The organism is Bradyrhizobium sp. 25ACV (genome assembly GCF_054863005.1).
The window spans coordinates 114,970-169,965 of sequence record NZ_JAVAYO010000006.1; the positions used below are offsets into that span (position 1 = coordinate 114,970).

Genomic DNA, 54,996 nt, shown 5'->3' on the forward strand with positions numbered 1-54,996 from the left:
TGCCCGCGATATCGGCGGACACGCTGACCAGTCTGTCGGCGGCCGTGCCCTTGTTCTCGATGGTCAGATAGCCGCCGGCGACCTTGGCGCCGCCCGGCGTCGCCCGGCTCCAGGCCTGCGAGACGACGAGATCGCCGGCCTTGACGTCGTCGGCGAGCGCCGGTGCTGCGGAGATCGCGAGAGCGAACGCAGCGAGCAGCACGTTTTTCGAGATTGTCTTCATGTCGGTATTCCCTTTGCAGACTGAACTTCAGTGTTTGGGGCGTTGTTGCGCCGACCATTTTTCGAGATCGGCAATTTCAGCCGAGCCTTCGATCGTCGTGATGGTTCCTTCCCGGGAGATCAGCATTGTCCTGGGGATGTCGCCCTGCCAGGCCGGATCGATCTCGAACCGCAAGCGCTCGACAAAGCCGTCGTTGAAGATGAAATTTTCGGTCGACGCCAGACCCGCCTTGTCGAGCATTGATTGCGTGGCGGCCGGCAGGTTCGGCACGAGATCGGCGCTGACCGTAACGACGTCGACGTCAGGATGATCCTTGGCAAACTGCCCGAGCAGCGGCAGCTCGACCTTGCAGGGACCACAGGTCACACCCCAGAAATGCACGAGTACCGGACGGCCGGCGTGCCCCCTAAGAACGCTTTGCCAGGTGCCGCGTTCGAATGGCTTCAGATCTGGAGATGCGCCGAGCGCAGCCACTGAAGCGATCAGAACGACAAGGCTGGCAATGCCTGCAAATCGAAATCTCATGGTTGGTCCTCGATAGCCGTGAGCCGATAGCCATCCGCCTTCGTCATCCACGACAGGTAGGTCTGCTTGCCGTTGGAGACCAGCAAAGGGTGATCGGACGTGTCGGTCGTGCTCGATATCACCTTCGGCGCCGACCACGTCTCGCCATCGTCGCGGGAGATCGTCATCTGGACCGAGGTCTTTTCGCCATCGAACTCCTTCCAGACCATTACCGTCCCCGCCGCGCCCGCGAGCACGAAGGGGCGCGTCGGATTGCGATCCGGCCGCCCCAACGCCATCGGCGAAGAGAACGTGCGGCCTTCGTCGCGCGAGTGGGCGTAGAACAATCCCTTCCGCGCCTTCCCGTTGGTGTACCAGGCGACGTGATAGGTTCCGTTCGGGGCAACGGTGAGGCTCGGCCCATGATGCGGGCAGGCATTGATCTGCCAATCGTCATTGCTGACCCGGCGGACTTCACCCGGCGTCGCGACGTCCGTGAAGGTCATCACCGCGTGGTCGCGCACGCCGCCCTCAAAAATGTTCCTGAAGATCACGACCGGCCGCCCGGACGCAGCGAATGCCAGCCCCAACCGGCAGCATTCGCAGGTGCCCTCACGCGCCAGCTTCGCTTCTGCGTAGGTGGTGCCGCCGTCGCTGGACGAAGTGAAGAACAGCCCGGCTCCCTCGTACTTCTGTCCCGCTTCCTTCGCAAAAATGCGATTGCGCTTGTCCAGCCACGCCGCAAATACTGTTCCATCCTGATCGAGCGCCAGCGCCTCGAAACGTTGGCTCTCGTTGCTGGCGGTGATCGGCTTCAGCTCCGCGAAGCTTTTCCCGCCGTCGGCCGAGCGCGTGGTGAGCACCTGACCGTTGAAGGCCTCGTCCCTGAAGGTCGAGAACGCGAGCGCGATGCCCCCCTTGTGGTCGACCACGATCTTCGGCCGCGCATCCGGCCCCCAATCGAGGTTCAGCCGCGTCGTCGTGACCTGCGTGGGCGTCGAGAAACTTCGTCCTGCATCCTGCGAACTTGCGACCGAGACCTGCCCTCCCGCCATCCAGACCAGCCACAGCGTGCCGTCAGGACCGAAGGCAGGCGTCGCCTTGGTCGCACAGCGCAGCGTCGGCTCCTCGCACGCGGCTTCGGACGCGTGCTTGCCGTGCATCTGCCCCAGCGCCGCACCTTGCAGGCATGCGAGAGCGGCTATCGCGAGCAAGCCAGTTCGGATCATGGCCCTATTCCCTTCGAGAGCCCGGATCATTTGAAGGCCACCTTCATACCTGCAACGAACGTGCGCGGCGAGCCCGCATAGATCGACCCCGTCGTGTTTGCCAGCACGCTCGCAGAATTTTGAAGGCCGGCCCCCGTAACCGTATTGGAGATGTTGTTTGCCGAAGCGACGTAGGTACGGTCGAACACATTCCTGACTTCGAGAAACAAGTTCAGGGATCTGAAGGTGTCGGACACCAGGTCGGTCTTGTAGTGGACGTTCACATTGACCAGCTCGTAGCCCGGCGCTTTCAGCAGATTCGCGTTGTCCATGTAGAAAGAGTCCTTCCACTGGACCTCGACGAAGCCCCCGAGGCCTGCCAGCGGCCCGGCGAACTCGTCATAGCCAATTCGAGCCGTCAGCTCGTTGGGCGAGATACCGGGAATTTTGTTGCCGGCACGGTTGAAGCTGAACACGGCGCCATTGGTGATGTTCTCGACATACTCGGTGTAGACCTCGTCGAGATAGGTGTAGGCGACCATGAACCGCCAGCCCGGATAGAACTTCCAGTCGGCGGCAAGCTCGATGCCGCGGTGCTCCGATCGCGGCGCGTTGAACATATAGGTCGCGTTGCTCGCGCTCGGATTGCTGGCGGCCTGACTGACCAGCTCATTCCGGAAGAACTCGTAGAATGCCGTTGCGCTCAGCTTGACCGCATTGCTTGGCGTCCAATCGAAGCCGAGATCATATCCGACGTTGGTTTGCGTCTGGAGCTGAGTGTTGTTGCCGAAATCACCGTTCGGTAGAACAAACAGATTCGACACCTGCGGCGTTCCATATCCGGCCGCTACCCGTCCGCGAAACTGCCATTCTTGATTGAGCCTGTAGAGCAGCGCCAATTCGGGAGCCGTATTCTCGATCCTGCGATCGACGGTGGTGGGCGTCGGTATCGTCGCGACCGGAACGTTGAACGTGTTGTATTTGTAGAGGGTATTGACGCCCTTCAGAACGGTGGTTTCCCATCCAATTCCGGCTATCGCGGTCAAGTCAGGAGTGAGCTTCAGCTCCTCCCTCGCCCGTATCCCGTAATTGGATGTATCGCTGAAGGTGTTGGCCGAGATCAGTCCCAACGTGGCGTTTCCGCCCGGCATGACGTTGCGCGTATCGCTCGACGCCACGAGTGTATTGTACCAGGCGCCGACCAAGGTGGTGGATTCCATGCCGAAGATTTCACCGCGCTTCGTGATGTCGCTCATATAGTTGTACGAAGGGAAATCGCCGATAGAGCTGGCCGCGCCGGTCGGCTGGCTGATGTTCCTGTCGTCGAAGACGAACTGATTCCGCCAAGTCATCGTGTTGTCGAAGTCGTGCTCCCATCGTGCTCCGACAATTGTTCGTCGATCGGTGCGCCCGAGACCTGCTTGCGTCGCCGTCTCGGTGTCTCTGTCGGCGGCGACGCCTGTTCTTGCGTTGAAGCCGTTGTTGAAAAGAGACACGGTGGGACATCCGGCCGCCGCCGTCGTACCGGTCGTACACCCCTGCTGGAAGGGATTGGTGTAGAACTGGTTCAGCGACTGCCGAAGCGGCAGCCGCGCGCTAAGATCGTTGTTGATGATCTTGACCGTGAAGCGGTCGTCCGGCGTCGCCTTGAGCGTGCCGAGGAAGTTGACGGTCTGCGTATTGAACCAGCTATTGCCGATATAGCCGTCGCCTCTTGTGTCGCTCACGAACAGCGAGCCCTCGAAATTCCCGACCTTCTTGCCGGCCGCCAGGTAATTGTTGAGGTAGCCGTAGCTGCCGCCGTCGACGCCGTATTCGACGCCGTCGATCGTGCCGCCGGGCCGTGTGCGAAAATTGAGCGCGCCGCCGGTCGCGTAATTGCCATAGAGCGCCGACGAGGGGCCGCGGATCACGTCGATCGCACCGTAGGCGTGGGGGTCGATCAGGTCGCTGCGTGACAGGCCGTCCGGCTGCGTCACCGGGAAGCCGTCCTCGAAGATCACGAGATTGCGGATAGCGAAACCGTTCCGCGCGTTGGATCCGCGAATCGAGATGCCGAAATCGCGCGGGCCATTACTCTGTTTGATCGAAATGCCCGGGCTGTCCCGCAAGACGTCGGCGACCGAAAACGACGGGCGATTGTCGAACTGGCTACGATCGATGGTCGTCGCGGTCTGGCCGGCCGGCGCCTGATTGAAACCGGCCCGCACTGCGCCGGCGGACATCGTGTTGTTCTGCCCCTGGGCGCCGTCGGTCGCGATCGGCGCGACCGGCCTCGTTGCGCGCGCCGCCGAAGCGGAACGCAGCCGCGCTGGCCGGGTGATTGGCTTGGGACGGGCCGTCTTGGGCGCCTCGACCGTCACTGCGGGAATCGCTTCCGGGGCAGCCTGGGCAAGCGCGTCTGAACCGATCGGGGTCACCAGCCCGAAAAGCACGGGCAAGCCCGCACGCCCGATCGCACGAATGCGTAACATCTCTTGAATTCCTGACATCCGGCACCTCGGCCGGTCCATTGAGCACGCCATCGGCACGGCAACGGCGCGCCAACGGTACGGTTTGCCGAGACGTCAGGAAAATTGAGGTGGGGCGCGGGCCTGAGCGCTCGAACCCCTGGGAGCGGCGATGGCGGACGCATCCGCCGGCTGCCACACCACGCGCGCGGCATGGCGGAAGGGAATCGAGAGTGCCGCGTGCGTCGGCGAATCGAGCGACGCGCCCGCTTGGGCCAGGCAACACAGGGCGCACGCACCCGCATGCGCGGTCGGGGTGCCCGTCCGATCGTCGAGGCCACCCTGATCGCTCGCACTGTGGCAGATGACGGCGGCAGACAGCGGATCGGCGATGGCTTGGCCCGTCGCCCAACAGGCGGCGATCGGCGCCAGCACCTGCATCACCAAGGCGAGCAGGACCAAGGGTAGGAATTTCTGTAACCGCGCGCGCATCCGCCGAACCATTCGTTCGTCTGCTAACTAAACACCGCACCGGGCCCAAGTCGAGATCAGTTCCGCCGCCTTCTTGGCCCAGCGCAAATTTGTCGGAAAAGCGTGGTCGGACGACCCCACCATGGGCTCGGGGTCCAGCATTTGAGCCAAATCAAACGGCCCGACATCCACAGATTTCTTATATTTGTCATATACTTGCGGGGCAAAAAGCCCGATCATTTCGTCTATTGCTCGAATTTTGAACATTCGTTGCCGAAAATGATGACAAGTGAGAAAAGTTGATCTAGCATCCCTCTTGCTCAGGCTGGCCGTGAGGTCGAAGTCTGGTGGTCCAAGTCTCGGGAGGAGCCCCTGGCGCGCAAAACGCAGCGTCGCCCCGTCAATCAAGAGCAAATCTTAGAATCGGGGATAATAGGGTCGACACAATTTTTGAGCGGGGCCAGGGCCCCGCTCTTTTTTTGTCCGCATGGCACTTTCGCCGATGAATATGCCCTCCAATCCAGTCGAACTCAGCTTTGAACTCGCGGCCTCGCGCTGCGCGGATCTCACGCCCCTCGTCTACCAGCGCCTGTTCGACGAGCATCCCGAAACGCAGGCGATGTTCCGCTCGGAGGGCGGCGACCTCGTGAAGGGATCGATGCTCGCGCTGACGATCGAGGCGATTCTCGATTTCGCTGGTGACCGCCGCGGGCATTTCCGGCTGATTGCCTGCGAAGTCGCCTCGCACGACGCCTATGGGACGTCGCGCCAGCTGTTCACCGCCTTCTTCACCATCATCAGGGATACGCTGCGCGATCTGCTCGGCGATGAATGGTCGATCGAGATCGCGCAAGCCTGGGACACATTGCTCGTCGACATCGACGCACTCGCCTGCACGACCGCCTGACGCTTTGCGCTGCACCACGCGGCGTACTGCGATGGCGCGTGTGATTGCAGATTGAGTGGCATCAACTCTTGTGAGACACTTTCGACATCGGTTGCGCAATCAATGACGCGCCGACGATAAAATTTATGGGAGCGAGCGATGTCCGGGACGAAAGATTTCTCGAAGACGAGGCGCGATCTTCTTCAGGCGGCTGCGACCGCCGGCGCCGGAGCTGCCCTCCTCGGCAGCATGGGCATAACCCCCGCATTGGCCGCCGAGGTCGGGCGAAGCGAGAAGCCGCTGAAGGCGGCGTTTTCCAATGCGGGCCTGCAGGCCACATGGTGCGCGCAAGGAAAGCAAGCCGCCGAATTCTGGGGCAAGCTGTTCAACGTCGAGGTCACCTGGTTCGACGGCCAGCTCGACGCCGTGAAGCAGCGCGCGGCGATCGACAACATGGCCTCGCAGAAATGGGACTTCGTCGCGATCCAGGCCTTCGGCATCGGCACCCTCACCCAGCCTGTGCAGAAGATGATCGACGCCGGCACGCCCGTGATCGACATGGACACGCTGATCGCGCCGCTCGACCAGATCAACGTCCACTCCTTCCTCGCCCCCGACAACGAGTTCATGGGCGCCTCGGTGACCCAGGCGCTGTGCAACGCGATGGGCGGCAAGGGCAAGATCATCATGACGCAGGGCGCGCTCGGCCACACCGGCGCGCAAGGGCGCGCAAAGGGCTTCACCAACACGGTGAAGCAATTCCCCGGGATCGAGGTGCTCGACACCCAGCCGGCCGACTGGGACGTCTCCAAGACCGCGCGCCTCTGGGAAACATATCTGACCAAGTATCCGCAGATCGACGCGGCGTTCTTCCACAATGACGACATGGCGCTCGCCGCGGCCAACATCATGAAGGCGCGCGGCCGCACCAACATCCTGATCGGCGGCGTCGATGCCATGCCGCCGGCGATCCAGGCGGTGAGCGAAGGACGCATGTTCGCGACCGTCCGCAATCCGTCCTGCCGCATCCATGGCGGCGCGATCATCGCGGGCGTCTCCGCCGTGGTCGGCGGCGAGAAGAGCGGCCAGGGCATTCCCAAGAACGTCGTCACCGACGGCCCGGTCGTGACCAAAGCCAACGCCGCCGGGATGCAGTGGATGCAGGATCACTTCCTGATCTGAGCTTCCATGCCCGAGGTGCGTTCGCCCATCCTTGAACTGCAGGGCATCACGAAGAGCTTCGGCGGCGTCGAAGCGCTTCGTGGTGTCGACTTCGCGCTCCATCCCGGCGAGATCCACGGTCTCGTCGGCGAGAACGGGGCTGGAAAAAGCACGCTGATGAAGATCATCGCCGGCGTGCACACCGAGTTCTCCGGACGCTTCCTGATCGACGGGAAGGAGACGCATTTCCGCTCGGCGCGCGATGCGCATGCGGCCGGCATCGCCATGGTGCATCAGGAGCTCTCTGTCGCGCCTGATCTCACGGTCGCCGAGAACGTCTTCCTGGGCAACCAGCCGACCAACGCCCTTGGCCTCGTGCAATGGCGGCGCATGGCGCGCGAGGCCGGCGAGCAGCTCGCCCGCTTCGGCATCGACGTCGATCCGATGAGCCGGCTGGGTGATTTGCCGATCGGGCTGCAGCAGCTGATCGAAATCGCGCGCGTGCTGTTCTCCGGCGCCCGCATGGTCATCCTGGACGAGCCGACCTCCGCCCTCTCCCCGCCCGAGGTCGAGCGGCTGTTCGCAACGCTGCGGCGGCTGCGTGAAGAAGGCACCAGCATCGTCTTCATCTCGCATTTCATCGAGGACATCCTGCGCGTGTCCGACACGGTGACCGTGTTCCGCAACGGGCGGAAGGTCGCCGAGACGGCCAGCGCCGCCACCAGCAAGGGCGCGCTAATCGAGGCCATGATCGGCCGCGGTGGCGAAGCGCTCGAGCACAGCTACACCGACGACCTGCTGCTGCCGCAGCCGAGCGACAGCTCGGTGGTCCTGAAGGTCGACCAGCTGTCGCTCGCCCGCAGCCTGAAGGACATTTCCTTCGAGGCCCGCGCTGGCGAAGTGCTCGGCATCTACGGCTTCATGGGCTGCGGCCAGCAGGAGCTCTCGCGAATCCTGTTCGGCAAGCTGAAGCCTGATAGCGGCGCGCTTCTCGTCGAGGGTAAGCCGAAAACCTTTGCCAGCACGGCGGCGGCGCGACGCGCCGGCGTGGCGCTGGTGCCGGAGAGCCGGCGTGACATGCTGTTTCACCAGGAGCCGGTCTACAAGAACATCTCGATCAGCATTCTCGACCGCATCTCGTCCCTGCTGCTCAAGCCGGCGCAGGAGCGCGATATCGCGAAGCGTCAGGTCGAGCAATTGCAGATCCGGCCGCCGGTAGTCGGCCTCGATCTCGGCATGCTCTCCGGCGGCAACCAGCAGAAGGTGGCGCTGGCAAAATGGCTGACCTATCCGCCGAAGCTCCTGGTGCTGTGCGAGCCGACCCGCGGCATGGATGTCGGCGCCAAGAACGACGTCATCAACATCGTCCGCGACCTCCGCGCCAAGGGGCTTGCGATCATCGTGCTGTCGACCGAGCCGGAAACGGTGCTGTCGCTGGCCGACCGCATCCTCGTGCTCAAGCGCGGTGCACTGGTGCGGGAATTCAAAAACGAGCCGGTCAGCAAGGACCGCCTGCTGGAAGCGGCGTGACGGAGAAGCACAATGGCGAGCAGTGAGACGGCTTTGGCGGCGGGGCAACGGGCGCGCGGGCTGGCGCCCTTCCTGCGCTCGCAGATGCGCAACATCGCCCCGTTCCTCACCCTGATCTTCCTGTCCGGCTTCTTCGCCTTTGCCAGCCCCTCCTTCGCGACGCTCGACAATCTCGGCAACATCCTCACGCAAGTGTCGGTCACGGGCATCATCGCGGTCGGCCTCACCTTCGTGATCCTCTGCGCCGAGATCGACTTGTCGATCGCCAGCATCGCCAATGTCACCGGCATCGCGGTCGCCTATTTCACGCTGCAGGAATCCTACGTCAACATCGCCAACATCCCGCTGCCCGGCGCCATCGCGATCATCCTGTCGATCCTGCTCTGCGCCCTGCTCGGCCTCGTCAACGCGCTGGGGCTGACCGTGATCGGCATCCCCTCCTTCATCATGACGCTGGCGATGATGCAGATCGCCGCCGGCATCTCGGCGCTGCTGGTGCGCGGCCAGATCGCCTACAAGGTGCCTGCTATGATCACCACGCTCGGCTCGGGCTCGATCGGCGGCATCCCCTGGCTCGTCATCATCGCCGCGCTGATGCTGCTCGGCGGGCATCTGGTGCTGACCTACACGCGCTTCGGCCGCTACGTCTACATGGTCGGCGGTAACCGCGAGGCGGCCGAATATTCCGGCCTCAACGTCAAGCTGATCCTCGGCGCCGTCATGGTGATCTCGGCGGTGTGCTCGGGCATCGGCGGCATGCTCGGCGTCGCCCATTTCGGCAGCGCGCAGCAGAACGAGTTCGACACCTATCTGCTCGACTCCATCGCCGCCGTCGTGGTCGGCGGCACCAGCCTGTTCGGCGGCCGCGGCGGCATCGGCAACACCATCGTCGGGCTGTTCGTTCTCGGTGTTCTCAATAACGGCCTCGACCACGTCAACATCGACAGCTTCCTGAAGATCCTGATCCGCGGCCTGATCCTGCTGGCAGCGCTGGTGATCAACGTCTACGCGCAGCGGCTGAGGGAAAAGGCGGCGGACTAGACAGCCCTCAAAACAAAAACTGCGAAAACAACCCCATGCACAGTAGAAACTGTGAGGAAGTTCAGCTGCTTATCGAAGCCGCAAGTGCGTGACCGCACCGGGATTTGACCCGTTGGGCAAAACAGAAGCAGAAGCAACAATGACCCCGTCATCCCTAAGGTGCGCAGCAGGCGATGCGACAGCATCGCATGCGAAGCCTCGAAGGATGAACGGCCGAGGTGGGCAGCCGGGCCGTCGCCCTTCGAGGGCCGCTGAAGAAGCGGCCACCTCAGGGTGACGGTGATGGAGCGAGGCTCGCTGCGCCGATCTCATCGGCCCGCCAACACCTCACCGCATGTCCGTCAGCCCGCGTCTCCAGCGTCGGCCCGGGCTCGCTCCGGCACACAGCCTCGGCATAACGGCATCTTGGGCTGAAGGCGCAGCCGTTCGGGGGATTGAGCGGGTTGGGAAGGTCACCGCCTGTGGTCGCCAGCGGGGCGTGGTGCAAGGGATCCGGGATGGCGGCGATCAGGGCTTGCGTATAGGGATGCGCCGGGCGTTCGAAGATCTCGCGCCAGTGGCCGTTCTCGACGATACGGCCGAGATACATCACGGCGACGCGGTCGCTCATGTGCTCGACGACGCCGAGATCGTGGCTGATCATGATGTAGGACAGACCGAGCGTGTCCTTCAATTCCAGCAGCAGGTTGATGATCTGGGCGCGGATCGAGACGTCGAGCGCCGAGACGGGCTCGTCGCAGATGACGATTTTGGGGTTGAGGATCAGCGCGCGGGCAATGCCGATGCGCTGGCGCTGACCGCCCGAGAATTCATGCGGGTAGCGGCCCGACTGCTCGGGCCGCAAGCCGACATGCCGCAGCATGGTCGCGACTCGATCCTCGATCTCGCTTTTCGCGGTGACGCCGTGCACACGCAGGGGATCTTCCAGCGTGCGACGAACGGTCTGGCGCGGATTGAGCGAGGCGTAGGGATCCTGAAACACCATCTGCACGGTGCGCGCCAACGCCTTCCGATCGCCGGATTGCCTGCTCCTCACGACCTGCCCGTCCAGCACGATGCGACCGCGCGTCGGCGTCAGCAGGCCCAGGATCGACAATGCGACCGTCGACTTGCCGGAGCCGGACTCGCCGACGAGGCCGAGGCATTCGCCGCGCTTCAGCTTGAGATCGACGCCATCGACGGCCCGGAGCAGCTTGCCGCGGCCCAGCAGGCCGCCGCCGAGCGGAAAGTGAACCGCAAGATCCTCGACGTTGAGGATGAGGTCATCGTCCGGCCTTCGCTCACCCAGCATGTTTTGCGGCTCATGCATGGTGATGACACCTGACCAGACCGCCCGCCGCCAGCAGATCCGTCTCCGGCGCGACTCTTCGGCAGACATCGGTCGCCTGCGCGCAGCGCGGATTGAACCGGCAGCCATCAGGGAAATTCGTGATCGCCGGGACGACGCCCGCGATCTCCTTGAGCCTGGTGCGGCCGAGCGCAGCGCGGCTGCCGAGCCTTGGCAGCGAGGCGACCAGGCCTTGCGTATAGGGGTGCGAGGGCGAGCGGAAGATATCGGCCGAACCGCGCTCCTCGACGATGCGGCCGGCATACATCACGGCGACGCGGCGGCAGACGTTCGCGACCAGGCCGAGATCATGGCTGATCATCAGGATCGCCGTTCCCCGCTCGGCGCACAAATTCCGCATCAGCTCGATGATCTCGGCCTGCACGGTCACGTCGAGCGCCGTGGTCGGCTCGTCGGCGATCAGGAGATCCGGACCGCAGGCGAGCGCAATCGCGATCATCACGCGCTGGCGCATGCCGCCGGAGAGCTGGTGCGGGTAATCGTTGACGCGGCGCTCAGGCGCGGGGACGCGGACGCTCGCCAGCGCCTCGACCGCCAGCCGGCTCGCTTCCCGCCAGCTCTTGCCCTTGTGCAGCACGAACATCTCGGCGATCTGCCGGCCCACGGGCGAGACCGGGTTCAGCGCCGTCATCGGCTCCTGGAAGATCATGGCAATGCGGTTGCCGCGCAGCTCCCGCTGCCTGGCGGCGGACAGGTGCTGGATCTCCTGTCCTTCGAACCGGATGACGCCGCCGCCGATCGAGAGCGGCGGCCGCAACAGCCCGATCAAGGCCAGCGCCGTGATGCTCTTGCCGCAACCGGATTCGCCGACGAGGCCGAACGTCTCGCCGCGTGAGATGCGGAACGAAACGCCCTCGGCCGCCGCGACGCGCCTCGATCCGTCGTCGAGATCGATGCGCAGGTCCTCGACTTCGATCAGCGGCGCTCCGGTCATGTCCGCCGGCTCCGCGATTGGGGATCGAGAACGTCGCGCAGGCCATCGCCGAGCAGGTTGAGGCCAAGCACGGTCAGGAAGATGGCGAGGCCCGGAAACACCGAGAGCCACGGCGCCGTCGTAATCTGCTCACGGGCTTCCGACAGCATGCTGCCCCAGCTGGGAAACGGCGGTCGGACGCCGAGGCCGAGGAACGACAATGCGGCTTCGGACAACACCGCGCTGCCCATGCCCAGCGTGCCGATGACGATGATGGGGCCCAGCATGTTCGGCAGCAGCTGCGTGATCATGATGCGCAGATCGCCGTAGCCCAGCACGGTCGCAGCCTGCACATAGCCCTGGCTCCTCAGCGACAGCGCCGAGGCCCGCGCGATCCGGCACGTGAAGGACCAGTTGGTCAGCCCGAGTGCGATCAGCAGGCTGGTCAGGCCAGGTCCAAGCACCGCCATGATCGCCAGCGCGAAGATCAGCGAGGGGATCGCGAGCATGAGGTTGGTCAGCGCGTTGACGATATCGTCCCACCAGCCGCCAAAATAGCCGGCGCTCAGCCCCAAGGCCACGCCGATGACGCTGTTGATGAGCTGCGAGATGATACCGACCGTCAGCGAGACCCGCGCGCCATACACGACGCGGGAATAGATGTCGCGGCCCTGGTCGTCGGTCCCGAACCACCAGGTCCAGCTCGGGGGCTCCTCCGCGTTCATCAAATTGGCGTCCATGACGGGATCGGTGTGCGCCAGCCAGGGCGCGAGCAAACCGACCAGGATCGCCAGCGCGAACAACACCCCACCGATGACGAGATTGGCGCGGAGCTTCATGCGTATCTGATCCTGGGATCGATCACGCCGTAGAGCACGTCGATCAGCAGATTGATCGCGAGAAAGGCCAGCACCACCACGAGAATGGAGCCCTGGACCGCCGGAATGTCGCGCTGCAGGACGCTGTCGACCAGCAGCGAACCGATGCCCGGCCACGAGAACAGTTTCTCGACCACGACCGCCTGCCCCATCAGCGCGCCGAATTGCAGGCCGACGGTGGTGAGAATGATGACGAGCGCGTTGCGCATCACGTGCCACTTCACCACCCGCGTCTCGCTCATGCCCTTGGAGCGCGCGGTGCGGACGAAATCGGCAGTCATGATCTCGAGGACGGCGGCGCGCGTCGTCCGGGCAAACAGCGCCATCGGCGAGACGCCGAGGGTCACGGCCGGCAGCAGCAGATATTTCAGTCCGCCGTCGCCATAGCCGAAACTCGGCAGCCAGCCGAGCTTCAACGCGAACAGGTACATCAGAACCAGTCCGAGCCAGAATTTGGCGATGGAAAGGCCCGACACCGCGACGACCATGGCAAGCGTATCGACGATGCCGCCCGGTCGCAGTGCCGCGATGAAGCCAAGCGGCACACCGATCACGACCGAGAATGCCATGGCTGCGAAGATCAGTTGCAGGGTCGGCCAAGCCCGCTTGGCGATCATGGTCGTGACAGGCTCGCGGGTCCGGAACGAGGTGCCGAAATCACCGGTCGCGAGCTTGGCAATGTAGACGCCGAAACGCACGTAAACGGGATCGTCGAGGCCGAGCTGCTTCTTCATGCGCAGCTCGACCTGCGGATCGCTGTCGTCACTCATGGAGGAGACGATGCTGCCGGGAACCACGCTGAACAACACGAAGACCAGCAGCACGACGGCAAGCACGGTCGGAACGGTTTGCAGCAGGCGACGGAACAGAAAGGAGAGCATCGGCACTTTTCCTCTCTCCCTCCATCGTCTGTGGCGACGGAGGGAGCGCGAGAGCGCATGTCACTTCGCGGGCGAGGTCTCGTCGACCCAGAGGTCTTCGACGTTCTGATGGGTCAGCTCCGTCGCGTTGAGCTGAATCCCCTTGAGCCACGGCTGCACGGCCATGACCGCCTTGTTGTAGTTGAAGAACCAGACCGGTGCCTCCTCATAGAGCAGCGCATTGGCCTTTTGCAGCAGCTGGGCGCGCTTTGCTGGGTCGTCGGCCTGCCCGGCCTCGTCGACGATCTTGTCGAAATCGGCGTTCTTGAAGATCATGTAGTTGCAGGCTGGCTGCGGCGTCGACGAGTGGAAGCATTTGAGGGCCGCCTGCGGATCGGGGCCGCTCGCCTGGGAATAGATGAAGGCCTGGTAGTCGCCGGTGCGAACCACCTCCGCCAGCACCGCGGTCTCGACCTGCTTGACCTTCGCCTTGATGCCGACCTTGTCCAGCATCGGAATCACGGCCGAGACGATCGGCAAGCCCCAGCTCTCGTTCTGGCTGGTGGTCCATTCAAACTCGAAGCCGTTGGGATAGCCGGCCTCGTTAAGCAGCTGCTTGGCCTTGGCGGGATCGTAAGCGTACGGCTTCATCGCCTTGTCGTAGGCGGGCGAGGTCAGCGGCAGCCAGCTGGTGGCGCGATAGGCCTTGCCCTTGACCAGCTTGTTGATGATCAGGTCGGTGTCGATCGCGTAGTTGATCGCCTGTCTCACGCGCTTGTCGGCGAACGGCTTGAATGACGGATTCATCCCCATGTAGCGGGTGAAGACCTCGGCGACCTCGACGATGGTGCCCTTGAGGTTGGCGTCGGACTGGTAGGCCACATATTGCGCGGGTCCGAGCACCGAGGTGTCGACCTCCTTGTTGCGGAAAGCGACATCGCGCGTCGCGGCCTCGCCCATGATCGACACGACGATCTTGTCGGCGTAGGGCTTGCCGGGCTTGTAGAACCGGTCCCACCGCTCCAGAACGATGCGCGATCCCGGTACGTGCTCGACGAATTTGAAGGGCCCGAGACCGATCGGCTTCTGAATAAAACTCTCCTTGGCACCCTCGTCGGCGGGATAGATCGAGGTCAGCGCGGTGAAGAAGTAGAAGCCGGGATCGACCTTCTCGGTCAGCTTCATCTCGACGGTGAAGTCGTCGATCTTCTTCAGCCCGGAGATCTCCTTGGCCTGTCCCTTCTCGACCGCAGCCGCGCCCTCGATCACGCGGACATACCGGGCGCCGGGATAGGCCTTGCTACCGTCCATGATGCGGGTATAGGACCAGATGACATCGTCGGCCGTCATCTTGCGGCCATTGTGGAAATAGGCGTCGTCGCGCAGCTTGAAGGTGTGAACGAGGCCGCCGCCAGATACGACGTCCTCCTTGGCAAGCTCCAGGACCGGCTTTCCTTCCGCGGAATTCCAGATGTAGAGCGAGCGGTGCAGGGCCTTGGCGTAAATCTCGTCCTGGGCGCGCTGCGTGGTGTGAATGTCGAGGCTCGTGAAACTCGAGCCATAGGGCGCCGTCATGCGGATGGTTCCGCCCTTGCGCGGCGTCTGGGCCTCCGCAGATCCGGCGAGCGCCAGTCCCAAGCCCGCGACGATCGCCATCATCCTGAACATCATGTGTCCCCCACCAACGCAGGTATTCCGATCAGGGATTTGATCATTCGCAGCCCGTCGAATGCAAGCTTCGTTTTTGATGGAGACCAATGTCAGTTCCGGACGGCGGCTCTTCGATGGAGGACCTGGAAATAAGGTTGCATCCGCCCGGCAATGCAAGCCGTCGATTGACGCGGTGCGTCATCGGGCGACCAGGGATAGTGAACATTTTTCGTGATCGACGCGACCAAGCTCAGGATCGTTATCCGAGCCCCAGGGATCTTGGAAAACAAGGATCGCGCAAAAAATGCCCCGCCGAACGCTAGGTATCCTGCTCGCCGGCAGTCTGGTCGCCGCGACAGCGGCGATGGCGATCCCCGTCACGCCGGACCCTGCCCGCGACGGCCCGACGAAAAACATTCGAATCAATTGGTCCCACACCAAGCGGTCAAACGGATTTGTCGACGATACATGGTGGGCGACCAGGGACCGTTGCGCCCCGGACTATCTTGGCGAGCGCCTGCTCTGCGACACTGTCGGGCTACTGACACAAGCCACGAGCCGCACATTCGAGGCCAAAATGTCCGACGACATGGGCCTGCCGCTGGTCGACCGTTGGACCCTGATGACCGCGAAGAATTCGCCCTTCATGAGGTCGGCTCACGTCGAGACGCCGCTCGGTCTCGAGGCCGTGCTCGGCTTCTATCGCGCTGCACTCGAAAAGCGCGGCTGGACCGAGAACGACGGTGCGGTCGTCGAGCCAGACAGGGCCGTCGTCGCCTTCACGACGTCCGATGGGCCGGCGCTGCTCCGGCTTGTCCGTCAGGACAACACAACGATCGCCGACCTTGCGCGGCGCAAGCCGTTGGCCGCCACGGCCAAAATCCGGCCGGCGCCGGGACAAGTGATGTTGTTGCTCGGCAACAAGACGGATAAAGCGGCCGACATCACCGTCAACGAGCGAACCATCAGACTGGCGGCTCACGCCGGAGAGGAACTGATCGATTTTGACGCCGCCGCGGATGAGTTGCCTGATAGCCAGAAGATCGATCTGCCGCCGGGCCAGTACAAGGTCACCCTGAAGCTCAAGGGCAGCGCGGCCCAGACGCGTGAGTTCGAAGTCGCGGCCAACGAGACCTGGGGTCTGCTGGTCGGCCCCGAAGGCGCGCCGCTACCGATGCGGATGTATTGAGGGCGCGCTAGCGTCTCGGACCGTCATCCCGAGGTGCGAAGCATGCGATGCGAACGCAGCGCTTGCTGAGCCTCGAAGGATGAACGGCCGCGATGCAGCCGGGCTGTCGCCCTTCGAGGCCTTCGCTACGCTCCGGCACCTCAGGGTGACGATGAAACAATTGCGCCTGTTGCTCGGCTTTGTCATTGCGAGCGCGAAGGCGCGCTCCTCGCCATGAACTCTCTCAACCCGTTAGCTCCGGCACCCAGTCCCGCAGTTTTCGCGCAGCACCCGTAACGTCGGAGATCGTCCGAAACGTCCCCGTCTCCACCATCATCGCCCGTGCGAGCCGCGCCGCGCGGGCTTCGCTGACGGCGCGCTTCCTCGGGTCCTCGATCAGCTCGAAATCGATGTTGTGGGCAAGGCCGAAGATGCGGCGGATGGTCTTTGCGGCCGCGAAGCCGACCGTGTCGGCGAACAGGCGCTGCATGTAGACCTGCCGCTCGGCCTCCAGGCGCGCGGCGCCCTGCGCGCCGGCAAAGAGTGAGACCGGATAGGCATCGCCAGTGCCTTCCGCCCGCCAGAGGTCGAGGAATTTGCGGGCGAACTCGTTCCAGACCTGCTCGATCGTCTCCAGCACCCAGGCCTCGAACGCAGCCCGCCCGCCCGGCGCGCGCTCGTGGCCGGCGGAGGCAAAATAGGCCATCAAGAGGTTGGCGAGCACGGCGCCGACGTCGAACCCCATCGGACCATAGAACGCAAATTCCGGATCGATCACCCGCGTCTGGTTGTCCGTCACCATGATCGAGCCGGTGTGGAGGTCGCCGTGGAGCAGCGCCTCGGGGCTTGCCATGAACTTCAGCTTCAGCCGGGAGATCGCGACATGCAGCTTCATGTCATCACGCAGGCTGGCCGCGAGCGCATCGAGATACGGCGCAGTCCAGCGATTTTGTTCGGCGATGCGGTAGGGATCGGTGAAGATCAGATCCTCGGTGATCTTGCAGAGCGCATGATTGCCGGCGAACGCGGCGATGCCCTCCTTCTTCTCGGCCGCGGACAGCGCGAGGTCGGAGGTGAAGAACAGCGTTCGCGCCATGAAGGTGGTGATGTCACCGACGAAGCCTGGATATTGCGTTCCCGCAACCAGCCCCTTGCGCATGATGATGTGGGGTTCGAGCAGCTCCATCACCGTCAGCGCCAGCGCCTCGTTGTGATGCAGCAAAGCCGGCACGAGGCCGGGCGCGAGCTGGGCCTGCCGGGACAGAGCCAGATACTCGTAATGGGCCCGCGACAGCGGCAGCGGCCAGCTTTCGCCGACGAGGCGGACATAAGGCAGCGCCTGTTTGACGGCGACGCCGCCGCTTGCGCCCTTGATGATGAAGACGAGATTGAGATTGCCGTCGCCGACCTCGGTGATCTCCCAGGAGGCCGGCTCGCGGCCCAGGAGTGCGGCGATATCGGGAAGCCCTGCGAGATAATCCCGCAGCGCAGCTTCATGCAGAATTCGATAGTCCCCCGCCCGGTCCCCGGTCATGACGATCCCACCCATGCTTGGCACGGCCTGGTCGCAACTCCCGCTTCTGGGAAGCTTGGGCGATCCCGGCCATTCTTTTGGCCGGATCGTAAACGCAATCAAGGCGGTCCGCCACCTGTGTCGCTGGCGCACGCCGGGACCAGTTGCATGCAAAGTCCTTAGTGTCGGGCGACCAGGCCGGGCCGCGGTCGCGCGGCCCGCGATTTGCCGATTTTTGGAACACAAGCGGGCTGAGACAGTTTTGCGTTTCTGAGATTTTAGAGGAGTTGCCAATGAGCCGCGGGATGCCCTCCATGACTGCCCTTCTAGCGATGCTGGCCATGGCCGGCTATCAGAACCGCGACAAGCTGGCTGAGCTGCTGAAAGGTGCGACCGGCGGCTCATCCGCGGGCGGTCAGCAGCCGCCCGGGGGAGCGCTCGGCAATCTGGGCGGCATGCTTGGCTCAGGCGGGATCGGGGGTCTGCTCAATGGCGGCCTTAGCGAGCTCCTGGAGCGGTTCAACCAGAACGGCCAGGGTGAAGTCGCCGATTCATGGGTCAAGCCCGGGCCCAACAAGGAGATTTCGTCGCCTGAGCTGAGGAATGCGATCGGCTCCGACGTGCTGGAGAAGCTCGAACAGCAGACGGGACTCTCGCAAGACGAGATCCTCACGAGGCTATCCCGGGAATTGCCCTCGGCGGTCGACAAGTACACGCCGGATGGACGTCTGCCTGAGGCATAGCTGTTGCCGCTTAACCTGGAAGAGGTGTGGAAATGGGTCTTCTCTGGACAATCATCATCGGCTTCGTCGCCGGCGTGATCGCCAAGTTCATCATGCCTGGCGACAACGAGCCGTCCGGCTTCATCCTGACGACCATCCTCGGGATCGTCGGCGCCTTCGTTGCGACTTACCTCGGGCAGGCGCTCGGATGGTATCGTGCCGAAGAAGGTGCGGGACTGATCGGCGCGGTCGTCGGCGCGATCATCGTGCTGTTCGTCTACGGGCTCTTCGCAGGCCGACAACGCCGAGCGATCTAGAGTTCGTCCGTGAGCGGCTGATCGGGCGTGCGCGAACTCGCGATCGCGGCGCGCTCATGCCTGCCAGCGCCGGATCGTTACTCCCGCTCCAAAAAGCTGGAGCCGATCTCGGCCTTTCTTTTGATCGGATCGTAGTCACAATAGACGCTGTCCGCCACCAGCGTGTAGCTGGCGCTGACCGTGTATTTGTCCAGCTTGGCGGAGTTCAGGCCGATCACCGAGGTGCTCTTGCCCCCGTTCCATTTGAACGGCGTCGAGCTCTTGGCCTGCTCGCAGGCCATCACGGCCTCGTTGAAGACGTAGCCCTCGACGAACGCCTTCAGGGTGCGCACCTGCGCGGCCATCCGCCATTCGAAATAGCCGATGGCACCGATGCCGGCGACGATCAGCACCAGAAGTGCAATGACGATCCTCTGAAAAGCCATTCGCTCCCCCCAAACAATGTCGTCAGCAAAAAACGTCTAGCAAGAACGTCTAGAAAGGCATTCCCATCAATTTCGACAGGCGCTCGATCGAGAGATAGCCGGCGTGATAGGCGACCATGCCGAGGCCGTAGATGATCGCCGAGATGATGGTGGTCCAGATCAGCTTGCGGCCCATCCGCGTCAGGATCGGCGCGCCGGGGTCGGTGCCGGGCGCACCGACGCCATCCTCGTGCTGGCTGCGCACGCCGAACGGCAGCGTCAGGAACAGCGCGACCCACCAGATGACGAAGTAGATTGCGATCGCGGTTGAGATCTGGATGGCCATGGTTCGGCCCTATGCCTGCTCGATCTCGACCAGCGCGCCGGAAAAATCCTTCGGGTGCAGGAACAGCACCGGCTTGCCATGGGCGCCGATCTTCGGCACGCCGTCGCCGAGCACCCGCGCGCCCTCCTTCACCAGCGTGTCGCGCGAGGCGATGATGTCGACGACCTCGTAGCAGACGTGGTGGATGCCGCCGTCGGCATTGCGCTCCAGGAATTTTGCGATCGGCGAGGTCTCGCCGAGCGGCTCGATGAATTCGATCTTGGTGTTGGGCAGCGTCGCGAACACGGTGGTCACGCCATGCTCGGGCAGCGCGACGGCCTCCGAGATCTCGGCGCCGAACGCGGCGCCATAGATCCTGGCAGCCTTAACGGCGTCCTTGGTCGCGATCGCGACATGGTTGAGCCGGCCCAGCATGTGTCTTCTCCCTTACACTGTCAGTACGTGTACCAGACAGGGGGGCTTTTTGCCCCAATGTTCGTTGATCACGGCCCGGACAGCACGTCGCACCGACTCGCCCAATGCGTCGGCGTCGCGGCGGCGCGCCTTCGGCAGGCCCTCGACGGTGGAGACCACGGCATCGAAGACGAGGTCGTCGAAAGGCTCGCCTGCCCTGTTCTTCTCGGGGATGCCGACGAGATCGACCTCGGGATCGTCGGCCAGCTCCCCCTGCTCGGTCATGGCGATGGCGACGAAGGCGCAGCCGGAGAACGCCATGCGCCGCCGCTCGACCACGGCGCGGGACTTGGAGTCCTCCAGGATCGTGCCGTCCTTGTAGAGGCGGCCCGAAGGCACTTCGCCAATGATGCCGGGATCGCCCGGGCCGAGCTTGATCAGGTCGCCATTGCGGACCACCAGCACGCGCGGCACGCCGGCGGCGCGCGCCAGCTTGGCGTGCTCGTTCAGGTGCAGCGCCTCGCCGTGGACAGGGATCAGGAGCTGCGGCTTCACCCAGCCAATCATGTCGCGCAATTCGTCGCGGCGGGGATGGCCGGAGACGTGGACCAGATGATCGCGATCGGTGATGATCTCGACGCCCTGCAGCACGAGATTGTTGATGATCGAGCCGACCGCCTTCTCGTTGCCCGGGATGGTGCGCGAGGAGAAGATGACGCTATCGCCGCGGTTCAGGGTGATCTCGGGATGGTCGTCATTGGCGATGCGGGCCAGCGCTGCGCGCGGCTCGCCCTGGCTGCCGGTGCAGAGCGCCAGCACCTTGTCCTGCGGCAGATGGCCGTAGACCTCGGGCGAGCGGAAATTCTGCACGCCGTCGAGATAACCGCATTCGCGCGCCACCTGCACCACGCGCTCCATGGCGCGGCCGACCACGACGACCTCGCGGTCGGCGGCCTTGGCTGCGGCGGCCACAGCCTTGATGCGCGCGACGTTGGAGGCGAAGGTCGTGACCGCGACGCGGCCCTTTGCGGCCTTCACCAAATCGATGATGGTCCGGGCGACCTCGGCCTCGGACGGCGAGCGGCCATCGCGCACCGCGTTGGTGGAATCGCCGATCAGAGCGAGTACGCCTTCCTCGCCGAGCTCGCGCAGCCGCTTCTCGTCGGTCGGCGCTCCAAGCGTCGGGGTCGGATCAATCTTCCAGTCGCCGGTGTGCAGCACTGTGCCGGCTTCGGTGTGGATCGCCAGCGCATGCGCCTCCGGAATCGAATGCGCGACGGGAATGAACTCGACGTTGAACGGGCCGACATCGACGCGGCCGCCGGACGGCACCACCGTCACCGGGATCTTCGGCGCGTTGCGCTCGGCGGCGCATTTGGCTTCGAACAGGGCAGCACTGAACTGCGTCGCGTAGATCGGGCATTTCAGCTTCGGCCAGAGATCGATGATGGCGCCGAAATGGTCCTCATGGGCGTGGGTCAGCACCAGGCCCATCAGGTTCTTGCGTTCCTTCTCCAGGAAGCTGATGTCGGGCATGATCAGGTCGATGCCCGGCAGGTGCTCTTCGTCGCCGAAGGAGACGCCGAGGTCGACCGCCATCCACGCGCGCTGCTGGCGGTTGCCGAGGCCATAGATCGACAAGTTCATGCCGATCTCGCCTACGCCGCCGAGCGGCGCAAACACCAGTTCGTCGGGCTTGGCCATCACGCAGCTCCTACGGACGCGGCCGAACCGAAGAACACCTCGCCCGCGGCCACCGGCACACGGCGGCCCTCCGCAGTGCCGACGATCAGGCAGCCGGTGTCGTCGATCGTGTCAAAAATGCCTTCCAGCGTCATCGCTCCCGTGTGGATTGCGACCGGCTCGCCGAGCCCGGCGGCGCGCTCCAGCCACAGCTTGCGGATCTCGGCAAAGCCGCGTCCATTGTCCCAGATGCCGCGGAACTCGACCCAGGCGTCCGAGAGCGCCGAGAACAGCTCCTCCGCACTGATCTGCACCCCGAGCGCGGCCAGCGACACCGCAGGCGTCGGCGTGCCCTCGGGCGCTGCGACGACATTGGTGCCGATGCCGACGACGACGGCCAGGCGGTCGCCGATGGCTTCGGCTTCGAGGCCAATGCCGACGAGCTTCTTGCCACCGGCCAAAACGTCGTTCGGCCATTTCAGGGCGTAGCGCGGACGATCAGGTCCGAGGCGGAGCGCGGCTTCGAGGCTGACCTTCTCCAGCGCGGCCTCCTCGGCGAGGCCCGCGGCAAAGCCGAGCGTGGCGGCGACGGCGGGAGCGACGTCCATGACTTCGAGGATGCTGGCGGCGAGATTGCCGCGCGGTGCGATCCAGGCGCGCTGACGGCGGCCGCGGCCGGCGGTCTGCTCCGACGTGACGAACCACATCGGGCCGCGCTCGCCGCGCCTGGCTTGCGCGATCGCCTCGGTATTGGTCGAGCCGGTCTGTTCGAACGCCGCGAGCCTGTAGCCCGCGGATGCTGCGCGAGGACCGAGCGCGAAACCCATCCTAGAACAGCGACTTTGCCGCGGCGGAGGCGACGCTCACCACGGGACCTGCGAACAGCGCGAACAGGATGTTGAACAGGCCAAAGACTGCCAGCACCGTCTTCACCTCGACGCGCACCGGATCGATCTGGCCGGCCGGCTCGTCGAAATACATCGTCTTGACGATGGCGAGATAGTAGTAGGCGCCGACCACGCTGGTCAGCACGCCGACGACGGCGAGCGTGAACAGGTTCGCCTTGATGGCGGCAACGAAGACGTACCATTTGGCGAAGAAGCCCGCGAGCGGCGGAATGCCCGCGAGCGAGAACAGCAGCATCGCGAACATGAAGGCGAGCAGCGGATTGGTCCGCGACAGGCCGGCGAAATCGCTGATCTGCTCGACCGCCTGGCCGTTGCGGCGCATGGCGAGGATGATCGAGAACGAGCCCAGCGTCATCGCGACATAGATCACGATGTACATCAAGACGCCCTGCGCGCCCTCGACGGTGCCGGAGGCAAGGCCGACCAGCGCGAAACCCATGTGGCCGATCGAGGAATAGGCCATCAGGCGCTTGATGTTGCTCTGGCCGATCGCGGCGAAGGAGCCGAGCGCCATCGAGGCGATCGCCACGAACACCAGGATCTGCTGCCACTGCGAGACGATGCCCGGGAAAGCGGTGAGCGTGACGCGGGTGAACACGGCGAGCGCGGCGACCTTCGGCGCCGACGCGAAGAAGGCGGTGACCGGGGTCGGCGCGCCCTCGTACACATCGGGCGTCCACATGTGGAACGGCACGGCCGAAACCTTGAAGCAGAGGCCGACGAGCAGGAAGACCAGACCGAACACGAGGCCGACATTCGAGACCGTCGCGGCCGCCGCGATACCGGTGAAGCTGACCGTGCCGGTGAAGCCGTAGATCAGCGAGGCGCCGTAGAGCAGCATGCCCGAGGACAGTGCGCCGAGCACGAAATACTTCAGGCCGGCTTCGGTCGACTTGGCGTTGTCGCGGTTGGAGGCCGCCACGACATAGAGCGCCAGCGACATCAATTCGAGGCCGAGATAGAGCGAGATCAGGTCACCGGCCGAGATCAGCACCATCATGCCGAGCGTCGAGAGCAGCACCAGGATGGCGTATTCGAAGATGCGGCGCGAGGGGTCGGACAGGAACTCGGTCGACAACACCAGCGTCACCGCCGAGCCGATCAGGGCCAGAATCTTCATGAAGCGGGCGAAGTCGTCGACGATGAAGCTGCCGCCGAAGGTCACCTGCTTGCCCGCGGGCAGCATGTATTCGAGCACGCCGACCACGACCAGGAGCACGACCGCCAGCGAGGTGACGGCACCGGTCGTCCCCTGCCCGCGATAGGCGCCCAGCATCAGCAGAGCCATGGCGCCGATCGCGAGCACGATCTCGGGCAGCACCGGCGCCAGTTGATAACCTGCAGTCTCAAAGCTCATGGCGATATCCTGACCTGCCCGATCACTGGAGCAGTGCGGCGGCCTTCACGGCCGTCACAGCGGTGTTGTAGTTGTTGACGAGTTGCTGGACCGAAGCGGCCGACATGTCGAGCACCGGCTTCGGATAGACGCCGAACAGGATCGTCAGCGCGATCATCGGGAACAGCGTCAGGCACTCCCGGAAGGTGAGATCCTTCATGCTCGCCAGCGATGGCTTGACCAGCGCCCCGAACACGACCTTGCGGTAGAGCCACAGCGCGTAGCCGGCCGAGAGGATCACGCCGAAGGTGGCGAAGAATGCGGTCGGGATCGAGACCTTGAAGGTGCCGAGCAGCGTCATGAACTCGCCGACGAAGCCGCTGGTGCCGGGCAGACCGACATTGGCCATGGTGAAGATCATGAAGGTCAGCGCGTAGAGCGGCATCCGGTTGACGAGGCCGCCATAAGCCGCGATCTCGCGGGTGTGCAGGCGGTCGTAGACGACGCCGACGCAGAGGAACAGCGCGCCGGAGACGATGCCGTGCGAGATCATCTGGAACACGCCGCCGGCGACGCCCTGCATGGTGCCGGCGAAGATGCCCATGGTGACGAAGCCCATGTGAGCGACCGAGGAGTACGCGATCAGCTTCTTCATGTCCTCCTGCATCAGGGCCACCAGCGAGGTGTAGATGATGGCGATGGCCGAGAGCGTGAAGATCAGCGGCGCGAAGTCGTGCGAGGCCAGCGGGAACATCGGCAGCGAGAAGCGCAGGAAGCCGTAGCCGCCCATCTTCAGCAGGATCGCGGCGAGGACCACGGAGCCGGCCGTCGGCGCCTCGACGTGCGCGTCGGGGAGCCAGGTGTGCACCGGCCACATCGGCATCTTCACCGCGAAGGAAGCGAAGAAGGCCAGCCAGGCCCAAGTCTGCAGCGACCGCGGCACGGCGGTGTGCATCAGCGTCGGAATGTCGGTGGTGCCGCCATTCCAGTACAGCGCCATGATGGCGAGCAGCATCAGGACCGAGCCGAGCAGCGTGTAGAGGAAGAACTTGAACGACGCGTAGACCCGGCGCGGACCGCCCCAGACGCCGATGATCAGGAACATCGGGATCAGGCCGCCTTCGAAGAACAGGTAGAACAGCACGAGATCGAGCGCCGAGAAGGTGCCGATCATCAGCGTTTCCAGGATCAGGAACGCCATCATGTATTCGCGGACGCGGTTGGTGATCGCCTTCCAGCTCGCGATGATGCAGAACGGCATCACGGCGGTGGTGAGGATCACCAGCGGCAGCGAGATGCCGTCGACGCCCATGTGGTAGGTGATGCCGGTGGCGAGCCAGTTCGCCTTCTCGACGAACTGGAAGTCGGGATTGCTGGGGTCGAACCGCATGACCAGGATCACCGACACCGCGAAGGTGATCAGCGTGGTCCAGAGCGCGATCCAGCGCGAGTTGCGCTTGGCCGCCTCGTCATCGCCGCGGCTGAGATAGACGATCAGCGCGCCGACCAGCGGCAGGAACGTCGTGACCGATAGGATGGGCCAGGTTGTCATTTACTGGCCTCCAAAGCCGAACATGAACCAGGTGATCAGGCCGGCGGCGCCGATCAGCATGGCGAATGCGTAGTGATAGAGATAGCCGGTCTGGATCTTCACGACGTTGCGGGTGACGTCCAGGACGCGGGCCGAGACGCCGTCGGGACCGAGGCCGTCGATGATGAAGCCATCACCCTTCTTCCAGAGCTGATAGCCGATCCACTTCGCCGGACGGACGAAGATGATGTCGTAGAGCTCGTCGAAGTACCATTTGTTGAGCAGGAACTGGTACAGCATCGGCTGCTCTTTAGCGAGCTGCACTGGGATGTACGGCCGGCGGATGTAGAACAGGTACGAGACGAGGAAGCCCAGCACCATCATCACCGTCGGCAGGAAGGCGATGTGCTCGGGGATGTGGTGCATCTCCTCGATGATGTGCGGGTTCATCTTCACGGATTCGCGGAAGAACTCCTCGATGCCGTGACCGGCGAACAGCTCCTTGAACGGGAAACCGGCGACGATGGAGCCGACTGCGAGCACGCCGATCGGGATCAGCATCCAGATCGGAGCCTCATGCGCGGCCTCGTAGTGATGCTCGTCATGCGGCTCGCCGTGGAAGGTCTTGAAGATCAGGCGCCAGGAGTAGAATGAGGTCAGGCCGGCGGCGACGACCGTCATCAGGAAGCCGTACATCGCAAACGGAATGTGCGAGGCGTAGGCGGACTCGATGATCGCGTCCTTGGAGAAGTAGCCGGCGGTGAGCGGGAATCCGGTGAGCGCCAGCGTGCCGACCACCATCACCGCATAGGTGTAGGGAATCTTCTTCCAGAGCCCGCCCATGTTGCGGATGTCCTGCTCGTGGTGCATCGCGTAGATCACCGAGCCGGAGCCCAAGAACAGCAGCGCCTTAAAGAAGGCATGCGTGAACAGATGGAACATGCCGACCGAATAGGCCCCTGCTCCCATCGCCACGAACATGTAGCCGAGCTGCGAACAGGTCGAATAGGCGACGATGCGCTTGATGTCGTTCTGGACGAGGCCGATGGTCGCGGCGAAGAACGCGGTGGTTGCGCCGAAGAACATCACGACGGCCTGCGCATTCGGGGCGAGCTCGAACAGCGGCGACAGGCGCGCCACCATGAAGACGCCCGCGGTGACCATGGTCGCGGCGTGGATCAGCGCCGACACAGGCGTCGGGCCTTCCATCGCGTCAGGCAACCAGGTGTGCAGCAGGAACTGCGCCGACTTGCCCATCGCGCCCATGAACAGCAACAGGCAGGTCAGGGTCAGCGCATCGGCATGCCAGCCGAGGAAGTTGATGGTCTTGCCGGTGAGGCCGGGCGCGGCATGGAAGATCGTCTCGAAATCGGTCGAGCTGGTCAGCATGAAGATCGCGAAGATGCCGAGCGCGAAACCAAAGTCGCCGACGCGGTTGACCACGAAGGCCTTGATCGCCGCCGCATTCGCCGAGGGCTTCTGGTACCAGAAGCCGATCAGCAGATAGCTGGCCAGACCCACGCCTTCCCAGCCGAAGAACAGCTGCACCAAATTGTCCGCCGTCACCAGCATCAGCATGGCGAAGGTGAACAGGCTGAGATAGCCGAAGAAGCGCGGCCGGTTCGGGTCCTCGTCCATATAGCCGATGGAATAGAGGTGCACGAGCGAGGACACGGTCGTCACCACCACCAGCATCACGGCGGTGAGCGTGTCGACGCGCAAGGTCCACCAGACCTGAAGATCGCCGGAGAAGATCCAGGGCAGCAGCTGGACCCTGACGTCGTGGTGCATGAAGCCGACATCGACCAGCGTCATCCAGGACAGCGCGGCCGAGACGAACAGCAACGCGGTGGTGATCAGCTCGGCGCCGCGCGAGCCTGCCGCCGGCGGCTCGACCGGACCTTGGCCGTGATCATCGTGGGCGTCGTCGTGATGGCTCTCGTGGATGACGGACGCATCCTCGTTGATCGTATCGGACGCATGGGCGTGCGCACCGTGACCGTGGTCGCCGTGATGCTCGACCTCGTCGCCCGAGGGGTTGCGCGCATGCGCGCCGAACAGCGCGATCAGCCCGGCCAGAATGGCGCCCAGCAGAGGCAGAAAGACAATTGCCTGAACCATGACTGAGCTCAGCCCTTCATCAGATTGACGTCCTCAACCGCGATCGAGCCGCGGTTGCGGAAATAGACCACCAGGATGGCGAGACCGATCGCGGCTTCAGCGGCAGCGACGGTCAGCACCAGAAGCGCGAAGACCTGGCCGACGATGTCGCCGAGGAAGGTCGAGAACGCGACGAGGTTGATGTTGACCGAGAGCAGGATCAGCTCGATCGACATCAGGATGACGATGATGTTCTTGCGGTTCAGGAAGATGCCGAGGATGCCGAGCGTGAACAGGATCGCGCCGACCGCCAGATAGTGTCCGAGCCCGATCGTCATTTCACCCACTCCGCCGCGTCAGAGTCCTGGAGCCCCTGCCCCGGCGCCACCTTGCGCATCGCCATCGCCATGTCGGGCGTGCGCGCGTTCTGAACGTTGATGTCCTGCCGCTTCACGCTCGCCTTGTGCCGCAGCGTCAGCACGATGGCGCCGATCATGGCGACCAGCAGCACCATGCCCGAGAGCTGGAAGTAGTGGATGTACTTCGTATAGAGGACGAGCCCGAGCGCCTCGGTATTGGAGACGTTTGCCGGGATCGCCGCCGTGATCGTCTTGGCGACGCCGGGGTTGATGACCCAGAAGCCGACGGTGAGCAGCAGCTCGAACAGGAAGATGCCGCCGATCACGAGGCCGACCGGCAGGTACTCGATGAAGCCCTCGCGCAGCTCGGTGAAGTCCACGTCGAGCATCATGATCACGAACAGGAACAGCACCGCGACCGCGCCGACATAGACGACGATCAGGATCATCGCCAGGAACTCGGCGCCCATCAGCACGAACAGGCCGGAGGCGTTGACGAAGGCCAGGATCAGGTACAGCACGGAGTGCACGGGATTGCGCGAGACAATCACCATCACGGCCGAGGCGACACAGACGCCGGCGAAGAGATAGAAGAACAGCGCGGGAAGGATCATGCCCTCACCTCACCGGTACGGCGCGTCGAGCTCGATCGCTTTCGCGATCTCGCGTTCCCAGCGGTCGCCGTTGGCGAGCAGCTTGGCCTTGTCATAGAACAGTTCCTCGCGGGTCTCGGTCGCGAACTCGAAGTTCGGACCTTCGACGATGGCGTCGACCGGACAGGCCTCCTGGCAGAGGCCGCAATAGATGCACTTCACCATGTCGATGTCATAGCGCACGGTGCGGCGGGTGCCGTCGTTGCGGCGCGGGCCGGCCTCGATGGTGATGGCCTGCGCCGGGCAGACCGCCTCGCAGAGCTTGCAGGCGATGCAGCGCTCTTCGCCGTTGGGATAGCGGCGCAGCGCATGCTCGCCGCGGAAGCGCGGCGAGATCGGGCCCTTCTCGAACGGATAGTTCAGGGTCGGCTTCGGCTGGAAGAAATAGCGCATGGCGAGGAAGAACGCCGAGACGAATTCTGACAGCAGAAGCGAGCGTGCAGTGGCGTTGATGTTGATACCCATGACGGCCCTCACTTCGGCGCGATGCCGGCGAAGTGCAGCACGCCAGCCACCACGACCACCATCGCCAGCGACAGCGGCAGGAACACCTTCCAGCCGAGCCGCATCAGTTGGTCGTAGCGGTAGCGCGGCACGATCGCCTTTGCCATCGCGAACAGGAAGAACATGAAGAAGACTTTGAGCGAGAACCAGATGATCCCCGGCACCCAGTTGAAGGGTGGCAGATCGACCGGCGGCAGCCAGCCTCCGAGGAACAGGATCGTTGCCATCGCGCACATCGTGACGATCGCGACGTACTCGCCGAGCATGAACAGCAGATACGGGGTCGAGCCGTATTCGACCATGAAGCCGGCGACGAGCTCGGATTCGGCTTCCACGAGGTCGAAGGGCGGACGGTTGGTTTCCGCCAGCGCCGAGACGTAGAAGATCACGAACATCGGGAACAGCGGCCAGACGTACCAGTTCAGGATCGTCAGCTGCGGCAAGCCAATCAGGCTGGCGAGCCCGCGGACATGCTGGGCCTCGACAACGGCCGACAGGTTCAGCGTGCCGGCGCAGAGCAGCACCGTGATGATGACGAAGCCGATCGAGACTTCATACGACACCATCTGCGCCGCCGAGCGCAGCGCGGCCAGGAACGGGTACTTCGAGTTCGACGACCAGCCGGCCATGATGATGCCGTAGATCGACAGCGACGAGATCGCGAAGATGAAGAGGATGCCGACATTGATGTCGGAGATCACCCAGCCGAGATTGGTCGGGATCACCGCCCAGGCCGCGAGCGCGAGCACGCACGAGACCAGCGGCGCCAGCAGGAACACGCCCTTGTTGGCGCCGGCCGGAATGATCGGCTCCTTCAGCACGAACTTCAGAAGGTCCGCGAAGGATTGCAGCAGGCCCCAGGGCCCGACCACGTTCGGGCCGCGCCGGATCTGCACCGCCGCCCAGATCTTGCGATCAGCGAGCAGGATGTAGGCGATCGCCACGAGCAGGACGACGAGCACCAAGACGCTCTCCGCGACCATGATGATCAGCGGCCAGAGGAACCCGGTCCAGAATGCGCTTTCGAAGAATTCCATCAGATCACGCTCACTCCGCTGCGGTCAGCATGTGCCCGGAGGCGAGGCGCGAGCATTCCGCCATCACGGCGGACGCACGCGCGATTGGGTTGGTCAAATAGAAGTCCTCGACCAGCGGCTTGAACGGCGCCTTCTCGGGCGAACCGCCCTTCCCCGCCAGCTTCTTGATCTGGTCGGCCGAGCCGGCCTCGATCTGGTCGAGGCGGATCAGGTGCGGCACGGCCTTGAAGATCGCCTGGCGCAGGGCGGCAAGCGAGTCATAGCCGAGCTTCTTGCCGAGTGCCTCCGACAGCGCGCGGACGATCGCCCAGTCCTCGCGGGCTTCGCCCGGCGGGAACGCGGCGCGGCCCGTCATCTGCACGCGGCCTTCGGTGTTGACGTAGATCGCGGACTTCTCGGTATAGGCGGCCGCCGGCAGGATCACGTCGGCGCGATGCGCGCCGCGGTCGCCATGGGTGCCGATATAGACGACGAAGGTACCATCCGGCGCGTTGATCTCGTCGGCCCCTAACAGGAACAGCAAGTCCAGAGTGCCGAACGTCGTCATCTGCGCGGCGTTCAGGCCTCCGCCGGTGGCGGAGAAGCCGATATCGAGCGCGCCGACACGCGAAGCGCTCTCGTGCAGCACGCCAAAGCCGTTCCAGCCATCCTTGACCGCACCGACATCGAGCGCGAGCTTGGCGGCGCTCGCGAGAATGGCGGCGCCGTCGTGACGCGAGGCCGCGCCCGCGCCGACCAGGATGATCGGATTCTTGGCGCTCTTCAGCACGTCCATGAAGGAGTGCTTGCCGGCCGCGAGCTCACCGAGCGTCTCGGTGCCCGCGCCGAGGTGATCGTAGTCGTAGGTCAGATCGACCTTGGCACCGATCACGCCGACCTTGAAGCCGCCGGCACGCCAGCACTTGCGGATGCGGGCGTTGAACACGGCCGCCTCTTTCCGCGGATTGGCGCCGATGATGAGCAGCGCATCCGCCTGCTCCATACCCACCAGCGTCGGGTTGAAGATGTAGGAGCCGCGGCCGAGCGCGGGGTCGAAGGCGTCGCCGCCCTGCACCGCCAGATTGGTCGAGCCGAACTTGGCGAGCAGATCCTTCAGCGCGAACATCTCCTCGACACCGGCGAGATCGCCGGCGATCGCGCCGATGCGCTTGCCGTCGGTGCGCGCCGCCTTTGCGGCGATCGCAGCAAAGGCTTCGGTCCAGCTCGCCGCGCGCAGCTTGCCGGCTTCGCGGATGTAGGGCCGGTCCAGGCGCTGGGTGCGCAGGCCGTCGACGACGTGGCGGGTCTTGTCGGAGATCCACTCCTCGTTCACGGCCTCGTTGATGCGTGGCAGCACGCGCATAACCTCGCGGCCGCGGGTGTCGACGCGGATCGCAGATCCGACGCCGTCCATCACGTCGATCGACTGGGTCTTGCCGAGCTCCCACGGGCGCGCGGCGAAGGCATAAGGCTTCGAGGTCAGCGCGCCGACCGGGCAGATGTCGACGAGATTGCCTTGAAGCTCCGAGGTCAGCGCGTGCTGGAGATAGGTCGTGATCTCCATGTCCTCGCCACGGCCGGTGGCGCCCATCTCGGGCGCGCCGGCGACTTCCGCCGAGAAGCGGACGCAGCGCGTGCACTGGATGCAGCGGTTCATCGAGGTCTTGACCAGCGCGCCGAGATATTTGTCCTCGACCGCGCGCTTGTTCTCGGCGAAGCGGCTGGTGTCGACACCATAGCCCATCGCCTGGTCCTGCAGATCGCACTCGCCGCCCTGGTCGCAGATCGGGCAGTCCAGCGGGTGGTTGATCAGAAGGAACTCCATCACGCCTTCGCGTGCCTTCTTCACCATCGGCGAACGGGTGGAGATCTCCGGCGGCTCGCCCTTGGGGCCCGGACGGCAGTCGCGCACGCCCCAGGCGCAGCTCGCGACCGGCTTCGGGCCGCCCTTCACCTCGACGAGGCACATCCGGCAATTGCCGGCGATCGACAGCCGCTCGTGATAGCAGAAGCGCGGAATTTCAGCGCCCGCGGCCTCGCACGCCTGCAGCAGCGTGTATTCCGCGGGTACATCGATCTCTTTGCCGTCGATGATGAGTTTGGTCATTGCGGTCTCAGGTCTTTCCCAGCTTGCAGTCTGGCGGTGTAACGCTGGCGGTCTTCAGTGACGCCTTGATCCATTGCTGAGTCTCGGCGCCGTAGGTGGCGAGATAGGCCGGCTGCGCCGCGTTCTTCTCGCACAGGAACGGCAGATGCGGCTTCAGCTCGTAATCGCAGGAGGCCTGCCATTCCCGCTTGTCGGCAAAAGCAGAGATCGCCTCCTCGCAGGCATAGAGAAAATACGACACGAAGCTTTCGTACTGGATCCGCTCCTCGCGGTTGCCGGCCTTGATCGCTTCGTAGTCGGCTTGCGAGAATTTCGGATTCTGGAACGCCAGGTCCGTATAGCCGAGGTACGCCTGGCGCGCGCTCGCGGCACGGTTGTTGGCGCGGATCTCGTTGATCTGGATCAGGATCGCAACAAAGCCGAGCAGCGCCACGGCCGCCTGCGCCATCTGCGCCAGCGTGCCGAATTTCTGCCACCAGAAAACGCTCGGTTGCGACATCGCGATCACTCCGCCGCGACCATGTTCACGGGATCGCGGACGCCGGCATCGTCGATGTCGGCCTTGTGCGAATACTGGTCGATGCGCGCTTCGATCTCGTGACGGAAATGCGCGATCAGGCCCTGGATCGGCCATGCCGCAGCATCGCCGAGCGCGCAGATGGTGTGGCCTTCGACCTGCTTCGTCACCTCGAGCAGCATGTCGATCTCGCGCTTGTGGGCGCGGCCTTCGGCCATGCGGGTGAGCACGCGCCACATCCAGCCTGTGCCCTCGCGGCACGGCGTGCACTGGCCGCAGCTCTCATGCTTGTAGAAATAGGAGATGCGGGCGATGGCGCGGATCAGATCGGTGGACTTGTCCATCACGATCACGGCCGCGGTGCCGAGGCCCGAGCGCAGCTTGCTCAGACTGTCGAAATCCATCGGCGTGTCGATGATCTGCTCGGCCGGCACCATGCGCACCGACGAGCCGCCGGGGATCACGGCCTTGAGGTTGTCCCAGCCGCCGCGGATGCCGCCGCAATGCTTGTCGATCAGCTCACGGAACGGAATGCCCATGGCCTCTTCGACGTTGCAGGGCCGCTCGACATGGCCGGAGATGCAGAACAGTTTCGTGCCGACATTGTTCGGACGGCCGATGCCGGCGAACCAGGCCGCGCCGCGGCGCAGGATGTCGGGCGCGACCGCGATGGATTCGACGTTGTTGACGGTGGTCGGGCAGCCGAACAGGCCGACATTGGCCGGGAACGGCGGCTTCAGCCGCGGCTGGCCCTTCTTGCCTTCGAGGCTTTCGAGCAGCGCGGTTTCCTCGCCGCAGATGTAAGCGCCGGCGCCGTGGGCGACGTAGATGTCGAACGGCCAGCCGTTGACGTTGTCCTTGCCGACCAGCTTGGCCTCATAGGCCTGGTCAATCGCGGCCTGAAGATGCTCGCGCTCGCGGATGAACTCGCCGCGGACATAGATGTAGCAGGCATGCGCGTTCATCGCGCAGCTCGCGATCAGGCAGCCCTCGATCAGGAGATGCGGATCGTGCCGCATGATCTCGCGATCCTTGCAGGTGCCGGGCTCGGATTCGTCGGCGTTGACGACGAGATAGCTCGGCCGGCCGTCGGTCGATTCCTTCGGCATGAACGACCATTTCAGACCGGTCGGGAAGCCGGCGCCGCCGCGGCCGCGCAGGCCCGACGCCTTCATCTCGTTGATGATCCAGTCGCGGCCCTTGTCGATGATGTTCTTGGTGCCATCCCAGGCGCCGCGGCGCCGCGCACCCTCGAGCCCCCAATCGTGGAGGCCGTAGAGGTTCTTGAAGATGCGGTCCTTGTCCTCGAGCATATCAGTGCTTTCCGATCAACGAATGGTCTGCTTGTAGGCAAGTCCGGCGGCGCAGACGGCAAAGGTCAGCGCCCAGAGCAGACTGGATTCCAGCGACGCGTTCAGGCTGAAACGCTGCAGCAGGAAAATGAAAGCGGCCGCCACGGCGGCGTGCAACGCGATGAAGCCCCACTTTTTCATGGCACCGCTCCCCTGCACGGAAGGCTGCGAGAGATCACCCATCAGGTGCTCTCCTTCAGCGTGGTCGGCCCGGTGATCGGCGCCGAGAACTGGCGGCCGTTCTGCGGACCGGGTTTGGGCGGATTGCCCGAAGCGAAACCGTCGAGCACCTTGCCGAAGCTTTCCTTGGTCAGGTCCTCATAGGTGTCCTTGCCGATCAGCACCATCGGCGCGTTCACGCAGGCGCCGAGGCACTCGACCTCCTCCCAGCTGAAATTGCCGTCCTTGGAGAGATGGAAGGGCTCGTGATGGATGCGGTGCTCGCAGACGTGGATCAGATCCTCGGCGCCGCGCAGGCGGCACGGCGTGGTGCCGCAGACCTGGACGTGGGCCTTCTTGCCGACGGGGGCGAGCTGGAACATCGTGTAGAAGGTCGCGACCTCAAGCACGCGGATATAGGGCATGTCGAGCATATCGGCGATGACGCGGATCGCGGCTTCCGAGACCCAGCCGTCGTGCTGCTCCTGGGCACGCCAGAGGATGGCGATGACGGCGGAGGCCTGACGTCCCGCCGGATATTTCGCGATCTGCTGCTTGGCGAATGCGAGGTTCTCCTCCGTGAACGCAAAGCTCGCGGGCTGGACTTCCTTCGGTGCTAATCGGCGAACGGACATCTCTTCAATCTCTCACTGCATGCGGCGCGCTGACTTGGCGTTCAAGATCTTGGCATTCAGGGCATCGATCCTGTCCTGCCAGAACGCGCTTGCGGTGCCGAAAACGTTGTAGCCGACGTGGGTCGAGACCTTGATGCGGTCGAGGATCGACAGCTCGGTCACGGTCTCCATCCGGTTGCTGCGCGGATCGAACACGATCAGCTTCAGCGGGGTCTGCTCGAGGATGAAGCGCGACACCGCATGAGAGCGGTCGCTGCCGTGCTCCTCGCACATGATGACGCTGTCGGCCTGGAGCAGACGCGCGCCGCCCTTGATCGCCTCGATCTCAACGCCCTCGACGTCGAGCTTGATCAGGTATTTGCCGGCGCTTGCCACCTTGCCGTCCTCGATCAGATTGTCGAGAGCGATGACCGGCACGTCCTCACCGCCCGCGGAGGGATCGCCGGCGATGCTGAAGGCTTCGTGCTTGGTACCTGAGAGGCGCGCGGTGCCGCGGGTGGCGCCGATCGCGCATTTCATGGTCTCGAAGCGATTGCCGTTGACGCGGGCGTTGTTGGCGAGCTTCGGGTAGTTCTGCCCCGACGGCTCGATCGCGATCGCCTTGTGCGAGCCGAACGGCTTGCTCGACACCAGCACCGACCAATAGCCGTAATTGGCACCGCAATCGAGCAGCGTGTAGTCGACATCGACGGAATCGGCGAACAGCAGCTCGAGCTCGTCTTCGTAATTGTAGGAGCGGTTGAGCAGCTTGCTCCAATAGCCGTCGCCGTAAGGGAATTCGAACACGGCGTCCGGGTTGAGCCTGATCGCGATGTTGCGCTCGGGCAGCGTCTTCCGCAGCAAATTCGCGCAGGCGATGTAGCCCATATGCGAGAAGTGCGACGAGATCTTCGATCCCGTCACCAGCGCCAAGGCAGCCGTCCGCTCCCACAGGTTGGCCCCTTCAAGGGCCCCCGAGGCGCGGTCAAACTGAATTGGCGCCTGCTGGCCCATCACCGATCGACCTCTCCGAACACGATGTCGAGCGAGCCGAGAATGGCCGAGACGTCGGCGAGCAGATGGCCGCGGCAGATGTGGTCCATCGCCTGCAGATGCGCAAAGCCCGGCGCGCGGATCTTGCACTTGTAGGGCTTGTTGGTGCCGTCGGAGATCAGATAGACGCCAAACTCGCCCTTGGGCGCCTCGACCGCGGCATAGACTTCACCGGCCGGCACGTGGACGCCCTCGGTGTAGAGCTTGAAGTGGTGGATCAAGGCTTCCATCGAGCGCTTCATCTCGCCACGGCGCGGCGGCGCGACCTTGTTGTCGGCGACGACGACGGGGCCCTTCCCGTCGGGCGCGTTCAGCTTCTGGATGCACTGCTTCATGATGCGGATGGACTGCCGCATCTCTTCCATGCGGATCAGGTAGCGGTCGTAGCAGTCGCCGTTCTTGCCGATCGGAATGTCGAAATCCATCTCGGCATAGCATTCATAGGGCTGCGACTTGCGCAGGTCCCAGGCCGCGCCCGAGCCGCGCACCATCACGCCCGAGAAGCCCCACTCCCAGGCTTCCTTCAGGGGCACCACACCGATATCGACGTTGCGCTGCTTGAAGATGCGGTTGGCGGTCAGCAGGCGGTCGAGGTCGTCCACGACCTTCAGGAACGGATCGCACCAGGCCTCGATGTCGTCGACCAGCTTCTGTGGCAGGTCCTGATGCACGCCGCCGACGCGGAAGTAAGCCGCATGCATACGGCTGCCCGAGGCGCGCTCGTAGAACACCATCAGCTTCTCGCGCTCTTCGAAGCCCCACAGCGGCGGGGTCAGCGCGCCGACGTCCATCGCCTGTGTGGTGACGTTGAGCAGATGCGACAGGATGCGGCCGATCTCGCAATAGAGCACGCGAATGAGCTGGCCGCGGCGCGGCACCTCGATGCCGAGCAGCTTTTCAGCCGCCATGCAGAAGGCGTGCTCCTGGTTCATCGGCGCGACGTAGTCGAGGCGGTCGAAATAAGGGATCGCCTGGAGATAGGTCTTCTGCTCGATCAGCTTCTCGGTGCCGCGATGAAGCAGGCCGATATGCGGATCGACGCGGGCGACGACTTCGCCGTCCAGCTCCAGCACCAGACGCAGCACGCCGTGCGCCGCCGGATGCTGCGGGCCAAAATTGATGGTGAAGTTGCGGAGATTTTCAGGTTGCTCGTTCATGATCAGACCTTCGGTCCCGCTTTCTCATCTCCCGGAAGGACCGGATAGTCCGCCCCTTCCCACGGAGACAAAAAGTCGAACTTGCGGAATTCCTGGTTGAGCCGGACGGGCTCGTACACCACCCGCTTCTCCTGGTCGTCGTAGCGGACCTCGACGAAACCCGTGGTCGGGAAGTCCTTGCGCAGCGGATGGCCCTCGAACCCGTAATCGGTGAGGATGCGGCGCATGTCGGGATGGCCGACGAAGAACACGCCGTAGAGGTCGTAGGCCTCGCGCTCGAACCAGTCGGCGCCGGGGAACAATTCGATCAGCGACGGCACCTGGGTGGTCTCGTCGGCCTGCGCCTTGAGCCGGATCCGCGCGTTCAGGGTCGGTGACAGGAAGTGATAGATCACGTCGAAGCGCTTCTCGCGCGAGGGATAGTCCGCGGCCGTGATATCGGTGAAGTTGATGAAGCGGCAGTTCGGATCGTCGCGGAGGTACTTGACCACCTCGACGATCTTGCTGGCCTCGACATCAACCGTGAGCTGGTTGAAGGCCACCGAATGACCGATGGCGGCGCCCGGAAGCGCGCTAACGATCGTCTGCCCCAGTGCGTCGAGCTTGGCGTCGTCCATGACGTAAAACCTTAGCGTTCGATGGTGCCGGTGCGCCGGATCTTCTTCTGCAGCAGCAGCACGCCGTAAAGCAGCGCTTCCGCCGTGGGCGGGCAGCCCGGCACGTAGATGTCGATCGGCACGATGCGGTCGCAGCCGCGCACGACCGAGTAGGAATAGTGATAATAGCCGCCGCCGTTGGCGCAGGAGCCCATCGAGATGACGTAGCGCGGCTCGGGCATCTGGTCGTAGACCTTGCGCAAAGCCGGGGCCATCTTGTTGGTCAGGGTGCCTGCGACGATCATCACGTCGGACTGGCGCGGCGAGGCACGCGGCGCGAAGCCGAAGCGCTCGACGTCGTAGCGCGGCATCGACACCTGCATCATCTCGACCGCGCAGCAGGCGAGACCGAAGGTCATCCACATCAAGGAGCCGGTACGGGCCCAGGTGATGAGGTCGTCGGTCGCGGCCACGAAGAAGCCCTTGTCGGACAGCTCGGAATTGACCTCGAGGAAGAACGGATCATTGGCCCCGACCGGCCGGCCGGTCGATGGATCCAGGATGCCCTTGGGGGCCGGCGCGATAGCCGGACCTGTGGACGACACGGGGTTCAATCCCATTCGAGTGCTCCCTTCTTCCATTCATAGGCGAACCCGACCGTCAGCACGGCGAGGAACACCACCATGGACCAGAAGCCGGTCGCGCCAAGCTTGCCGAACGCCACCGCCCAGGGAAACAGGAACGCCACCTCGAGATCGAAGATGATGAAGAGAATGGCGACCAGATAGAAGCGGACGTCGAACTTCATGCGCGCGTCGTCGAAGGCGTTGAAACCGCACTCATACGCCGACAGCTTTTCCGGGTCCGGCTGCTGGAACGCCACGACGAAGGGCGCGATCAGCAGCACAAGGCCAATGAGGCCCGCTACCCCTATAAAGACGACGAGTGGAAGATAGTTCTGCAGAATGCCGCTCATGGCGAGCCCTTTTTCCCGCAGCCTCGGGACAGCCACGGATTCGTCCGATTTGGAATTATTCTGAGCCTTAGCGCAGTGCACCAATGGGCGCAAGACACGCTCTTTTTAGGCCCTTTGCCGCCCCCAGAACGGTGAAAATCCCGGAATCACCCCGCGCTGGTATGGAGCAGATCGCCAAGGCCAGCAAGGGCAGTTTGGGCCCGCGGCCGTGGCGTCTGCTGTTTGGGAGGGCCCACTTTATGTAGGCCGCGGCGCGGCAAAATCCACATTAAAACGACGATTGCCGCTGGTCGGCCGCATCCCCACCCATCAAGCCCGCAGCCGCTCCGAGCAGCCTATCCACAGGCAAGGCAGGCACGAGCCATGCATCGCGCGGGGGGTCGAGCCCCGCCTCAGGCGTTATATTGCAGCCCGACCGGTCGCGAGCGCGGCGGCGGCGACGTGCAGGGCCGTCGCGCGCGCCGCGCCCGGATGAGCTTCGGGCTGGGGGGCATAGCCCGGGTGCTCATCTATCTCACGTTGGAGGATCGGCGGCACCAGATGTCGCCGCCCTCACCCGTCCTCACCATTTGTAGGCGAGGCTCGCGGTGATGCGGCGACGGTCGCCGTAGTAGCATGAGGTAACGACCGCGCAGCTCGCGACATAGATCTTGTCCGTCACATTCGCGACGTTGAGCGCCGCGCGCCAGTGCTTGTCCCATTCGTAGTGCAAGGCGAGATCGCCCAGCACGAAGGACGGAACGAGCGCGGTGTTCGCGGTGTCGGCAAAGGACGAGCCGACATAGCGCACGCCGCCGCCAAGCCCGAAGCCCCGCAGCGGGCCGTCGCTGAATGTGTAGTCGGTCCAGACCGAGGCGAACTCCCGGGGCGTATTGGTGGTGACTTTGCCGATCAGCGCGGAATTGAGGTCCCGGCTCACGAACAGATCGTAATTGGTGTAGCTCGCCACCAGCTTGAAGTCCGGCGTGATGTTCGCCACCGCCTCGAGCTCGACGCCACGCGAGGTGACCTCGCCGTTCTGGGTCTGGAACAGCGGATTGTTGGGATCGGTGGTCAGCGCATTGGTGCGCTTCAGATCGAACCAGGCGACGCTGAACCGGGCGTTGAGCCCGACCGGCTCGTACTTCACGCCGACCTCGGTCTGCTCCGAGGTCTCCGGCAATTGCAGCCGTCCGGCCGCATTGACCCCGATGATAGGATTGTAGCCCGTCATGTAGGAGACGTAGGGCGCGACGCCGAACTCGAGATTGTAGATCGCGCCGACGCGGCCGGAGAACTTGCTGTCCTTGCGGCCTTGATCGGGGCCGATCCGGTTGTCGTTGGCGAGGTCAATCCAGTCCTGACGGCCGGACAGCACCACCGTTAGCCGATCGAGCTTGACCTGATCCTGGAGATAAACCGCGGCCATGCCCTGGGTGAGATAGGCGTCCTGATACAGCGCAGCGTTGAACGGCGCGTTGACGCCGTAGACCGGATTGAGCACGTTGAGATTGGTCCCCGCACCAAAGCCCTGCCGGTCGTCGAGGGCGTAATGCTTGAGGTCGACACCGAACAGTGTGGTGTGCTGCAGCGCGCCGGTGGCGAAGCGGTACTCGAGCTGGTTGTCGAGGTTCAACTGGTTGGCGACGCCGCGGGCGTAGAAATTGCCGCGCATGATGTCGGCGGCCGCCGGCGTCGTCGCGTAGCCCAGCCCGTAGAGACCGGTGTAGAACACGTCGACATGCGCGAAGCGCGCGTTCTGGCGGAAGTCGAGGCTGTCCGTGATGTTCTTCTCGAACTGGTAGCCGAGCGTCTCCTGCTCGCGGCGGAACTGGTCGGCGCGGGGATCGCCAGCGAACAGGCTGGTGGGAATGCGGCCGAACGGCGCGTTGGTAACGGTGCCGACATAGGGCAGGAAGTTCTCCGCCCTGGTGTTGTTGTGCGCAGCCGTGGCGTAGACGGTGAGCTTGGTGTCGCCGTCCGGCCGCCAGGTCACCGACGGCGCGAAGAAGAAGTTGTTGTCGTAGGTATAGTCGGTCTGAGTTCCGCCGCCCTGCACCTGGCCGACAAACCGGTACAAGACTTGCCCATTGCCGGACTGCGGGACCACGCCGCCGATGTCGAACGCCGTGTAGGCGTTGCCGTGGTTGTTGACGCCGACCTCGAGATAGCGCACCGGCTCGGCGCGCGGCAGCTTGCTGACCGCGTTGACGAGACCGCCCGGCGCCGAGCCGCCGTACAGGATCCCGGACGGCCCGCGCAGCACCTCGACACGCTCAAGGTTGAATGGTTGCAGCTTCCAGCTCGCATAGGAGGTGTAGAAGAGCTGCAAGCCATCGAGGAACAGTGACTCGTTCTGCGCGGGGAAGCCGCGGATCAGGAACCAGTCGTTGCGGAAATCGGCGCCATAGGTGCCCGCGATCACACCAGGCGTGTAACGCAACACCTCGTCGAACTTGCTGACGATCTTCTGGTCGCGGATCTGCTCGGCGCCGATGACGGACACCGATTGCGGCGTCTCGATGATCGGCGTGTTGGTCTTGGTGCCGGACGAGCTGCGGCCGGCGACGTAGCCGTTCACTGGGCCGCGCGGCGTCTCGACGAAGCCGACGTTGCGCTGCAGCTGCGGCCTGTTCCTGTTGGCGGTCTGCTCCGACGACCGCGGCGCACGGCGCTGAGGGGTCGTGGCCGCGCGGCGGCGCACTTCGGGCGCGGTGACGGTCACCGGCGGCAGGCTCGCTGCGCCACCCTGCGCGGACGATTGTGCGAGCGATGCCTGCGGCATCAAGACCCAAGCGGACGCGGTCGCCAGCACGGCCGACCGCAGCATTCCCAGACTGTTCAACGCGCCACCCCAAAGCTGCATGTTCGATGCGTCATGCCGCCTGTCCCCGGACGGCATGCGCTTGGAGGCGACGCTTATGGGAGCGCGCGAGAATTCCCTAATTGAAAGCTTCTTAGAAAGGCTCTTAGAAGCGATCCAACATGTCCAGAGATTGCTGGAAGATCAGCGCGCGTTCTTCTCGCTCTCGAGCATCTCGGCGGCAATCGCCGTGAGCTGGTCGACCTGCCCCAGCAGCGTGTGGAACTCGGCTTCGCTCAGCTGTTCCAGCAGGCGCCGATTGCGCTCCTGCGCGCCTTCGACGATCGCATCATGCGCGGCAAGACCCGCCGGGGTCAGCGAGATCAGCACTTCGCGGCTATCTTTCGGATTAGCCGATTTCACGATCAGCTTGCGCGAGAGCAGATTGGCCAGCGCGCGGCTGATCTGTCCCTTGTCCTGGCCGACGGCTTCGGCAAGCCGCGCCACGCTCATCGGCGGCCGGCGGCCCAGCGAGGCGACGAGACCGAACTCGACCGAGGACAATCCGGTGAGGCGCTTGTAGCGCAGGATCGCGCCACGCTTGAGCAGATTGGCAAGCACCATCAGTCGCGACGACAACATCACGGTGATCGGGGCTGACGGGTCGTTCTCGTCTGCGGGCGACGTCGCCCCGCCCCTGCTCTCGATCTGGCTCATGATCCACCTCTGCCAAGAAAGCCCGAGCCTGCCAAGTCCGAGCCTGCAAGTCCGAGCCCGCCAAGCCCGGCCGGCCGCCTCATTAAATGCGACTAAGAGGCATTTTGGAAGATCGTTGACATTGTCATCGAATTATCTTTCACTGGATCCAAGGTGCCGAAAAGGCCCGGCCAACACGGCCAAAGCGGGAGGACCAGCATGACCATCACCCAGCGGGATCGTGACCTCGGCACGGCCTATGCGATGAAGCCGGCGCACACCCGCACCGAGCTGACCTCGGTCGTGCGCGGCACGCCGATGGGCGAGCTGCTGCGCCGCTACTGGCACCCGGTCGGGCTCGTCGGTGACGCCACCGACACACCGAAGAAGGTGCGCGCGCTGGGCGAGGATCTCGTGCTGTTCCGCGACAAGCATGGCCGTGCCGGCCTCTTGCACGCCCGCTGCTGCCACCGCGGCACGACGCTGTACTATGGCAAGGTCGAGGAGGACGGCATCCGCTGCTGCTATCACGGCTGGAAGTTCGACACCGAGGGCCATTGCCTGGAGCAGCCCTGCGAGCCCGATGGCGGCCAGTTCAAGGACAAGGTGCGTCAGCCCTGGTATCCGGTCGAGGAACGCTACGGCCTGATCTTCGCCTATATGGGCCCGGCCGAGAAGCGCCCGGTGCTTCCGGCTTACGAGTGCCTGGAAACAATGGACGACGGCGAGATGGTCGAAGCCGATGATTCCTCGATCGGCGGCGGCGGTCCCGCCATCATCCCCTGCAACTGGCTGCAGCATTTCGAGAACGTGGTCGATCCCTATCACGTGCCGGTGCTGCACGGCTCGTTCTCGGGGCCGCAGTTCACCAACATGATGGCCTCGATCCCGGAGGTGAAGTTCGAGAAATCGCCGCGCGGCGTCCTCGTGCGCTCCGAGCGCAAGCAGGACGACGGCAAGGTGTTCTATCGCGTCAGCGAGGCCGCGCTGCCGACATTACGCGTCGTGCCGAACCCGCGCGTCGCGCAGTTCGCGCGCGTCGAGTCGATCGGCTGGGTTCTTCCGATCGACGATGGCTCGTTCCGGATCTATGTCGCCGGCCGAGTCAAGAACTCCGGCGACATCAGCCGCATGCGCTCGAAGTTCAACGGCAAGTTCTGGTGGGACATGACCGAGCAAGAGCACCAGCAATTCCCGGGCGACTATGAGGCCCAGGTCGGCCAGGGAGAGGTGACGGTCCATTCCGAGGAGCATTTCGGCCAGAGCGACCGCGGCATCCTCATGATCCGGCGCATGCTGAGCGACCAGCTCGATGCGCTCGCCGCAGGCCGCGATCCGATTGGGGTCTCGTTCGATGCAAGCGCGCCGCCGGTCGAATTCGAAGCGGGGAATTACATCCGCGAAGGCTGACCTTCCAGCCCCTACTTCAGGGCTGGACCATTAACGACAATAAACACAAATTGGGGGAAGCGATGGTCGATGTGACGTCACAGATGTCGGTGCAAACGGCTGCCGCGGCAAAGCCCCCGGCGCGGCGCTATTACGTGCTGGGGCTGCTCACGATCATCTACGCGCTGAACTTCCTCGACCGCACGATCTTCAACGTGCTGATCGAGCCGATCAAGAAGGAGTTTGCCCTCAGCGACACCATGATGGGCCTGCTCGCGGGCTTCGGCTTTGCGCTATTCTATTCCCTGCTCGGCATTCCCATCGCGCGCGTTGCCGACCGGCTCAACCGCCGCAACATCGTGGCATTGGCCTTTGCGTTCTGGAGCGCGATGACCGCGCTGTGCGGCGCGGCCACCAGCGTGACCTCGCTGGCGCTGGCGCGCATCGGCGTCGGCATCGGCGAGTCCGCGGGCTCACCGGCCTCGCAATCGATCGTCGCCGATCTCTTCGCCAAGAACGAGCGCCCGCGCGCGCTCGGCATCTACGCCATCGGCACCTATCTCGGCGTCTTCCTCGGCTATTTCATCGGCGGCTACGTCAACCAGCACTATGGCTGGCGGATGGCCTTCTATGTCGCCGGCCTGCCCGGCATCCTGCTCGCGTTGGTGCTGTGGCTGACGATCTCCGAGCCGAAGCGCGGCGCGATGCAGGAGAGTTTCGTGCCCGAGCCGCTCGGGCCGACGCTGCGCTTTCTCGCCTCGCAGCGCAGCTTCATCATCGTCCTGATCGGCTTCTGCCTCACCACCTACACGAACTACGCCACCGCGGCCTGGATCCCGCCGTTCCTGGCCCGCGTGCATCATCTGTCGAGCGCCGAGATCGGCACCTATGCCGGCACCTTCAAGGGCCTCGCCGGCATGGCCGGCACCCTGCTCGGCGGCTTCGTCGTGGCGCAAGTCAGCCGCCGCGACGACCGCTGGAAGCTGTGGGCGCCCGCGATCACCTCGGGCCTCGCCGGGCCGGTGTTCGCGCTCTGCATGCTGACGCAGGATTTCGCGATGATGGTCGCCATGCTGGCGCTGACCTCGTTCCTGGTCGGCTTCCATCTCGGCCCGATCTTCGCGATCGCGCAGACGGTGGCCAAGCCCAGCATGCGCGCGCTCGCCTCCGCGCTGATTGCGCTCACCGCCACCTGCTTCGGCCAGGGTGTCGGCCCGCTCGCGGTCGGCATGGTCAATGACGCGCTGAAGGGCAGTTATGGCGCAGAGGCCGTGCGCTATTCCCTGCTCTCGGCGGCGGTCACGACCACGCTCGGCGCCCTCTTGTTCATCTGGGCCGCCCGCACGATCCGGAACGATATCGGCCGGGCGGCGGCCTGAAGGCCGTTCCGGCCGCCAGCCTGGCGCAACCAAGCGGGCGTAATGATGAAACCATTTTGCGGAACCCGCGAAACCATCCGGAAACAGATGGTCCTTAAGACATGAGCCTACAGACGGCGGCAAAGCCCGTCGGGAGGCTCAGATGAACCACTCAATTCACTCTGCTGATCGTGCGACCCACCTGAAGATCGTGGTGGTGGCGCTGGTGGCTGGCATCACAGTGGCGGCCTTCGGGATCGCAGCCCGCACCAATGCCGATTACAGCCAGACCGCCCAGTCCACCCACGTCATCAAGGCCGGCAAGCCGGTGGTGGTGACGAGCGCGGGCACGTCCGAGATTCGCTGAAACGTCCCGTTCCGGGCTGACCGATGGCCGCCTCCGGGCGGCCTTTTTCGTTTTCCAGAGCAATGCTTAGCCGAGATGCATCGTGCCAGCGCAACGTCCTTGACTTCACTCAGCCCCGCCTTTAATTCCCCCTCGTTCCGCGCGCATCGAGCGAACCACGCGGGAGTAGCTCAGTTGGTTAGAGCGCCGGCCTGTCACGCCGGAGGTCGCGGGTTCGAGCCCCGTCTCTCGCGCCATTGTTTTCAATGGCTTAGCAGGGGTGATATCCCCTCGGTTTCAACTTTTCCCGCCGCCGAGTTTCAACTTTCTGAGCTTGTTCTGTTCTGAGCCGAGCAACCGCCGGCCTATTCTGCGCGCCTCGTCCGCAGCCCGAACAGCCGCGATATTCACCGGCATGTAGGTCTTCTGCAACTTGCGGTTCTGGTCGATGCTGTTCGCCATCTTAGCGGAAATGGTCTCAACGGACGCCCCTCCGGCATTCGCCTCCACGGCACCGGTGCGGCGCATGTCCATCAGGCGGCGGGTCTCGCTCTTGCCGAAGACGGCCCGGCGCAGGTCCGCGAAGTCATCGATAAGCGAGTCCTTGGTGTAGGGAACCGGCAGACGAGGACGGCCGCCCTTGCCCGTGGGCGTAAAGCCCTTGGTGCGGAAGATCGGCGCGTCGTCGTGCAGGTCGTAATCCAGCCCAGCGACATAGGCCTCCACGAGCCGCTGTGAGCGGGCTGTGAGCGTGCCTATCGCCGGCTCGCCAGTCTTGACCCGGTCGCTCGTAAACGCCATGTCGGTGCCGCTCGTAACCGCCTGTGCGGGCGTAAGAGTGCGAGCATCGACCGGTGCAAAGCCAGTATCCCATGCAATGGCGATGATACAGGCCAGCCCTCGGTATCCGGCGCGCCATCCTTCTTTGACGAGGCGAACAACCTCGCCCTCGCTCCAAGTCTCGGTGCGGCCAGGCACTCCGGTCTTCCGGATGATCTGCGACGGGTCGGCCTCGGGCGGACAGAGCTTCATGCCGGCTAGGACGTTGTATAGCGCCCTCCAGATCTTCAGCGCGCGTCCGGCCTCCCCATCGCCCTTCATGACTTTGAGCCGGCCGTACCACCGGTCCAGCAGTTCGAAGGTGACCGTCTTGGGGTCGACGTCCCCGAAACTGTGGTCGATGTATTTCCAGCCGCGGTCCCAATCCTCACGGGTCCGCGGTGGTTTCGATTTCCATTCGTTGCTGCGACGGAATCGCTCAAACCCGTCTCCGACGCTCCCCGTGGGATAGACCCGAGCTGGCGGCTTCTCCAGCCCCTTGCGAGCTCGCTGGTACCGCTCCTCCCATTCTTTCGCGATAGCCCAAGCATCTGGGCCGTCGTGCCCGCAGGACACGTTTCCAAAACCCATGGCGCGCATCTTCGCGGTGGGAAGCCAGTAGCCGTGCTTCCCTTTGCGCACCACGTAATGCTTGAGCTTAATGTTTCCCAAGGCTCGCCAGCCGCTCCTCGAATACGTCACGCGCATCAACAGCCACACCAGCCGCCACGCCAAGCCCGGCGCGTCGATCCAGCCAAGCATCAATAGCCTGTAGATCGTAGTGGCCTGTCACAGGGCATGCAGCCGGGAAGCCGATACGTTGAAGTGCAGATAATTTAGCCCGGAAATCTGACTCGGTCAGGTGCAGCCGCCGCGCGGCCTTCTGAGAAGGCACTAGGCGCGGTTCGACGGGGAAGCGAATTGCGCTTCCCCGGATGTTGTCGTTGGCGGGAACCGGCAACGTCCACCTATCCGATCTTGGCTGCTTCGCGCTCGCAGATGCGCCTCATCAGGGCATCGTATGCCGGATCAGATTTAGGCTTCACGTTCATATCACCGTCCATTGATAGGGACGCGTCTGTCGCGAGTACTGATACCACCTCGTCAATGTTCTTCGGCAGCCAGCTAAATCCAATCGAAGAAAGCGATGCGCTGACTCGCGTCTCAAACGGGGGCGGGTCAGAATCAAAAACCCTCCCCTCACACCACGAGTCATACGTTAGGATGGCGTCATTAAGCGCCATCATGGCCTTTGTTGATGGTTCCTGGCCCGCCAACGTATTGAGCAGTTCAATCGCTCTTTCGCTGCGTGCAGCATCATGGGGATGCCGTTCCGTCGCACGCCTACGATATTCAGCGGTTTGCGACAGCCTGTACTGAAGCCCGAATTCCTCGAAGGCCTTCAACGCTGCGTGTGTTTTTTCAGACATATTTGCACCCCAAAGTAATCTCGTTCGCCTGCTGCACCATGCGGACAAGCGTCGTCATTGCCCCTGCGGGCCTGCAGATTGGATTGTCGGGGTGACAGCGCGCCCCGGTCTTAGGTTTCGAGCTTTACCTCGCCGGCCGGAGCCGACGCACAAGCCGCCAGATTGGGCGCGCCGACTGTCAGTATACATCGAGACGGCGCGGATCATAGGCAAAACCCGTAAAATTCTTCCCGCGATGGAGAAAAAGCCCGCCCCTCGCTGAGGCGGGCCGAATCCCAAACGGGTTGCTTTTTCAGGCCGGTTCGGTAGCCGCCGCCTTCACTGGCATTCGGTGAACCTCTGGCTCGATTTCATCGTCACAAATTCCGAGCTGCATCACCACCAGATCATCATCCGTGCGACTGTGCTTGTCGAGCAGCGCGACGACGTAATTACCCTGCAGCTTCTGATCGGGGTCTTGCTTGCATGCCCATCGACGCCAAGGCAAGGCACGCACATTGGCCTCCGGATCGTCGCAGTAACTCCCATGGCCCGTTCTGCTGGCATGCGCACTGGCGTACGGCCTCACGCCGGCTTCGCGAAGCCCGTGAAAATACGTCCTCGCACAAAAAGCCGTTGATGGATCGACACCGGCGCTAGCATTAAGATTAAGATCAGTCATTCCTATCCCCGTTTAGTCCGGTGCATTTGACCGGCCCCGAAACTGTGGTACCACAGATTCTATGAAGCGCCAAGCCGTGAAAGTACGGAAGAAGCGAGGACCTGCCCCAACCGGCAAGGGCACGCAGATTCAGGTCCGCCTCCAGCCCGATGACCTAACTGCGGTTGATGACTGGATAGCCGGGCAGGACAGGGCTCCCACTCGCCCGGAAGCAATCAGAACGCTGATGCGGCAGGGGCTGAAGGTAAAGCCGAAAGGCTGATCCGCCACAGCAACCCTGCGATATCCACCAATGGCCAAACGGCACACGAAGAGCAGCCCGCCATGGAAAGACGGTGACCCAATCACCGTGGCCACGCTGGAATGGTGCCTCGATCGGTTAAGGGACTGAATTGGACCGTGAGAAACCTCCAGTCCAATCCATGAACGGTACTGACGGTCCAGATATCGCGACATCTGCTCGCTATTCGCGAGCGCTGCTTGGATTTCCTCATGAACCCTCGAGAAGTAATCCCCCGTCGCTCGCTTCAATGAGTGCCATACTTTTGGCCGCCGACCTTTTCAATGAAGGGGTGGCTTGCACGTTCGGTTTGTAAATCGTGTCGTGAGTTAACTCACTGTATGCATGCTGAAGAAGGGTTCTAACCTGTATTTCACATGGCGTATCGGCGGGAATTTCGACAGACTCGAAATTGATCAGATTTCTGGATCGAACGATGTAGTGCAACGATTGATAGTCGAATTCATACGGGCGCAGCATTTGCTCTTGAACGTAGTCCCTGGCCTTCTCAGCAATCCAGTCGTTCACACTGAGAATGGCGTCATCTATCTTCTTTACTTCAGAGCCAAGCAGGACGACGTAGCGAATGCCGACTTTGTCTTCAATCTCGTCGTACGGGCTTTGATATTCTTTGCCGCGGTGAAACGCCTTTTGAAGTAGCGAGTCTTCCGCTTTCAGACGCGCTTTTACAGGGATCCTCAGGAAGACTTCGAGTCCTACCGGCGACGCAAACACCGAAATTGCTTCGGACAGCTTTTCGACGACAAATTTCCCCCAGGCCGAGTAGGCCGGGCTTTCACGCCGCCACCTTTCCAAAAACTCTTGCTCTCGGTTCATTACCGCTCATCTGTCAAAGATTGTCGGATCGTTATTCTCGTCCAACGATCCGAGCCCTCTCCGCCAAATTCCTTTGCTGTCCCTTCTCTGATTTCGACCGTCTTGTCATTCAGCGCGACTGCAGACACGGACAATTCAATGTCTGATCCGAAACGGAAGCGGCGGCGGCGCAGTCGATTTCCCATGGCGCTTGTATCTCTAACAACCGCCCGCATTGGAAACTTCTTTGCAGACAGGAAGTTCGAGAAAGAGTCTCGGTGCTCCACCGGCAGATACTTCTCCGCAAATTCGTTGGATGAAAACGTTTTCCCGTTCTCGGCTTTAACATATGTGTGCAGAGCGTCGACGATGTCGCGTCGCTTTTCTGTCGGCAGGCCGGATTGCTTTACGTAATCGCGGGTCAAATCGAAGAATCGAGCAGTCTCATAAGCCCCGTCTTGCGGAAGCTCACAGCCGAGAAACCCTTCATAAAAGTATTGCGCCGCCGTTTCTCGGTGTGTTGGCGAAATGTTCGTATCGAACACGTATGCGTGCCAACCTTCCTGCGGAGGCAGGCTTTCGTCCATCCGCACAAAGAGGGCGACCTTATATAGACGCTGAGCAGCTGTTAGGAAGAGATCGTCTAAGAACTCAGTGAGAGTTTTCTCCCGGCTTTTGTATCGGCGAAACCCTGTTTGCTTCTCGGCCTTTATCACGCCGACAAACTTGTGATCTGCGCCGCCTACGGTGCCATCAAAAACCAATACGACGCCGCCCGGAATGTTCGAGTGACGCTGTTCATCCGCTAACCGATTGGGAATTCGTCGTGAAAATTCTAGGAACTCTTCATCGGTTGCTTCGAGTAGCTCACATACATTGTGGAAGTGGCTGCCGGCCTCGAACTTGGCGATCTGCATCAGGAGGCTCTTCGCTTCAGCCGACAGAGCTTCCGTGATCCGAAGCTTGAACTGTTCGATTGCCTTCTCGGGCAGCTGCTCAAGCATGTCAGCGCATATTGGATCAACGCGCCGCTTGTCCGCACCTCTCCGAAAAACCTCATGCGCGGAAATTCGGTTTACCTTCAGGTTCTCAAGTAACATCTGCTTCCATCCCCCAGCACCACCGTGCACCAAAAGATGGAATTTTCGTCAAAGCTCAACCGGAACATATCAAGAACGATATCATCTATTCGTCCTATGTCAACGTCTGGCCACGCAAACATTCGATAAACAGCGAGAGCGGGCCTCCAGGCGGCCCCCTCACGCCGCCATCCGCCCCGCCCTCCAAGTCTTCCAGTCCATCGGCTTTGGCCTTATCGGCTTCCCTGTGCGATCCTCCGCCCAGCGGTGGACCACGCGCTGGGCGACGCCATCGCGTGCTACGGTCGTAAGTACCGCATGGCCGCCGACAACGTGGCGTCCATCGAAGGGTTTGCGGCGCTGAATCTCCATGCAGTGCAGCAGATAAGATTCAGGATCTACCTTCTCCAGGTCGGCAAGCAAGTCATAGCCCGCCGCCTGAAATTCCTCACGCGATGGCGGCGGCATCGAAATGATCGGCAATTCCGTCAAACTCGCCGCAACGTGCTTTTCCTCAAACTCAGCGCTCTGTCTGACCAACAAAGCTTTTGGTGTGCCGGCTGTCTCTAGTTCAATGGAATAGATCGCTGGCCGATCTTCTTTTTCATGCCAACCAGCCAGCACAACGCAAGATGCCGCGTCTCCATTGCGATATTCGCGCGCGTAGCGCTGGAAATGATGGTTGATCTGGAATTCCGCGGTTTCAATCAAATTATCAAATGACTTGTAGGCGAGACGACCCCATAGCCATTCGCCGAACTGCGCCGGACCAGTCGCAGCCACTACAGCGTTCAACCGATACAGACGATGGGCCTTATTTAAGTTCACATCGTCTGGAACCCCTTCGAAGTACGAAACGCCGTCCGCCAGTAGGAATGCTGCGTCACCTCGAACGAAACCATTTATTGCGCTCATGGCCGAACCTCCAGGCCAGCACGTAATTCTGCTTGCGCCGCAGCGCCCTTGCCAGCGGCCACAGTGTCCGCAATCGCCCTGGCCGTGTGCTTTATGATGGATTCTGTCGCGCGATCGTATGCGCTTGCGGCACTATCGCCGCCGCGCTGCGGAAGCTTCGCGGCGTTTGGATCTGCGTTGTTAGCGGAAGATGGCCGCGACGCCGGCAGTGGAACTCCGCCGGGAAATTCGACCTTGGACTGCTGCTCAGCCGCAGCCTGCAGCATGTCGCGAGCGAGCTGTGCCTTGGCGCGAATAAGCTCTAGGCCGGCGACAATCTCAAGATTCTCAGGCTTCCCTGAGGCATTCAGATGCTCGATTGCGCGGGTGATCTGGTCGACATCTTGCGGCAAGCCCCGCACGGCCTTTTGCATGATATCCGCAGCATCAGCCCATCGGTTGAAGGTTTCCTGTCCGCTTCCAGGCGTGATGTTCTGCGAGGCAACCGCTGTCTTTACGAGATCGTTGGCCTTACCAATAAGGTCATCCAGCCAACCGCCAATATCAGCGGCAGTCGACTTGAACTGGGCAGCGAGTTGAGCAGAGGACTGTTTCCAGGCACGATCGAATGCGGCGGCCTTAGCGACCGTGGCGCCATCTATCACGGCGCCGGCCGCTTCGGCTCCCTGCGCGATATCCTCAAACGACTTGCTTCCGTTGCGAATTGCCTCAACCCAACTCTCGGAAAGACCGAGCATCTGCGCTGCTTTGGTCTTCTCTGGAATCGACTGAAACTTATTAATCAGATCGATGCCGATAGGCAGAAGCTGGTTCAGGCTGATAATCTGCCCATTACGGTCCTTGTACTTGATGTTGTTAGCATCAAGCAGCTTCGTCAGTGAGTTTTCATTTTCCTTGGCGTCGGCCAGCAGTGAGGCGACCTTGCGCAGATCGGTAACAGACTCCTGCGAAGAAACACCGCCCTGCCCTGTAGCAAATTGGATCTGCTGGAATCGCTCTGCAGTAAGACCGGTGAATTCAGCGTTCTTCTGCAGGTCAGCAAGTTCGCTATTGACCTTGGTAAGCGCAGCAAGGAGCCCGCCAACCAAGCCGGTAACACCGGCAGCGGCAACGCCAAGCGTCGCGAACCCGCCCGCCGTTGGGTTGAGGTTAGCAAACGAACGCTCGATGCGGTCCATCGCAGCATCCGCCATGTCGCCAGCTTGATTCAGATCGCTTTGGAATTGGTCCAGCTTCGCGCCGAGTTGAACTACCAAGTCGTTTGCCATTGATTTCCTATTGGTGATTGCGCGCTACGTAACGTCGTGCGGGTTTTCGTATCGCGCCTGGTGTGTTAGACCGCGCTCCTCACCACTGAAGGAGCGCGTTTTGGCTAAGAAGACCAAGAAGACTGTTCGCCGTGAGTGGACCAAGGAAGACATCAAAGAATTGAAGGCACACTCGAAGGCGCGGACGCCTGTGATCAAAATCGCGAAGATGACGAAGCGAACCGAAGGCGCGCTACGTCAGAAGGCCATCGTGCTAGGAATCGGACTCGGGCATCAACGGTGATATGAGGGAGCTAATAAGCTCCCCTTCTTAGGAAGGTAGCGCCTCAAGAGTTCTACCGCATACGTCGACCGCAAAAGCACCTCTGCGGCGCGGTCTCCGGAGGAACACTTGGGCAGGCTGAAGCTTGAATCCGCGCCGGCTCGTCCCCGGAGCTGGCGGAGCGGCCCCGGCCCATATCCCCGCTAAGCTCCCAGGTCGGGGCCGTCTCCCAGTAGTATCGGAGTATGCGTATGCGTCAGTCGCCTTCGATTATCCCGCTGGATCGCCTCGACCGCGACATCTATTTGGTGCTGGAAGACTTCGGCGCGCGGGCAGGCTGTGCTTGGCGCGAGACAGACGAGCAGGACACCGACCGGGAAACGGTGCTGCGCGATTTGCTCTCAGGCCAATACGCCTATCCCGTCCGAATTGTCGCGTTCAACGCCATCGAGGGCTGGTCCCGCGATGCCACTGAGGACATTGCAGATGCGTTAGCAGAACGTGCTGCTCGGGAACGGTTGGACCTGACGTCAGCGCTCGAAGCCTTCGTCCAGGCTAACGCGAGCCGTCCTGTTGCTTTGCAGCTCGCCTTGCCGCTGCGCGGCGCCGCTGATGCTCAAGCGGCGCCCTAGGCGGATCAACCGATCCGCAGGTTCTCCGCCGAGTCTTTCCCGCGATTGTTCACGACGTCGAAGCTAACCTTGGCGCCCTCTGCGAGAGAGGTAAAACCGGCCCTCTCAACCGCTGAAATATGGACGAAGACGTCCTTGCCGCCGTTGTCGGGCTGAATAAACCCGTAGCCCTTCGTAGGGTTGAACCACTTGACAGTACCCATCGCCACTTTGAATTCTCCATTTTCCAAAAACCAAAGCTAGTGCCGGAATTTCGACAAAAGCAAGGCTGTTGCCGGACGCGCCGCGCATCTAGCTAAAGCCCTAAGAACCATAATGCTCAGTGACGATGATGATGCCGGCGGCGCCATTTCCGCCTGCCGTACCACTTGTGCCTGCTGCTCCGCCCGACCCTCCGGCGCCGACTGCATATGAATAGCTCGCGGCAGGGCTCGTTATGATCTTTTGTACGGTGCCACCGGAGCTTCCCCCAGCTCCCGTATTTGTCGATGCGGCGTTCGTAGTCCCTCCACCGCCGCCAGACCCCGAATTTGCAGCGGCTGCGAATCCAGCGGAGTTCGCACCGAATATGCCCCCACTCCCACTCCCGCCAAGAGATGAGCTTCCGCCCTGAGCTCCATGGCCAAGTTCGCCTAATCCACCTCCCTGGCCTCTACCACCAGGTATGTTTACATCACCACCCGTTGCGGTCCCGGCGGCGCCGGGTGTTGCGATCGATCCGGAAGCGCCTCCTCCAGCGGTCATCGTTGAAAACGTCGTATTGCCTCCTGATGTACCGGCCCCTGGTGAACCAGAGCCACCACCGGCGCCACCGGCACCGCCGCCTACCAACTCAACCTCAATCCAGAGGCAATTGGCTGGGGTCGTGTAAGTGCCGGACCCAGACGTAAAAACCTGCCGGGTTGGCAACGTGCGACGCGCACCGGTCAGTCGAATGACACCTGCGGCCGTCTCGATACCGTTCGACGTTGTGAAAGCCCCGGTCGCGCCATCGATGGATGCAACACCTGTCGTGCCGGGCTCGCCGCCAACATTGAAATTCCAATCGGCATGCGTACCGCTGCCGTTGGTCTTGTCCACGGTTACGGTGAGAGTCGTGCCGCTATAGGTAGCAACACCCTCCATCCAGTCGGTCGTCGGATTGGCCGCGGAGCTGGCTCGCACGCGCGCGCCGTTAGTGTAGGCGAGACCGGCCTGAGTCGTGAACACCTTGGAGCCTGTCCCGATCGCAAGCGATGTTGTCGACGTACCGCCATAGCCGGCACCAGTCGCGCCGGTCGGGCCTGTCCCACCGATGCTCGCAAGCAACTGCCAATAGGTCGCGTTCGGTGCGGCGTGTCCGGAGCCCGGCGTGGCGTTGATCCAGACGTAGGATGATCCAGCATCGGTCATTACGTCGCCGACGGAATACGTCGTCGATCCATTGTAGGCCCCGGTGAAATTGAATCCTTTGTAGATTCCGAGGTAGGCCCAGACACCCGAGACCTTCGCCCACGTCTTGCCGGTCGTCGGCTGGAATGCATACTGCCCGTCATCGCCAAGCGAGGGGTCTGGATCGGTCTCGTCGATGTCGACGAACACGAAGAATCCGGACGTACGGAACGCCGCGACCAGTTCATTGACAGTTGCCATCGCTTCGGCCCCGGCAAAGCGCTG

The 54,996-nt window shown here is 63.1% G+C and carries 56 protein-coding genes and 1 tRNA gene (2 of these 57 cut by a window edge); 13 read left to right on the forward strand and 44 right to left on the reverse strand.

What is annotated here, in order from left to right; all coding sequences use genetic code 11:
• The 5 genes from RAD04_RS15655 to RAD04_RS15675 all read right to left on the reverse strand — a co-directional run.
• Positions 1–223: the beginning of a copper chaperone PCu(A)C gene (locus RAD04_RS15655; protein ID WP_461624484.1), read on the reverse strand. It extends 314 nt beyond the left edge of the window; the window shows 223 of its 537 coding nt (coding positions 1–223); its start codon is at positions 221–223; its stop codon lies beyond the left edge, outside the window.
• 27 nt (positions 224–250) lie between these two features.
• Positions 251–748 carry a TlpA family protein disulfide reductase gene (locus RAD04_RS15660; protein ID WP_461624729.1) on the reverse strand — a complete coding sequence of 166 codons (498 nt, stop codon included), beginning with the start codon at positions 746–748 and terminating at the stop codon, positions 251–253.
• Complete coding sequence (locus RAD04_RS15665; protein WP_461624485.1) at positions 745–1,956, reverse strand: sialidase family protein; 1,212 nt, start codon at positions 1,954–1,956, stop codon at positions 745–747. The genes RAD04_RS15660 and RAD04_RS15665 overlap by 4 nt, the downstream gene beginning before the upstream one ends.
• Before the next feature lie 26 nt (positions 1,957–1,982).
• Complete coding sequence (locus RAD04_RS15670) at positions 1,983–4,409, reverse strand: TonB-dependent receptor family protein (RefSeq protein WP_461624486.1); 2,427 nt, start codon at positions 4,407–4,409, stop codon at positions 1,983–1,985.
• Positions 4,410–4,502: 93 nt separating this feature from the next.
• Positions 4,503–4,877, reverse strand: coding sequence for a DUF2946 domain-containing protein (locus RAD04_RS15675; RefSeq protein WP_271592590.1), 375 nt, complete (start codon positions 4,875–4,877; stop codon positions 4,503–4,505).
• Positions 4,878–5,358: 481 nt separating this feature from the next.
• On the opposite strand from RAD04_RS15675, the gene RAD04_RS15680 reads away from it, so the two are divergent.
• The 4 genes from RAD04_RS15680 to RAD04_RS15695 all read left to right on the forward strand — a co-directional run bounded on the left by RAD04_RS15680 (position 5,359) and on the right by RAD04_RS15695 (position 9,474).
• On the forward strand, positions 5,359–5,763 hold the full coding sequence (locus RAD04_RS15680; protein ID WP_461624487.1) for a globin: 405 nt from the start codon (positions 5,359–5,361) through the stop codon (positions 5,761–5,763).
• A gap of 138 nt (positions 5,764–5,901) precedes the next feature.
• The gene (locus RAD04_RS15685) at positions 5,902–6,924 is read left to right on the forward strand and encodes a sugar ABC transporter substrate-binding protein (protein WP_461624488.1); all 1,023 of its coding nucleotides are present in this window, start codon (positions 5,902–5,904) and stop codon (positions 6,922–6,924) included.
• Between the two features lie 6 nt (positions 6,925–6,930).
• Complete coding sequence (locus RAD04_RS15690; RefSeq protein WP_461624489.1) at positions 6,931–8,433, forward strand: sugar ABC transporter ATP-binding protein; 1,503 nt, start codon at positions 6,931–6,933, stop codon at positions 8,431–8,433.
• A gap of 12 nt (positions 8,434–8,445) precedes the next feature.
• Complete coding sequence (locus RAD04_RS15695; RefSeq protein WP_461624490.1) at positions 8,446–9,474, forward strand: ABC transporter permease; 1,029 nt, start codon at positions 8,446–8,448, stop codon at positions 9,472–9,474.
• A gap of 268 nt (positions 9,475–9,742) precedes the next feature.
• Here the strand turns inward: RAD04_RS15695 and RAD04_RS15700 are convergent, their stop codons facing one another.
• From RAD04_RS15700 to RAD04_RS15720, 5 genes are read right to left on the reverse strand one after another with little or no spacing between them, the layout of a single operon-like run.
• Complete coding sequence (locus RAD04_RS15700) at positions 9,743–10,783, reverse strand: ABC transporter ATP-binding protein (RefSeq protein ID WP_461624491.1); 1,041 nt, start codon at positions 10,781–10,783, stop codon at positions 9,743–9,745.
• Positions 10,776–11,756, reverse strand: coding sequence for an ABC transporter ATP-binding protein (locus RAD04_RS15705; RefSeq protein ID WP_461624492.1), 981 nt, complete (start codon positions 11,754–11,756; stop codon positions 10,776–10,778). Before RAD04_RS15705 ends, RAD04_RS15700 begins: the two co-directional genes overlap by 8 nt.
• Positions 11,753–12,574 (reverse strand): ABC transporter permease, encoded by an 822-nt coding sequence (locus tag RAD04_RS15710; protein WP_461624493.1) that lies wholly within the window; start codon positions 12,572–12,574, stop codon positions 11,753–11,755. The genes RAD04_RS15705 and RAD04_RS15710 overlap by 4 nt, the downstream gene beginning before the upstream one ends.
• Positions 12,571–13,494, reverse strand: coding sequence for an ABC transporter permease (locus RAD04_RS15715; RefSeq protein ID WP_038971434.1), 924 nt, complete (start codon positions 13,492–13,494; stop codon positions 12,571–12,573). Before RAD04_RS15715 ends, RAD04_RS15710 begins: the two co-directional genes overlap by 4 nt.
• A gap of 60 nt (positions 13,495–13,554) precedes the next feature.
• On the reverse strand, positions 13,555–15,144 hold the full coding sequence (locus tag RAD04_RS15720; protein ID WP_461624494.1) for an ABC transporter substrate-binding protein: 1,590 nt from the start codon (positions 15,142–15,144) through the stop codon (positions 13,555–13,557).
• Positions 15,145–15,427: 283 nt separating this feature from the next.
• Here RAD04_RS15720 and RAD04_RS15725 point away from each other — a divergent pair, with 283 nt between their 5' ends.
• Positions 15,428–16,312 (forward strand): hypothetical protein, encoded by an 885-nt coding sequence (locus RAD04_RS15725; protein WP_461624495.1) that lies wholly within the window; start codon positions 15,428–15,430, stop codon positions 16,310–16,312.
• Positions 16,313–16,535: 223 nt separating this feature from the next.
• Here the strand turns inward: RAD04_RS15725 and mtnK are convergent, their stop codons facing one another.
• Positions 16,536–17,825, reverse strand: coding sequence for an S-methyl-5-thioribose kinase (gene mtnK / locus RAD04_RS15730; protein WP_461624496.1), 1,290 nt, complete (start codon positions 17,823–17,825; stop codon positions 16,536–16,538).
• Positions 17,826–18,097: 272 nt separating this feature from the next.
• On the opposite strand from mtnK, the gene RAD04_RS15735 reads away from it, so the two are divergent.
• Entirely contained in the window at positions 18,098–18,547 is a 450-nt protein-coding gene (locus tag RAD04_RS15735; protein WP_461624497.1) for a YidB family protein, read from the forward strand.
• Between the two features lie 32 nt (positions 18,548–18,579).
• Complete coding sequence (locus tag RAD04_RS15740; RefSeq protein ID WP_018320158.1) at positions 18,580–18,843, forward strand: GlsB/YeaQ/YmgE family stress response membrane protein; 264 nt, start codon at positions 18,580–18,582, stop codon at positions 18,841–18,843.
• A gap of 77 nt (positions 18,844–18,920) precedes the next feature.
• Here the strand turns inward: RAD04_RS15740 and RAD04_RS15745 are convergent, their stop codons facing one another.
• The 24 genes from RAD04_RS15745 to RAD04_RS15860 form a co-directional block, all read right to left on the reverse strand.
• Entirely contained in the window at positions 18,921–19,268 is a 348-nt protein-coding gene (locus tag RAD04_RS15745; RefSeq protein WP_212250858.1) for a hypothetical protein, read from the reverse strand.
• A 49-nt stretch (positions 19,269–19,317) separates the two neighbouring features.
• Complete coding sequence (locus RAD04_RS15750) at positions 19,318–19,593, reverse strand: DUF1467 family protein (protein WP_018320157.1); 276 nt, start codon at positions 19,591–19,593, stop codon at positions 19,318–19,320.
• A gap of 9 nt (positions 19,594–19,602) precedes the next feature.
• A complete protein-coding gene (gene mce / locus RAD04_RS15755) occupies positions 19,603–20,007 on the reverse strand; it encodes a methylmalonyl-CoA epimerase (protein WP_461620265.1) in 405 nt (134 codons plus the stop codon).
• Positions 20,008–20,019: 12 nt separating this feature from the next.
• Entirely contained in the window at positions 20,020–21,690 is a 1,671-nt protein-coding gene (locus tag RAD04_RS15760) for a ribonuclease J (RefSeq protein ID WP_461624498.1), read from the reverse strand.
• Positions 21,690–22,496, reverse strand: coding sequence for a biotin--[acetyl-CoA-carboxylase] ligase (locus RAD04_RS15765; RefSeq protein ID WP_461624499.1), 807 nt, complete (start codon positions 22,494–22,496; stop codon positions 21,690–21,692). Before RAD04_RS15765 ends, RAD04_RS15760 begins: the two co-directional genes overlap by 1 nt.
• A gap of 1 nt (position 22,497) precedes the next feature.
• Complete coding sequence (gene nuoN / locus RAD04_RS15770; RefSeq protein WP_461624500.1) at positions 22,498–23,934, reverse strand: NADH-quinone oxidoreductase subunit NuoN; 1,437 nt, start codon at positions 23,932–23,934, stop codon at positions 22,498–22,500.
• A 22-nt stretch (positions 23,935–23,956) separates the two neighbouring features.
• Entirely contained in the window at positions 23,957–25,465 is a 1,509-nt protein-coding gene (locus RAD04_RS15775; protein ID WP_461624501.1) for an NADH-quinone oxidoreductase subunit M, read from the reverse strand.
• Positions 25,466–27,565: an NADH-quinone oxidoreductase subunit L gene (nuoL, locus tag RAD04_RS15780; RefSeq protein ID WP_461624502.1), complete on the reverse strand. Its 2,100-nt coding sequence runs from the start codon at positions 27,563–27,565 to the stop codon at positions 25,466–25,468.
• Between the two features lie 8 nt (positions 27,566–27,573).
• Positions 27,574–27,882 carry an NADH-quinone oxidoreductase subunit NuoK gene (gene nuoK / locus RAD04_RS15785; protein WP_008547737.1) on the reverse strand — a complete coding sequence of 103 codons (309 nt, stop codon included), beginning with the start codon at positions 27,880–27,882 and terminating at the stop codon, positions 27,574–27,576.
• Positions 27,879–28,517, reverse strand: coding sequence for an NADH-quinone oxidoreductase subunit J (locus RAD04_RS15790; RefSeq protein WP_018320150.1), 639 nt, complete (start codon positions 28,515–28,517; stop codon positions 27,879–27,881). The genes nuoK and RAD04_RS15790 overlap by 4 nt, the downstream gene beginning before the upstream one ends.
• 9 nt (positions 28,518–28,526) lie before the next feature.
• Positions 28,527–29,015 (reverse strand): NADH-quinone oxidoreductase subunit NuoI, encoded by a 489-nt coding sequence (gene nuoI / locus RAD04_RS15795; protein ID WP_026232873.1) that lies wholly within the window; start codon positions 29,013–29,015, stop codon positions 28,527–28,529.
• 14 nt (positions 29,016–29,029) lie between these two features.
• Positions 29,030–30,097 carry an NADH-quinone oxidoreductase subunit NuoH gene (gene nuoH / locus RAD04_RS15800; protein WP_038948735.1) on the reverse strand — a complete coding sequence of 356 codons (1,068 nt, stop codon included), beginning with the start codon at positions 30,095–30,097 and terminating at the stop codon, positions 29,030–29,032.
• A 10-nt stretch (positions 30,098–30,107) separates the two neighbouring features.
• On the reverse strand, positions 30,108–32,183 hold the full coding sequence (gene nuoG, locus RAD04_RS15805; protein ID WP_461624503.1) for an NADH-quinone oxidoreductase subunit NuoG: 2,076 nt from the start codon (positions 32,181–32,183) through the stop codon (positions 30,108–30,110).
• Positions 32,184–32,190: 7 nt separating this feature from the next.
• The gene (locus tag RAD04_RS15810) at positions 32,191–32,682 is read right to left on the reverse strand and encodes a hypothetical protein (RefSeq protein WP_461624504.1); all 492 of its coding nucleotides are present in this window, start codon (positions 32,680–32,682) and stop codon (positions 32,191–32,193) included.
• A 5-nt stretch (positions 32,683–32,687) separates the two neighbouring features.
• Positions 32,688–34,013 carry an NADH-quinone oxidoreductase subunit NuoF gene (gene nuoF, locus RAD04_RS15815; RefSeq protein ID WP_212335989.1) on the reverse strand — a complete coding sequence of 442 codons (1,326 nt, stop codon included), beginning with the start codon at positions 34,011–34,013 and terminating at the stop codon, positions 32,688–32,690.
• 15 nt (positions 34,014–34,028) lie between these two features.
• Entirely contained in the window at positions 34,029–34,235 is a 207-nt protein-coding gene (locus tag RAD04_RS15820) for a hypothetical protein (protein ID WP_091965293.1), read from the reverse strand.
• Complete coding sequence (gene nuoE / locus RAD04_RS15825) at positions 34,235–34,846, reverse strand: NADH-quinone oxidoreductase subunit NuoE (RefSeq protein WP_018320144.1); 612 nt, start codon at positions 34,844–34,846, stop codon at positions 34,235–34,237. Before nuoE ends, RAD04_RS15820 begins: the two co-directional genes overlap by 1 nt.
• 12 nt (positions 34,847–34,858) lie before the next feature.
• Complete coding sequence (locus RAD04_RS15830; RefSeq protein WP_461624730.1) at positions 34,859–35,839, reverse strand: FkbM family methyltransferase; 981 nt, start codon at positions 35,837–35,839, stop codon at positions 34,859–34,861.
• A complete protein-coding gene (locus RAD04_RS15835) occupies positions 35,839–37,035 on the reverse strand; it encodes an NADH-quinone oxidoreductase subunit D (protein ID WP_018320142.1) in 1,197 nt (398 codons plus the stop codon). Before RAD04_RS15835 ends, RAD04_RS15830 begins: the two co-directional genes overlap by 1 nt.
• 2 nt (positions 37,036–37,037) lie before the next feature.
• Positions 37,038–37,652, reverse strand: coding sequence for an NADH-quinone oxidoreductase subunit C (locus RAD04_RS15840; RefSeq protein WP_104462902.1), 615 nt, complete (start codon positions 37,650–37,652; stop codon positions 37,038–37,040).
• An 11-nt stretch (positions 37,653–37,663) separates the two neighbouring features.
• A complete protein-coding gene (locus tag RAD04_RS15845) occupies positions 37,664–38,251 on the reverse strand; it encodes a NuoB/complex I 20 kDa subunit family protein (RefSeq protein ID WP_026202310.1) in 588 nt (195 codons plus the stop codon).
• On the reverse strand, positions 38,242–38,607 hold the full coding sequence (locus RAD04_RS15850) for an NADH-quinone oxidoreductase subunit A (RefSeq protein WP_018320139.1): 366 nt from the start codon (positions 38,605–38,607) through the stop codon (positions 38,242–38,244). The genes RAD04_RS15845 and RAD04_RS15850 overlap by 10 nt, the downstream gene beginning before the upstream one ends.
• A gap of 562 nt (positions 38,608–39,169) precedes the next feature.
• Positions 39,170–41,416, reverse strand: a complete 2,247-nt coding sequence (locus RAD04_RS15855) for a TonB-dependent siderophore receptor (RefSeq protein ID WP_461624505.1) — start codon at positions 41,414–41,416, stop codon at positions 39,170–39,172.
• Positions 41,417–41,593: 177 nt separating this feature from the next.
• On the reverse strand, positions 41,594–42,106 hold the full coding sequence (locus tag RAD04_RS15860; protein WP_461624506.1) for a MarR family winged helix-turn-helix transcriptional regulator: 513 nt from the start codon (positions 42,104–42,106) through the stop codon (positions 41,594–41,596).
• 198 nt (positions 42,107–42,304) lie between these two features.
• Between RAD04_RS15860 and RAD04_RS15865 the strand changes: the two genes are divergently transcribed.
• The 4 genes from RAD04_RS15865 (at position 42,305) to RAD04_RS15880 (ending at position 45,435) form a co-directional block, all read left to right on the forward strand.
• A complete protein-coding gene (locus RAD04_RS15865; RefSeq protein ID WP_461624507.1) occupies positions 42,305–43,495 on the forward strand; it encodes a Rieske 2Fe-2S domain-containing protein in 1,191 nt (396 codons plus the stop codon).
• A gap of 62 nt (positions 43,496–43,557) precedes the next feature.
• Positions 43,558–44,853 carry a spinster family MFS transporter gene (locus tag RAD04_RS15870; protein WP_461624508.1) on the forward strand — a complete coding sequence of 432 codons (1,296 nt, stop codon included), beginning with the start codon at positions 43,558–43,560 and terminating at the stop codon, positions 44,851–44,853.
• 142 nt (positions 44,854–44,995) lie between these two features.
• Positions 44,996–45,199: a hypothetical protein gene (locus RAD04_RS15875; protein ID WP_018320134.1), complete on the forward strand. Its 204-nt coding sequence runs from the start codon at positions 44,996–44,998 to the stop codon at positions 45,197–45,199.
• A gap of 159 nt (positions 45,200–45,358) precedes the next feature.
• A tRNA-Asp gene (locus tag RAD04_RS15880) sits at positions 45,359–45,435 on the forward strand.
• 40 nt (positions 45,436–45,475) lie between these two features.
• On the opposite strand, the gene RAD04_RS15885 is transcribed toward RAD04_RS15880, so the two are convergent.
• The 7 genes from RAD04_RS15885 to RAD04_RS15915 form a co-directional block, all read right to left on the reverse strand.
• Complete coding sequence (locus tag RAD04_RS15885) at positions 45,476–46,759, reverse strand: hypothetical protein (protein ID WP_461624509.1); 1,284 nt, start codon at positions 46,757–46,759, stop codon at positions 45,476–45,478.
• Positions 46,760–46,965: 206 nt separating this feature from the next.
• Complete coding sequence (locus tag RAD04_RS15890; RefSeq protein ID WP_461624510.1) at positions 46,966–47,427, reverse strand: hypothetical protein; 462 nt, start codon at positions 47,425–47,427, stop codon at positions 46,966–46,968.
• Positions 47,428–47,719: 292 nt separating this feature from the next.
• Positions 47,720–48,088 carry a hypothetical protein gene (locus RAD04_RS15895; RefSeq protein WP_461624511.1) on the reverse strand — a complete coding sequence of 123 codons (369 nt, stop codon included), beginning with the start codon at positions 48,086–48,088 and terminating at the stop codon, positions 47,720–47,722.
• 490 nt (positions 48,089–48,578) lie between these two features.
• Positions 48,579–49,205: a GTP pyrophosphokinase gene (locus tag RAD04_RS15900; RefSeq protein ID WP_461624512.1), complete on the reverse strand. Its 627-nt coding sequence runs from the start codon at positions 49,203–49,205 to the stop codon at positions 48,579–48,581.
• On the reverse strand, positions 49,205–50,284 hold the full coding sequence (locus tag RAD04_RS15905) for a nucleoid-associated protein (RefSeq protein ID WP_461624513.1): 1,080 nt from the start codon (positions 50,282–50,284) through the stop codon (positions 49,205–49,207). Before RAD04_RS15905 ends, RAD04_RS15900 begins: the two co-directional genes overlap by 1 nt.
• A 159-nt stretch (positions 50,285–50,443) precedes the next feature.
• On the reverse strand, positions 50,444–51,178 hold the full coding sequence (locus tag RAD04_RS15910) for a hypothetical protein (RefSeq protein ID WP_461624514.1): 735 nt from the start codon (positions 51,176–51,178) through the stop codon (positions 50,444–50,446).
• A complete protein-coding gene (locus RAD04_RS15915; protein WP_461624515.1) occupies positions 51,175–52,446 on the reverse strand; it encodes a hypothetical protein in 1,272 nt (423 codons plus the stop codon). The genes RAD04_RS15910 and RAD04_RS15915 overlap by 4 nt, the downstream gene beginning before the upstream one ends.
• 100 nt (positions 52,447–52,546) lie before the next feature.
• Here RAD04_RS15915 and RAD04_RS15920 point away from each other — a divergent pair, with 100 nt between their 5' ends.
• Together RAD04_RS15920 and RAD04_RS15925 are read left to right on the forward strand one after the other, a co-directional pair.
• Entirely contained in the window at positions 52,547–52,729 is a 183-nt protein-coding gene (locus RAD04_RS15920; RefSeq protein WP_461624516.1) for a hypothetical protein, read from the forward strand.
• Between the two features lie 230 nt (positions 52,730–52,959).
• Positions 52,960–53,340: a hypothetical protein gene (locus RAD04_RS15925; RefSeq protein WP_461624517.1), complete on the forward strand. Its 381-nt coding sequence runs from the start codon at positions 52,960–52,962 to the stop codon at positions 53,338–53,340.
• Between the two features lie 5 nt (positions 53,341–53,345).
• On the opposite strand, the gene RAD04_RS15930 is transcribed toward RAD04_RS15925, so the two are convergent.
• A complete protein-coding gene (locus RAD04_RS15930; protein ID WP_183247692.1) occupies positions 53,346–53,549 on the reverse strand; it encodes a cold-shock protein in 204 nt (67 codons plus the stop codon).
• A gap of 94 nt (positions 53,550–53,643) precedes the next feature.
• On the reverse strand, positions 53,644–54,996 hold the 3' portion of the coding sequence (locus RAD04_RS15935; RefSeq protein ID WP_461624518.1) for a hypothetical protein. Its footprint extends 237 nt past the window's final position; the window shows 1,353 of its 1,590 coding nt (coding positions 238–1,590); the start codon falls outside the window, past its right edge; the stop codon is at positions 53,644–53,646.

Excerpts from the sequence above, each read along its gene's own strand:
- nuoF (WP_212335989.1), bottom strand. The coding sequence starts at position 34,013 with ATGCTCGAGGACAAGGACCGCATCTTCAAGAACCTCTACGGCCTCCAC.
- mtnK (WP_461624496.1), bottom strand. The coding sequence starts at position 17,825 with ATGACCGGGGACCGGGCGGGGGACTATCGAATTCTGCATGAAGCTGCG.
- RAD04_RS15840 (WP_104462902.1), bottom strand. The coding sequence starts at position 37,652 with ATGGACGACGCCAAGCTCGACGCACTGGGGCAGACGATCGTTAGCGCG.
- RAD04_RS15810 (WP_461624504.1), bottom strand. The coding sequence starts at position 32,682 with ATGTCGCAACCGAGCGTTTTCTGGTGGCAGAAATTCGGCACGCTGGCG.
- RAD04_RS15895 (WP_461624511.1), bottom strand. The coding sequence starts at position 48,088 with ATGACTGATCTTAATCTTAATGCTAGCGCCGGTGTCGATCCATCAACG.
- RAD04_RS15760 (WP_461624498.1), bottom strand. The coding sequence starts at position 21,690 with ATGGCCAAGCCCGACGAACTGGTGTTTGCGCCGCTCGGCGGCGTAGGC.
- RAD04_RS15850 (WP_018320139.1), bottom strand. The coding sequence starts at position 38,607 with ATGAGCGGCATTCTGCAGAACTATCTTCCACTCGTCGTCTTTATAGGG.
- RAD04_RS15725 (WP_461624495.1), top strand. The coding sequence starts at position 15,428 with ATGCCCCGCCGAACGCTAGGTATCCTGCTCGCCGGCAGTCTGGTCGCC.
- RAD04_RS15675 (WP_271592590.1), bottom strand. The coding sequence starts at position 4,877 with ATGCGCGCGCGGTTACAGAAATTCCTACCCTTGGTCCTGCTCGCCTTG.
- RAD04_RS15900 (WP_461624512.1), bottom strand. The coding sequence starts at position 49,205 with ATGAACCGAGAGCAAGAGTTTTTGGAAAGGTGGCGGCGTGAAAGCCCG.
- RAD04_RS15690 (WP_461624489.1), top strand. The coding sequence starts at position 6,931 with ATGCCCGAGGTGCGTTCGCCCATCCTTGAACTGCAGGGCATCACGAAG.
- RAD04_RS15685 (WP_461624488.1), top strand. The coding sequence starts at position 5,902 with ATGTCCGGGACGAAAGATTTCTCGAAGACGAGGCGCGATCTTCTTCAG.
- nuoK (WP_008547737.1), bottom strand. The coding sequence starts at position 27,882 with ATGACGATCGGGCTCGGACACTATCTGGCGGTCGGCGCGATCCTGTTC.
- RAD04_RS15790 (WP_018320150.1), bottom strand. The coding sequence starts at position 28,517 with ATGATCCTTCCCGCGCTGTTCTTCTATCTCTTCGCCGGCGTCTGTGTC.
- RAD04_RS15835 (WP_018320142.1), bottom strand. The coding sequence starts at position 37,035 with ATGAACGAGCAACCTGAAAATCTCCGCAACTTCACCATCAATTTTGGC.
- nuoE (WP_018320144.1), bottom strand. The coding sequence starts at position 34,846 with ATGTCCGTTCGCCGATTAGCACCGAAGGAAGTCCAGCCCGCGAGCTTT.
- nuoG (WP_461624503.1), bottom strand. The coding sequence starts at position 32,183 with ATGACCAAACTCATCATCGACGGCAAAGAGATCGATGTACCCGCGGAA.
- RAD04_RS15845 (WP_026202310.1), bottom strand. The coding sequence starts at position 38,251 with ATGGGATTGAACCCCGTGTCGTCCACAGGTCCGGCTATCGCGCCGGCC.
- RAD04_RS15875 (WP_018320134.1), top strand. The coding sequence starts at position 44,996 with ATGAACCACTCAATTCACTCTGCTGATCGTGCGACCCACCTGAAGATC.
- RAD04_RS15915 (WP_461624515.1), bottom strand. The coding sequence starts at position 52,446 with ATGGCAAACGACTTGGTAGTTCAACTCGGCGCGAAGCTGGACCAATTC.
- RAD04_RS15910 (WP_461624514.1), bottom strand. The coding sequence starts at position 51,178 with ATGAGCGCAATAAATGGTTTCGTTCGAGGTGACGCAGCATTCCTACTG.
- RAD04_RS15705 (WP_461624492.1), bottom strand. The coding sequence starts at position 11,756 with ATGACCGGAGCGCCGCTGATCGAAGTCGAGGACCTGCGCATCGATCTC.
- RAD04_RS15740 (WP_018320158.1), top strand. The coding sequence starts at position 18,580 with ATGGGTCTTCTCTGGACAATCATCATCGGCTTCGTCGCCGGCGTGATC.
- RAD04_RS15925 (WP_461624517.1), top strand. The coding sequence starts at position 52,960 with ATGCGTCAGTCGCCTTCGATTATCCCGCTGGATCGCCTCGACCGCGAC.
- RAD04_RS15830 (WP_461624730.1), bottom strand. The coding sequence starts at position 35,839 with ATGGGCCAGCAGGCGCCAATTCAGTTTGACCGCGCCTCGGGGGCCCTT.
- RAD04_RS15775 (WP_461624501.1), bottom strand. The coding sequence starts at position 25,465 with ATGACAACCTGGCCCATCCTATCGGTCACGACGTTCCTGCCGCTGGTC.
- RAD04_RS15670 (WP_461624486.1), bottom strand. The coding sequence starts at position 4,409 with ATGTTACGCATTCGTGCGATCGGGCGTGCGGGCTTGCCCGTGCTTTTC.
- nuoL (WP_461624502.1), bottom strand. The coding sequence starts at position 27,565 with ATGGTTCAGGCAATTGTCTTTCTGCCTCTGCTGGGCGCCATTCTGGCC.
- RAD04_RS15745 (WP_212250858.1), bottom strand. The coding sequence starts at position 19,268 with ATGGCTTTTCAGAGGATCGTCATTGCACTTCTGGTGCTGATCGTCGCC.
- RAD04_RS15735 (WP_461624497.1), top strand. The coding sequence starts at position 18,098 with ATGAGCCGCGGGATGCCCTCCATGACTGCCCTTCTAGCGATGCTGGCC.
- RAD04_RS15715 (WP_038971434.1), bottom strand. The coding sequence starts at position 13,494 with ATGCTCTCCTTTCTGTTCCGTCGCCTGCTGCAAACCGTTCCGACCGTG.
- RAD04_RS15710 (WP_461624493.1), bottom strand. The coding sequence starts at position 12,574 with ATGAAGCTCCGCGCCAATCTCGTCATCGGTGGGGTGTTGTTCGCGCTG.
- RAD04_RS15700 (WP_461624491.1), bottom strand. The coding sequence starts at position 10,783 with ATGCATGAGCCGCAAAACATGCTGGGTGAGCGAAGGCCGGACGATGAC.
- RAD04_RS15660 (WP_461624729.1), bottom strand. The coding sequence starts at position 748 with ATGAGATTTCGATTTGCAGGCATTGCCAGCCTTGTCGTTCTGATCGCT.
- RAD04_RS15765 (WP_461624499.1), bottom strand. The coding sequence starts at position 22,496 with ATGGGTTTCGCGCTCGGTCCTCGCGCAGCATCCGCGGGCTACAGGCTC.
- nuoH (WP_038948735.1), bottom strand. The coding sequence starts at position 30,097 with ATGGAATTCTTCGAAAGCGCATTCTGGACCGGGTTCCTCTGGCCGCTG.
- RAD04_RS15750 (WP_018320157.1), bottom strand. The coding sequence starts at position 19,593 with ATGGCCATCCAGATCTCAACCGCGATCGCAATCTACTTCGTCATCTGG.
- RAD04_RS15855 (WP_461624505.1), bottom strand. The coding sequence starts at position 41,416 with ATGCTGCGGTCGGCCGTGCTGGCGACCGCGTCCGCTTGGGTCTTGATG.
- RAD04_RS15890 (WP_461624510.1), bottom strand. The coding sequence starts at position 47,427 with ATGTCTGAAAAAACACACGCAGCGTTGAAGGCCTTCGAGGAATTCGGG.
- RAD04_RS15865 (WP_461624507.1), top strand. The coding sequence starts at position 42,305 with ATGACCATCACCCAGCGGGATCGTGACCTCGGCACGGCCTATGCGATG.
- RAD04_RS15870 (WP_461624508.1), top strand. The coding sequence starts at position 43,558 with ATGGTCGATGTGACGTCACAGATGTCGGTGCAAACGGCTGCCGCGGCA.
- RAD04_RS15695 (WP_461624490.1), top strand. The coding sequence starts at position 8,446 with ATGGCGAGCAGTGAGACGGCTTTGGCGGCGGGGCAACGGGCGCGCGGG.
- RAD04_RS15720 (WP_461624494.1), bottom strand. The coding sequence starts at position 15,144 with ATGATGTTCAGGATGATGGCGATCGTCGCGGGCTTGGGACTGGCGCTC.
- RAD04_RS15665 (WP_461624485.1), bottom strand. The coding sequence starts at position 1,956 with ATGATCCGAACTGGCTTGCTCGCGATAGCCGCTCTCGCATGCCTGCAA.
- nuoN (WP_461624500.1), bottom strand. The coding sequence starts at position 23,934 with ATGAGCTTTGAGACTGCAGGTTATCAACTGGCGCCGGTGCTGCCCGAG.
- RAD04_RS15680 (WP_461624487.1), top strand. The coding sequence starts at position 5,359 with ATGAATATGCCCTCCAATCCAGTCGAACTCAGCTTTGAACTCGCGGCC.
- RAD04_RS15885 (WP_461624509.1), bottom strand. The coding sequence starts at position 46,759 with ATGCTTGGCTGGATCGACGCGCCGGGCTTGGCGTGGCGGCTGGTGTGG.
- RAD04_RS15905 (WP_461624513.1), bottom strand. The coding sequence starts at position 50,284 with ATGTTACTTGAGAACCTGAAGGTAAACCGAATTTCCGCGCATGAGGTT.
- RAD04_RS15820 (WP_091965293.1), bottom strand. The coding sequence starts at position 34,235 with ATGGGTGATCTCTCGCAGCCTTCCGTGCAGGGGAGCGGTGCCATGAAA.
- RAD04_RS15860 (WP_461624506.1), bottom strand. The coding sequence starts at position 42,106 with ATGAGCCAGATCGAGAGCAGGGGCGGGGCGACGTCGCCCGCAGACGAG.
- mce (WP_461620265.1), bottom strand. The coding sequence starts at position 20,007 with ATGCTGGGCCGGCTCAACCATGTCGCGATCGCGACCAAGGACGCCGTT.